The sequence below is a fragment of the Citrobacter sp. RHBSTW-01013 genome (assembly GCF_013781985.1).
GTDB classification, from domain to species: Bacteria; Pseudomonadota; Gammaproteobacteria; order Enterobacterales; family Enterobacteriaceae; genus Citrobacter; species Citrobacter braakii.
Genome location: NZ_CP056185.1, coordinates 3,568,837 through 3,626,507, shown reverse-complemented (window position 1 = coordinate 3,626,507; position 57,671 = coordinate 3,568,837). Strand labels below are relative to the sequence as shown.

The 57,671-nt window shown below is 53.1% G+C and carries 54 protein-coding genes (2 of these 54 only partly in view); 23 read left to right on the top strand and 31 right to left on the bottom strand.

Annotation, left to right across the window (positions count from 1 at the left end; translation table 11 throughout):
- The 4 genes in view from HV350_RS17535 to HV350_RS17520 are tightly spaced (at most 34 nt apart) and all read right to left on the bottom strand, a layout consistent with a single transcriptional unit that may run on beyond the window.
- Positions 1-405, bottom strand: partial view of an FGGY-family carbohydrate kinase gene (locus HV350_RS17535; RefSeq protein WP_181629022.1) — the 5' end (the start) only. The gene continues 1,104 nt to the left of window position 1, outside the view; the window shows 405 of its 1,509 coding nt (coding positions 1-405); its start codon is at positions 403-405; the stop codon falls past the left edge of the window.
- Between the two features lie 32 nt (positions 406-437).
- On the bottom strand, positions 438-1,856 hold the full coding sequence (locus tag HV350_RS17530; protein WP_047358063.1) for an L-fucose/L-arabinose isomerase family protein: 1,419 nt from the start codon (positions 1,854-1,856) through the stop codon (positions 438-440).
- 34 nt (positions 1,857-1,890) lie between these two features.
- Positions 1,891-2,838 (bottom strand): transketolase C-terminal domain-containing protein, encoded by a 948-nt coding sequence (locus HV350_RS17525; RefSeq protein WP_047358064.1) that lies wholly within the window; start codon positions 2,836-2,838, stop codon positions 1,891-1,893.
- Positions 2,831-3,661: a transketolase gene (locus HV350_RS17520; protein WP_181629020.1), complete on the bottom strand. Its 831-nt coding sequence runs from the start codon at positions 3,659-3,661 to the stop codon at positions 2,831-2,833. Before HV350_RS17520 ends, HV350_RS17525 begins: the two co-directional genes overlap by 8 nt.
- Before the next feature lie 316 nt (positions 3,662-3,977).
- On the opposite strand from HV350_RS17520, the gene HV350_RS17515 reads away from it, so the two are divergent.
- The gene (locus tag HV350_RS17515) at positions 3,978-4,928 is read left to right on the top strand and encodes a sugar-binding transcriptional regulator (protein WP_181629019.1); all 951 of its coding nucleotides are present in this window, start codon (positions 3,978-3,980) and stop codon (positions 4,926-4,928) included.
- An 82-nt stretch (positions 4,929-5,010) separates the two neighbouring features.
- On the opposite strand, the gene HV350_RS17510 is transcribed toward HV350_RS17515, so the two are convergent.
- The 6 genes from HV350_RS17510 to HV350_RS17485 form a co-directional block, all read right to left on the bottom strand.
- On the bottom strand, positions 5,011-6,099 hold the full coding sequence (locus HV350_RS17510; protein WP_016152183.1) for an ABC transporter permease: 1,089 nt from the start codon (positions 6,097-6,099) through the stop codon (positions 5,011-5,013).
- Between the two features lies 1 nt (position 6,100).
- Positions 6,101-7,627 (bottom strand): sugar ABC transporter ATP-binding protein, encoded by a 1,527-nt coding sequence (locus HV350_RS17505; RefSeq protein ID WP_170973930.1) that lies wholly within the window; start codon positions 7,625-7,627, stop codon positions 6,101-6,103.
- Complete coding sequence (locus HV350_RS17500) at positions 7,627-8,235, bottom strand: DUF2291 family protein (RefSeq protein ID WP_016152185.1); 609 nt, start codon at positions 8,233-8,235, stop codon at positions 7,627-7,629. The genes HV350_RS17505 and HV350_RS17500 overlap by 1 nt, the downstream gene beginning before the upstream one ends.
- Positions 8,236-8,246: 11 nt before the next feature.
- On the bottom strand, positions 8,247-9,188 hold the full coding sequence (locus HV350_RS17495; protein WP_016152186.1) for a D-ribose ABC transporter substrate-binding protein: 942 nt from the start codon (positions 9,186-9,188) through the stop codon (positions 8,247-8,249).
- Between the two features lie 117 nt (positions 9,189-9,305).
- On the bottom strand, positions 9,306-9,968 hold the full coding sequence (gene entD, locus HV350_RS17490) for an enterobactin synthase subunit EntD (RefSeq protein ID WP_181629017.1): 663 nt from the start codon (positions 9,966-9,968) through the stop codon (positions 9,306-9,308).
- Positions 9,969-10,018: 50 nt separating this feature from the next.
- Positions 10,019-12,310 carry a TonB-dependent siderophore receptor gene (locus tag HV350_RS17485; RefSeq protein WP_181629016.1) on the bottom strand — a complete coding sequence of 764 codons (2,292 nt, stop codon included), beginning with the start codon at positions 12,308-12,310 and terminating at the stop codon, positions 10,019-10,021.
- Positions 12,311-12,563: 253 nt separating this feature from the next.
- Here HV350_RS17485 and fes point away from each other — a divergent pair, with 253 nt between their 5' ends.
- Genes fes through entF form a run of 3 tightly spaced genes read left to right on the top strand, consistent with a single transcriptional unit; the run spans position 12,564 to position 17,917 of the window.
- Positions 12,564-13,781 carry an enterochelin esterase gene (fes, locus tag HV350_RS17480; RefSeq protein WP_016152189.1) on the top strand — a complete coding sequence of 406 codons (1,218 nt, stop codon included), beginning with the start codon at positions 12,564-12,566 and terminating at the stop codon, positions 13,779-13,781.
- A gap of 30 nt (positions 13,782-13,811) precedes the next feature.
- Positions 13,812-14,030: an MbtH family protein gene (locus HV350_RS17475; protein ID WP_016152190.1), complete on the top strand. Its 219-nt coding sequence runs from the start codon at positions 13,812-13,814 to the stop codon at positions 14,028-14,030.
- The gene (gene entF, locus HV350_RS17470) at positions 14,027-17,917 is read left to right on the top strand and encodes an enterobactin non-ribosomal peptide synthetase EntF (RefSeq protein ID WP_181629014.1); all 3,891 of its coding nucleotides are present in this window, start codon (positions 14,027-14,029) and stop codon (positions 17,915-17,917) included. The genes HV350_RS17475 and entF overlap by 4 nt, the downstream gene beginning before the upstream one ends.
- 45 nt (positions 17,918-17,962) lie before the next feature.
- Here entF and fepC read toward each other — a convergent pair whose 3' ends face one another.
- From fepC to fepD, 3 genes are read right to left on the bottom strand one after another with little or no spacing between them, the layout of a single operon-like run.
- Positions 17,963-18,784, bottom strand: a complete 822-nt coding sequence (gene fepC, locus HV350_RS17465; protein ID WP_016152192.1) for an iron-enterobactin ABC transporter ATP-binding protein — start codon at positions 18,782-18,784, stop codon at positions 17,963-17,965.
- The gene (gene fepG / locus HV350_RS17460; RefSeq protein ID WP_016152193.1) at positions 18,781-19,773 is read right to left on the bottom strand and encodes an iron-enterobactin ABC transporter permease; all 993 of its coding nucleotides are present in this window, start codon (positions 19,771-19,773) and stop codon (positions 18,781-18,783) included. The genes fepC and fepG overlap by 4 nt, the downstream gene beginning before the upstream one ends.
- Positions 19,770-20,777: a Fe(3+)-siderophore ABC transporter permease gene (gene fepD / locus HV350_RS17455; protein WP_115190843.1), complete on the bottom strand. Its 1,008-nt coding sequence runs from the start codon at positions 20,775-20,777 to the stop codon at positions 19,770-19,772. The genes fepG and fepD overlap by 4 nt, the downstream gene beginning before the upstream one ends.
- A 109-nt stretch (positions 20,778-20,886) precedes the next feature.
- Here fepD and entS point away from each other — a divergent pair, with 109 nt between their 5' ends.
- Positions 20,887-22,125: an enterobactin transporter EntS gene (entS, locus tag HV350_RS17450; protein WP_181500120.1), complete on the top strand. Its 1,239-nt coding sequence runs from the start codon at positions 20,887-20,889 to the stop codon at positions 22,123-22,125.
- A gap of 58 nt (positions 22,126-22,183) precedes the next feature.
- Here the strand turns inward: entS and fepB are convergent, their stop codons facing one another.
- Complete coding sequence (gene fepB, locus HV350_RS17445; RefSeq protein ID WP_016155944.1) at positions 22,184-23,140, bottom strand: Fe2+-enterobactin ABC transporter substrate-binding protein; 957 nt, start codon at positions 23,138-23,140, stop codon at positions 22,184-22,186.
- A gap of 187 nt (positions 23,141-23,327) precedes the next feature.
- Here fepB and entC point away from each other — a divergent pair, with 187 nt between their 5' ends.
- The 7 genes from entC to HV350_RS17410 all read left to right on the top strand — a co-directional run bounded on the left by entC (position 23,328) and on the right by HV350_RS17410 (position 30,740).
- Positions 23,328-24,503 (top strand): isochorismate synthase EntC, encoded by a 1,176-nt coding sequence (gene entC / locus HV350_RS17440; protein ID WP_016152197.1) that lies wholly within the window; start codon positions 23,328-23,330, stop codon positions 24,501-24,503.
- 33 nt (positions 24,504-24,536) lie between these two features.
- Positions 24,537-26,147, top strand: coding sequence for a (2,3-dihydroxybenzoyl)adenylate synthase EntE (entE, locus tag HV350_RS17435; protein ID WP_181629013.1), 1,611 nt, complete (start codon positions 24,537-24,539; stop codon positions 26,145-26,147).
- 13 nt (positions 26,148-26,160) lie between these two features.
- Positions 26,161-27,018, top strand: a complete 858-nt coding sequence (locus tag HV350_RS17430) for an isochorismatase (RefSeq protein ID WP_016152199.1) — start codon at positions 26,161-26,163, stop codon at positions 27,016-27,018.
- Entirely contained in the window at positions 27,018-27,773 is a 756-nt protein-coding gene (entA, locus tag HV350_RS17425; protein WP_016155947.1) for a 2,3-dihydro-2,3-dihydroxybenzoate dehydrogenase EntA, read from the top strand. Before HV350_RS17430 ends, entA begins: the two co-directional genes overlap by 1 nt.
- Positions 27,774-27,775: 2 nt before the next feature.
- Positions 27,776-28,189, top strand: coding sequence for a proofreading thioesterase EntH (gene entH, locus HV350_RS17420; RefSeq protein WP_029139447.1), 414 nt, complete (start codon positions 27,776-27,778; stop codon positions 28,187-28,189).
- Between the two features lie 184 nt (positions 28,190-28,373).
- Positions 28,374-30,479 (top strand): pyruvate/proton symporter CstA, encoded by a 2,106-nt coding sequence (gene cstA / locus HV350_RS17415; protein ID WP_016152202.1) that lies wholly within the window; start codon positions 28,374-28,376, stop codon positions 30,477-30,479.
- A 63-nt stretch (positions 30,480-30,542) separates the two neighbouring features.
- Positions 30,543-30,740 carry a YbdD/YjiX family protein gene (locus HV350_RS17410; protein WP_019076244.1) on the top strand — a complete coding sequence of 66 codons (198 nt, stop codon included), beginning with the start codon at positions 30,543-30,545 and terminating at the stop codon, positions 30,738-30,740.
- A 104-nt stretch (positions 30,741-30,844) separates the two neighbouring features.
- Here HV350_RS17410 and HV350_RS17405 read toward each other — a convergent pair whose 3' ends face one another.
- Positions 30,845-31,933, bottom strand: a complete 1,089-nt coding sequence (locus HV350_RS17405; protein WP_016155948.1) for an oxidoreductase — start codon at positions 31,931-31,933, stop codon at positions 30,845-30,847.
- Positions 31,934-32,065: 132 nt separating this feature from the next.
- Here HV350_RS17405 and HV350_RS17400 point away from each other — a divergent pair, with 132 nt between their 5' ends.
- Positions 32,066-33,226, top strand: coding sequence for a pyridoxal phosphate-dependent aminotransferase (locus tag HV350_RS17400; protein WP_047415119.1), 1,161 nt, complete (start codon positions 32,066-32,068; stop codon positions 33,224-33,226).
- Here the strand turns inward: HV350_RS17400 and HV350_RS17395 are convergent, their stop codons facing one another.
- The 4 genes from HV350_RS17395 to dsbG form a co-directional block, all read right to left on the bottom strand.
- On the bottom strand, positions 33,227-33,844 hold the full coding sequence (locus tag HV350_RS17395) for a ParB/RepB/Spo0J family partition protein (protein ID WP_181629012.1): 618 nt from the start codon (positions 33,842-33,844) through the stop codon (positions 33,227-33,229).
- Positions 33,829-35,052, bottom strand: coding sequence for a phosphoadenosine phosphosulfate reductase (locus tag HV350_RS17390; RefSeq protein ID WP_181629010.1), 1,224 nt, complete (start codon positions 35,050-35,052; stop codon positions 33,829-33,831). Before HV350_RS17390 ends, HV350_RS17395 begins: the two co-directional genes overlap by 16 nt.
- Before the next feature lie 149 nt (positions 35,053-35,201).
- Positions 35,202-36,122 (bottom strand): LysR family transcriptional regulator, encoded by a 921-nt coding sequence (locus HV350_RS17385; RefSeq protein ID WP_181629009.1) that lies wholly within the window; start codon positions 36,120-36,122, stop codon positions 35,202-35,204.
- Between the two features lie 204 nt (positions 36,123-36,326).
- A complete protein-coding gene (dsbG, locus tag HV350_RS17380) occupies positions 36,327-37,073 on the bottom strand; it encodes a thiol:disulfide interchange protein DsbG (protein WP_016155953.1) in 747 nt (248 codons plus the stop codon).
- Between the two features lie 374 nt (positions 37,074-37,447).
- On the opposite strand from dsbG, the gene ahpC reads away from it, so the two are divergent.
- A complete protein-coding gene (gene ahpC, locus HV350_RS17375; RefSeq protein WP_004859485.1) occupies positions 37,448-38,011 on the top strand; it encodes an alkyl hydroperoxide reductase subunit C in 564 nt (187 codons plus the stop codon).
- A 154-nt stretch (positions 38,012-38,165) separates the two neighbouring features.
- Complete coding sequence (ahpF, locus tag HV350_RS17370) at positions 38,166-39,731, top strand: alkyl hydroperoxide reductase subunit F (RefSeq protein ID WP_181629007.1); 1,566 nt, start codon at positions 38,166-38,168, stop codon at positions 39,729-39,731.
- Positions 39,732-39,981: 250 nt separating this feature from the next.
- On the opposite strand, the gene uspG is transcribed toward ahpF, so the two are convergent.
- Entirely contained in the window at positions 39,982-40,410 is a 429-nt protein-coding gene (gene uspG, locus HV350_RS17365) for a universal stress protein UspG (RefSeq protein WP_016152215.1), read from the bottom strand.
- Between the two features lie 187 nt (positions 40,411-40,597).
- On the bottom strand, positions 40,598-41,008 hold the full coding sequence (rnk, locus tag HV350_RS17360) for a nucleoside diphosphate kinase regulator (RefSeq protein WP_005120853.1): 411 nt from the start codon (positions 41,006-41,008) through the stop codon (positions 40,598-40,600).
- A 275-nt stretch (positions 41,009-41,283) separates the two neighbouring features.
- Between rnk and HV350_RS17355 the strand changes: the two genes are divergently transcribed.
- The gene (locus HV350_RS17355) at positions 41,284-42,114 is read left to right on the top strand and encodes an alpha/beta hydrolase (protein ID WP_181629006.1); all 831 of its coding nucleotides are present in this window, start codon (positions 41,284-41,286) and stop codon (positions 42,112-42,114) included.
- Positions 42,115-42,210: 96 nt separating this feature from the next.
- On the top strand, positions 42,211-42,834 hold the full coding sequence (locus tag HV350_RS17350) for a flavin reductase family protein (protein WP_016155958.1): 624 nt from the start codon (positions 42,211-42,213) through the stop codon (positions 42,832-42,834).
- A 41-nt stretch (positions 42,835-42,875) separates the two neighbouring features.
- On the opposite strand, the gene rna is transcribed toward HV350_RS17350, so the two are convergent.
- The 8 genes from rna to citC all read right to left on the bottom strand — a co-directional run bounded on the left by rna (position 42,876) and on the right by citC (position 50,530).
- Positions 42,876-43,682, bottom strand: coding sequence for a ribonuclease I (gene rna / locus HV350_RS17345; protein ID WP_181629004.1), 807 nt, complete (start codon positions 43,680-43,682; stop codon positions 42,876-42,878).
- Positions 43,683-43,792: 110 nt separating this feature from the next.
- Entirely contained in the window at positions 43,793-45,256 is a 1,464-nt protein-coding gene (gene citT / locus HV350_RS17340) for a citrate/succinate antiporter CitT (RefSeq protein ID WP_016152219.1), read from the bottom strand.
- A 25-nt stretch (positions 45,257-45,281) separates the two neighbouring features.
- Complete coding sequence (gene citG / locus HV350_RS17335) at positions 45,282-46,187, bottom strand: triphosphoribosyl-dephospho-CoA synthase CitG (protein ID WP_181629003.1); 906 nt, start codon at positions 46,185-46,187, stop codon at positions 45,282-45,284.
- Positions 46,156-46,710 carry a citrate lyase holo-[acyl-carrier protein] synthase gene (gene citX / locus HV350_RS17330; protein ID WP_181629001.1) on the bottom strand — a complete coding sequence of 185 codons (555 nt, stop codon included), beginning with the start codon at positions 46,708-46,710 and terminating at the stop codon, positions 46,156-46,158. Before citX ends, citG begins: the two co-directional genes overlap by 32 nt.
- A gap of 3 nt (positions 46,711-46,713) precedes the next feature.
- Positions 46,714-48,246: a citrate lyase subunit alpha gene (citF, locus tag HV350_RS17325; protein WP_181628999.1), complete on the bottom strand. Its 1,533-nt coding sequence runs from the start codon at positions 48,244-48,246 to the stop codon at positions 46,714-46,716.
- A gap of 9 nt (positions 48,247-48,255) precedes the next feature.
- Entirely contained in the window at positions 48,256-49,164 is a 909-nt protein-coding gene (locus tag HV350_RS17320) for an aldolase/citrate lyase family protein (RefSeq protein ID WP_053388581.1), read from the bottom strand.
- The gene (citD, locus tag HV350_RS17315; protein WP_003831276.1) at positions 49,161-49,457 is read right to left on the bottom strand and encodes a citrate lyase acyl carrier protein; all 297 of its coding nucleotides are present in this window, start codon (positions 49,455-49,457) and stop codon (positions 49,161-49,163) included. The genes HV350_RS17320 and citD overlap by 4 nt, the downstream gene beginning before the upstream one ends.
- Positions 49,454-50,530 carry a [citrate (pro-3S)-lyase] ligase gene (citC, locus tag HV350_RS17310; protein WP_016152224.1) on the bottom strand — a complete coding sequence of 359 codons (1,077 nt, stop codon included), beginning with the start codon at positions 50,528-50,530 and terminating at the stop codon, positions 49,454-49,456. Before citC ends, citD begins: the two co-directional genes overlap by 4 nt.
- A gap of 389 nt (positions 50,531-50,919) precedes the next feature.
- Between citC and dpiB the strand changes: the two genes are divergently transcribed.
- The gene (gene dpiB, locus HV350_RS17305) at positions 50,920-52,581 is read left to right on the top strand and encodes a sensor histidine kinase DpiB (protein ID WP_046274583.1); all 1,662 of its coding nucleotides are present in this window, start codon (positions 50,920-50,922) and stop codon (positions 52,579-52,581) included.
- Complete coding sequence (gene dpiA / locus HV350_RS17300) at positions 52,550-53,230, top strand: two-component response regulator DpiA (RefSeq protein WP_016152226.1); 681 nt, start codon at positions 52,550-52,552, stop codon at positions 53,228-53,230. The genes dpiB and dpiA overlap by 32 nt, the downstream gene beginning before the upstream one ends.
- 148 nt (positions 53,231-53,378) lie before the next feature.
- Here dpiA and dcuC read toward each other — a convergent pair whose 3' ends face one another.
- Positions 53,379-54,761: an anaerobic C4-dicarboxylate transporter DcuC gene (gene dcuC, locus HV350_RS17295; RefSeq protein WP_016152227.1), complete on the bottom strand. Its 1,383-nt coding sequence runs from the start codon at positions 54,759-54,761 to the stop codon at positions 53,379-53,381.
- Between the two features lie 451 nt (positions 54,762-55,212).
- Between dcuC and pagP the strand changes: the two genes are divergently transcribed.
- Complete coding sequence (pagP, locus tag HV350_RS17290) at positions 55,213-55,776, top strand: lipid IV(A) palmitoyltransferase PagP (protein ID WP_101699806.1); 564 nt, start codon at positions 55,213-55,215, stop codon at positions 55,774-55,776.
- A gap of 189 nt (positions 55,777-55,965) precedes the next feature.
- Positions 55,966-56,175 (top strand): transcription antiterminator/RNA stability regulator CspE, encoded by a 210-nt coding sequence (gene cspE, locus HV350_RS17285; RefSeq protein WP_000034825.1) that lies wholly within the window; start codon positions 55,966-55,968, stop codon positions 56,173-56,175.
- A gap of 51 nt (positions 56,176-56,226) precedes the next feature.
- Here the strand turns inward: cspE and crcB are convergent, their stop codons facing one another.
- Positions 56,227-56,610, bottom strand: a complete 384-nt coding sequence (gene crcB / locus HV350_RS17280) for a fluoride efflux transporter CrcB (RefSeq protein ID WP_003831281.1) — start codon at positions 56,608-56,610, stop codon at positions 56,227-56,229.
- 90 nt (positions 56,611-56,700) lie between these two features.
- Here crcB and HV350_RS17275 point away from each other — a divergent pair, with 90 nt between their 5' ends.
- Positions 56,701-57,489, top strand: coding sequence for a deaminated glutathione amidase (locus HV350_RS17275; RefSeq protein WP_016155964.1), 789 nt, complete (start codon positions 56,701-56,703; stop codon positions 57,487-57,489).
- A 128-nt stretch (positions 57,490-57,617) separates the two neighbouring features.
- Positions 57,618-57,671, top strand: the 5' end (the start) of a protein-coding gene (gene tatE / locus HV350_RS17270) for a twin-arginine translocase subunit TatE (RefSeq protein WP_016152230.1). Its footprint extends 150 nt past the window's final position; only the first 54 of its 204 coding nucleotides appear in the window; the start codon lies at positions 57,618-57,620; its stop codon lies off the right edge, out of view.

Sequence of the window (57,671 nt, the reverse complement as noted above, 5' to 3'; positions counted from 1 at the left end):
GAGTGGGGCAACGGGTAATCCGGTGATGGATTTTATGTACGCCTCGTGCCCCTGTTCACGTAATGCACGGCAAAAATCGGCCGTACGCGAACATTGCCAGGTGATAGCAGGGCCGAGAGGGCGACCGCTGGCACGATACCAGCCTATCGCCGTTTCACGTTGATTGCTGATCGCCAGCGCTGCGACGCGTTGTGCGCCGACGCAGGCAATGGCTTGTGCCACAACATCCAGCGATGCGTCCAGAAGTGCATCACCTGACTGTTCAACCCAGCCTTCACGGGGCGTGTGGATCGCCAGCGCGCGGGAGAACTTCGCGACCACGTTTCCCTGACCATCCAGCGCTACGGCTTTGGCATTGGTGGTGCCTTCATCAAGCGCAATAATAATGTCTTTTTGTGCTGACATTGTTTTCTCCAGCCCTTCGGTTTCCCTGAGTATTAGCGATGGAAAAAGGTATCCACCCCGAGATAGCGGGTGAAAGCTTCATGCAGCACCTCTGCGCTGGCGGAATGGTTCATTGCCACGTGATGCTCAAAGCCATTACGACAAATCCAGGCCAGTAGATTCTCCAGATGAGGCACCTGGATTACCGCTCGGCAGCCGACAGTGTCCAGCGGATCGTCAACCGATAGTCCTTCGCCGACGTAGGCTTTGATTTCGCCGGTTAAATCGTCGGTACTCAGGCGGAAGTAGGTCAAGGCACCGCTTTTCATACGACCGTGAACTGCACCGCAGGTGTTCTCTTTACCGACGGTGGTACCGATGATATCCGCCGTCCCCATCTTCGGGCTGTCCAGACTGGCTGATGCGAAATTACCGCAGTGAAAAAGAACGCATTTATCACGATCGTCGCCGAAATTATTGTTCCAGTCGGCAATGGATGCTGGACTTAAGTTGCTGCTGGCGAGGGCGTACATTGACAACGCGCCCATCACATCCACTTCGCAGGCACTGGGCATTAACTGCCCGGACATCACGCTCATGATTGAGCACACGTTGATGCCTAAATTTTCCTGCAGCGAGGTCCAGCACTGGATGGCAGTCGTATCAATATCATTAGCGATAACCCATTCGCTGATAACGACAAACAGTTTTGCCATGGTGACCAGTTTGTCGGCTGGAATGGCGCTGGCGTCGGCGTTATCCATCAACAGGCGGCGTTTTTCATCCACCCGGATATCGTCGTCGCGCAGTCGTTTGATGCGGGTAAAGACTTCAGACAGATCCAGTGTTTCAACGGCAATACCCAGTCTTTCGAGCAATTTTTCGCTGTAGCGGACGGTGTTAAACCCAGCTGGACGTGCGCCGATAGCGCCGACGCGAACTCCGCGCATGCTGGCGACCACGCGACAGATTTGTTCGAAACGTTTCAGATCTTGTGCAAACACCTCGCCTGACAGGTCGCAGACATGCTGGGTGGTTAGCGTAAACGGAATACCGTACTGGCGCATGTTATTGCACAGGGAGATCTTGCCGCAGAAGCTGTCACGGCGAGTGGCAAGCCCCATTTTATCCAAGTTGTCTTCCTGCGCCTGGATCAGAACCGGGACATCTAAACCGGAAAGTCGCAGCGTTTCCGCTATCGCTTTTTCATCGCCAAAGTTCGGCAGTAGTACCACCACACCGTGAATCTTGTCGCGGTGAGCGCGGAAAAGTTCAGCACAAACTTTCGCATCCTGACGGGTTTCAACACCGCCGAGTTCTGTCTGCGTTTCGTTGAGCATTATGGTGTTAATGCCCAGCCGTTCAAAGAGCACGCTGGCTTGTTCGCGGGCTTCAGCAACCAGATAGCTCGGGAAAAATCCCCGATTGCCAATAATCACCGCCATGGTCAACTGATGAGGAATTCGTGACATCGCTTTCTCCAGTAAGTGTTCTGTTGTTATTGTTTTATCGTGTTGCCAGCAACAGTGCGGTGGCGTTTTTCACGACACCCGCCGCGTCAATTTCATGGCGTGCGCGCGTTGCTGCACGATCGGCTGCGATTGCATATTGGCCATCGGCAATCCCCAATCTACGCAGTGGAATAGCACAGCCAGCTTCTGCCAGCACTTCAGCCACCAGACTTCCCACGCCGCCATTAATGTTATGTTCTTCCACGCTAACCACTGCCTTGCAGTGGGTTAAAGCTGCCAGTAACTGTTGGGTATTGCAGGGACGAATTGACGGTACACTGATTACGCTGGCGTCAATACCCGCCTGTTCCAGCACTGTGGCAGCCTCGACAATTTCATGCACAGTTGAGCCCATTGCCACCAGTGCGACATCTTTTCCTTTGCGCAAAATATCGATATTACCCGGCGCGAACTGGTAGTTTTCGTCGTGTAATTCGGGTAAGGCTTTGCCATCCAGGCGAATATAAACCGGACCTATGTGGCTTAAGGCGTAATCGAGAATCTGTCGGCATTCCACCGGACAGGACGGGGCGTAAATCTCAATATTGCCAAAACCGCGTAGCACGGAAATATCATCAATGCTGTGGTGCGTACTGGCGAGCGGTCCGTAGCTGGCCCCTGCGTTCAGGCCAATCAACTTCACGTTGGTATTGTTGTAGCAAATGTCGACTTTAATTTGCTCATTGGCCCGTGAAATCAAGAAGGGCGCAGCGTTACAGGTGACGGCGATTTTACCGCCCAGCGCCAGTCCGGCAGCAGCACCGACCAACGTCTGTTCGGCAATACCCACGTTGACCAGACGACCGGGAAATTCCTTCATAAATGGGGCGATTTTTGCTGTTGATGTTGAGTCAGCCACCACCGGCACAACATCCATTCCACGTTTGACCGCAGCAATTAACGTGTTCACCATGACGGTGGCGAGGTGTTCGCTATTACGCATCTTTCAGTTCCTCCAGCGCCAGTTCAACTTCTTCTCCTTTTGGCACGCGGTGGTGCCATTCCGGGCGGCCCTGGATAAAAGAGATCCCGGCTCCTTTGGTGGTGTGTGCAATGACGACATATGGCTTGCCTTCAGGGGTTAATCCTTCCAGCGTGCGCACCACATCGCTCATATCGTTCCCGCGACACTCTGTGACTTGCATACCGAAGGCTCGCCATTTTTCATCCAGCGGATCGGTGTTCATGATCTCTTTGGTTGATCCGGCAAGCTGGAGGTTATTTTTGTCGTTGATGATAATCAGGTTATCCAGTTTATAGTGGGCAGCGACCAGTGCTGCTTCCCAGTTGCTGCCTTCGGCCAGTTCACCATCACCGATGACGACAAACACCCGGCGTTTGCTGTTGCTGCGTTTAGCCGCCAGCGCAATCCCTACTGCAACCGGCAGACCGTGACCAAGAGCTCCGGTATTCAATTCAATTCCTGGCGTTTTATGTTTTACCGGATGTCCCGGCAGATGCGAATCAGCGTGTTGATAGGTCGCCAGCCAGTCCACAGGAATAAAACCGGCTTCTGCCAAGACACAGTAGTAACCGCCCACTGCGTGACCTTTTGACTGGATGTAGATATCGCGCTCGTCGCTCTCTTTAATCTCCGGGGAGCAATTCAGGATGCGAAAATAGAGTGCTGTCAGCAGTTCAACCTGCGACAGGTCTGCGCCAGTGTGCCCGCCAGCCGGGCTTTCAGCATTCAACACGATAATGCGGCGACGCACGGCACGTGCTTTCTTTTCTAGCTCAGGTATTGAGAGCGAAAACGGATTCATAAGACACCTCTTGAATGTTTAATCTTGAATGAATAAATATTCCATGTGAGTGCAGTAGTGCAACTGTCTCTCTACCCACCACGTAATCTGCAGATAAAACAGTCAGTCGTTATTGGTTAGAATAAATATTCACTACTGATTTATTATTCATGATTAAAGATATGCCTTGTCTGGCGGTTTGTCTACGGCTTGTGCCACCAAATTTTGGAGAAAAGAGAAAAGGATCACACTAACGTGATAACTGGAAAGGTACTGATGACTTGTTATCTATTCAGGTATGAATAAAAATAACAGGCAGTTTATCAGGGGGAATGCCATGTCGAAGCAGGATGAACAGCGGTTGCTGGTTAAGATTGCCACGCTTTACTACGCCGAAAATAAAAAACAGTCTGAAATCGCCACGCTGCTGCATTTGTCGCAGTCCTTTGTCTCCCGTGCTTTAACGCGTTGTCAGAAAGAAGGGCTGGTGAAAATCACCGTCGTACAGCCGACCAATATCTTTGTGGCGCTGGAAAAAGCCATTGAAGAGCAGTTTTGTATTCGTCAGGCGATTGTCGTGGATGTCGGTGACAACCCCAGCAATACGCAAATTAAGCATGCTATTGGCAGTGCGGCGGCGCATTACGTTGAAACCCGCTTGCGAGCCGAGGACCTGGTTGGAATTTCCTCCTGGAGTAGCACCATTCGCTGTATGGTCGATGAGATGCACCCGCAAAATATCCGCGCGGCGGGGGTGATCCAACTGCTGGGCGGCGTAGGGCCGAATGGTAACGTGCAGGCCACGATTCTTACGCAACAGTTGGCAGCGCACCTTGGCTGTCCGGCCTGGCTGCTGCCTTCACAAAGTATTGAGCATTCGGTTGAAGAGCGTACACGGTTGGTTAACAGCCCTGACGTTGCCGCGGTGGTTGAAAAGTTTGCTGAAGTGGATGTGGCAATTGTCGGTATTGGCGAACTGGAGCCTTCTCAATTGCTGAAAAACTCAGGCAACTACTACAACGAAGAAATGTTGCGACTGCTCGCCGAGCGCGGCGCAGTAGGCGATATCTGTCTGCATTATTACGATGCAGCAGGCAACCCGGTACTCAGCCATGAGGAAGACCCGGTCATCGGAATGGAGCTTTCGCAGATCCGGGAGTGTAACCACGTGATTGCTTTGGCTGGTGGTGTGGAAAAACAGAATGCGATACGCGGGGCATTGCAGGGGAATTATATTGACGTATTGATCACCGACTACCCGACAGCCCGCAGTCTGGTGAAAGGGTGATGTCACGGTGAGTTAAACAATTGACAGCCCCAGGAGGCCCCTGGAGCTGTCTGGTTGTGCATATCAGACTTTTCAGAGGGGATTACTGACTTTCCATCGCCGCCTTTTGTGCTACCACCGCGGCTTTTTGCTGCATCCGGTTTTGCATCTGGTCGATGATGACCGCGACGATAATCACGATACCTTTAATCACCATTTGCCAGAACTCGCTGACGCCCATCATCACCAGACCATCGGCCAGAAAACCAATAACGAAAGCGCCAATCAGCGTGCCTAAAATCGTGCCCCGTCCACCGGCCAGTGACGTACCGCCGAGAACCACTGCGGCAATGGCGTTCATCTCAAATGCCGTACCGTTGGCCGGATGGCTGGCGGAAAGCTGTGCCGAGACCACAATTCCAGCAATCGCGGCACACAGTCCGGATAGGGTATACACCCAGATTTTCACCTGTTTTACTTTTACCCCTGACAGCTCAGCAGCGCGTTCGTTATCCCCGATGGCGTAAACGTGGCGACCAAAGGGTAGACGACGAGCGACGTAAGCAATGACCAGTGCCAGCACAATCATCATCCAGATGGCCCACGGAATCCCAAACAATGTACCGGCACCAATCTCATCAAAACCGGTATTGCCGAGCTGCGGATTGCCGGAAAGCCCGGGAAAGGTTTGCCCATCGGAGGTCAGCATCGCCGCCCCGCGCAAAACGTACATGGTTCCGAGCGTACAAATAAACGGTGCGACGTTATAGTGGGTGATGATCCAACCATTCGCCGCGCCAATCAGCCCACCAATCAACAAGACGACAGGCACAATCACCCAGACGCTGGGGAAAATTGCGATGCCGAACATTGGCAATACAATGCCTTTAGTGATTAGCCATCCCGCGACCATGCCGCACAGCCCAAGCGTAGCGCCAATTGAGAGATCAATCCCGGCGGTAATAATGACAAACGTGATCCCCAGCGCCAGAAAGGCGTTAATGGCGATATGCTTGATCATAATGACCATGCTGCCGCCAGAGAGAAATCCCGGTACGGTGAAGGCAAAGAACCCGACGATTAAAAACAGTGCAATAAAAGTGCGCAGTTTTAGGATTAGTAGCAGGATATTTTCCCGAGAGAAGGCGACTGTGGAGCGAGGCGCGATGGCGGCAGATTGTAGTGTTTTCATATCAGAACCCCTGAGCACTTGCGGTTACCAGCGCCGATTCTTCGGCACGATCGCGGGCGATATCGGCAGTTAGCTTGCCGCCGGACATCACCAGAATGCGGTCAGAAACCGCCATAATTTCTTTTAAATCTGAGGTGGAGAAGACCACAGCAATACCCTGCTGGGAAAGCTGGACCATCATGCGGAACACATCGGCTTTCGCCCCGACATCGATGCCGCGTGTGGGTTCGTCAAGAAATAGAATTTTGGGATTGGTGAGCAGAGAGCGACCAATCACCACTTTTTGCTGGTTCCCTCCGCTCAGCGCCTGAATTTCAACCTCTGGCGAGGAGACTTTTATCGACAGATTGCCAATTGTGCTGGCGACCACGGCCTCTTCATCTTTGCGGGCAATGGCAAAGCCACGTTGCAGACGCCGCCAAAGGCTGGCAATGGTCAGATTGGTGGCGACGGATGAAATGGGGAAAATCCCTGTGCGCTTGCGATCCTCCGGCACCAGACTCATTCCCATACGGATGCGATCGGCGGTGGTTAAGCGCTGCGGGACCGGTTTGCTGTCGAGCCACAGTTTTCCGAGGTAGTTGCGCTCAGTACCTAACAAGCACTCGAACAATTCGGTTCGCCCAGCCCCCATAAGTCCATAGATACCGACAATTTCACCGGCATGAACGTTAAAGGTGACGTCATTGACGACTGCGCTGCCAGCGGTATTCACGCAGGTGATATGTTCTGCTTCCAGAACCGGAGCTCCAAACGTGCGGCCGGGTTCGAGAAAGTTGCTGACCGGATCACTGCCCAACATCTCGCGCACAATCCACGGGACATCGATGTCGCTAACCTTGGCTTCGGCTTGAAATTTACCATCGCGTAAAATAGTGATCACATCGCCAATTGCCATCAATTCTTCGAGACGATGGGAGATATAGATTATCGACACGCCCTGGCGAGTAAGTTCACGGATCACGCGAAACAGAATCTCGACTTCAGTTTTACTGAGCGCTGAGGTGGGTTCATCAAGAATCAGGATATCTGCATCTTCAGCCAGTGCTTTGGCGATTTCGACCAGCTGTTGCTGCCCTACTTTGAGATTGCCAACCAGGTCGCGCGGTGATATCGGCTGATCGAGCCGGGTTAATAATTCCGCGGTGCGTTTTTCTTGCTCGGCCTCATTAATGGGGGCCATGCCTTTTTGAATCTCCCGACCGAGGAAAATGTTTTCCGCGACGGTGAGGTTCTCAAACAGGTTTAACTCCTGATGCACCATACCAATTCCATGTGCCGCAGCATCCCGGGTGCTGGCAAAGCGCACGGGATTTCCATTGAGCGACATCTCACCGCTACTGGGTTGCTGAACGCCAGCGAGGATCTTCATCAACGTCGATTTCCCCGCACCATTCTCACCAATAATCACATTCACCTTGCCACGCCAGACCTGATAATCGACGCTGTCCAGTGCAATTGTGCCGGGAAACAGCATTGAAATGGCATGCGTGCGCAGGATGATGTCATCAGCTGAGGTATTGCGCATTAGTGAGCCTCCTGTTCCAGCGTCAGTGCTGCTGCGTTTTCCGCTTTTCCAGCATTCAACGTCACGGCGAACAGCACCGTGGCAGTTTTCCCTTGCCAGCTAGTGTCTACGGCGGGTAACTGTTTCGCCGCTTCACGGTTATAAGCCCGTGACAGTTGGGCAAACTGAACCTGGTTAGTAAAATCTTCAAACTTGAAACCACTGGCATCGCGAATAGCATTGCCACGCATTACCGGGCCAATCTGAATCGTGACGGGCATATCATTGACCCTCACCACGATGGTGTGCTCTCGCCCATTGGTGGTGTCGACGCTATCAATCTGGCTGGTCAGGCGTACAAACACGCTTTCGGGAGCGGGTGAGGGGGCCTTCAGGCGAGTGGTCAGCGCTGAAGCATCCAGAACATGTTGCTGTGCCGCTTCCAGGACGCGGGATTGCCAGGTTTGTTGCGCGATCTGATCGGGAGTCTGGTTGTCGAAACTGGCTTTGGCCTGAGGATCGGCCGGGATAATTGGTTTGCCGTTTTCGTCGAGGTCAACTACCGTACAGGCCGTCAGCAACAGGGTGGCGCATCCAACCAGCGCGGCACCCCATTGTGTTAACGACATAGTGCCTCCGCTTAGTGGCTCAGGTTGAACTTGTTCAGCTTGCTGGCATTGGTTTCGTCAATCAGCACGCAATCCATGAGCTGTTTTTCTTCTTTCTGGGCTTTGCCGTTTTTCAGATAGTAATCCGCCTGCTCAACAGCCATTTGTGCCTGTTGCCAGCCGGGCTGCAGTACTGTCGCTTTAATATTGCTTTTATTAATGATTGAATCGCGGGTGTAGTCGCTGCCATCAAAACCGACCACGATGACATTATTTTTCCCCGCCGCTTTTAGTGCGGCTTCTGCACCCAGCGCCATAGTGTCGTTACCTGAGATCACGCCTACGATATCTGGGTTGGTTTGTAGAATGGCTTCCATTCGGGTAAAGGCTTCGGTTTGGCTCCAGTTTGCCGTCTGCTGGGCTACCATTTTCATGTCCGGATAGTCATCGAGTACATCGTGATACCCCTGCGAGCGTACATGGGCGTTGGTGTCGGATTGACGTCCCAGCAGTTCAACGTACTTCCCTTTTCCGTCCAGTAACCTGGCGAACTTCTCTGCGCCGAGCTGTGCGCCTTGATAGTTATTCGACACGATTTGCGCCACCGCGATACCGGTTTTATTGATTTCGCGATCGATCAGAAAAGCAGCTACACCCGCTGCTTTGGCTTTTTCCAGCGGCCCTACGGTGGCATCTGCACCCGCATTATCGAGAATGATCGCTTTCGCTTTACGAGCAATAGCAGTCTCAATCAGTTGGTTTTGTTTATTGACGTCATCATCATGAGAGGCAACCAGCGTGGCGTATCCCAGCTCTTTTGCTTTGGCGACTGCACCGTCGGCTTCGGCTTTAAAAAACGGGTTATCGTGAGAAGGGGTAATAATCGCAATCAGTCCGTTGTCGGCAGCATACAGCGAACCCGATGTGGTAAGGATCGAGGCCAGTAATACGGATTTAATCAAGGTCTTGTTCATCTCTTTCTCCACTTTGAATATTTATTCAAATATGATTTATTATTCAAGTTAACGATAAGTCGAGATAATCGAACTGTCTACGATTTGCGCAGCTAATTTCTTAAAAAGAGAAAAGGATCACGATCCTGATGGTGAGGATGGAAATAGCGTCACGATATTTTTATCACGCTGAAACCAATGAACGTGAACTTCTTGATTGCCGAGGTTTGCCGAAAATGACGGCATGATTTGTAATGTTAATTGCTGAGTCGTGAGTGCGGTGATTTTTGCGCTGGTGAAACCTGGTAGCCCCGATGCCTGATTGGAAAACGCCTTATACAGGCTCTCCTTTGCGCTGAATACCAGGGTTAAGGCGAGCGGAAAGGGCAGGCAGGTATGCTGCAAAATCTGATGTTCGTGGTTATCAATAATGCTATCAGCCAGCTCAACTGCGGTTTGAGGTGTAAAAATAGCTTCTATATCCAGCCCAATGGGATGCGTTGATACGACCGCCAGCGCCGTTGTTGCGCTGTGGCTGATGCTGCCAAACAGATCCTGCGGCCACAATGGTTGGCGTTGCACACCGATGCCGGGCACGGTTTTGTGGCCAAATTCACGCAGTGCGTGTACTGCGGCAATACGCCCCGCTAAGTGCTCAGCTTTACGCTTACGCCCACTGAAGTGGAGCTGAGTGTGGTGGGGAAGCCAGAGCAGGTCGTGCTCATGGAAAGTGTCGGGATCAAATTCGACAATGTGCAGCGTATGATCTGCGAAAGGGAGCGGGATGTGCGTTGTGTGCATGATTTCTTACGGTTTCCCTCTCCCCGCAGCGAGGAGAGGGAAAAACGTTATCAGAAGTGTGTGTTAACGCTCATGAACCACGTCCGGCCCGGTTCGTTATAGGTGTACGCGCCAGCGCCCGCCATGTAATAGCCAGTTTTGTTGTCGCTGGTGGTTTGGGCATTACCTTCACGCCACAGACGTTTGTCGAAGACGTTATCCACGCCGCCGGTCAGGCTGACGTTTTTCGTCACATCCCAGGTCGCACTCAGGCCGACAATGCTGTACGGACTCACTTCCTGGGCTGAACTGCCGGTCACCGGTTTCCCCTGGTAATCGTATTTTTTCGGCTGCTGTTTGCCGTACCAGGTGAAGGTGGATTGCAATGACAGATCTTCGCGTGCCTGCCAGCTCAGGGTCGAGTTCAGCGTGTATTCAGGAATAATCGACAGGCGTTCGCCGGTCTCTTTATTCTTACTTTGCAGCATGTAGGTAATGTTGTTGGTCCAGGTTACGGTCTCGCTAACCGGCACGTTCAACGTCCCTTCCAGACCTTCCACCACCGCTTTAGGCACGTTTTCCCACTGATAGATATCGGTGTAGGTTGTTGTTGTTTTACCTGTGGTCGGGTTTTTCTGGGTAATCGATGTTCTGCTTAACGGTACGGTTCCTGCTTCAATCTTGTTACGGTAATCGTTGCGGAACCAGGTTACCCCAGCCAGCCAGCCGTCGCGTTTGAACTCCAGACCAATCTCTTTGTTGATACTGGTTTCGGCCTTCAGATCATCGTTGCCCATCATATAGCAACCAATACCGGTCGCGGAGCCGGTGGCGTAGCAACCCTGACCTTTACTGTACAGAATGTAGTTCGGGTTGAGCTGATACAGGCTTGGCGCTTTATAGGCGCGCGCAATCCCCATCTTCAGGGTGAAGTCATCGCCCAGACCTTGGGAAAGGTTCAGGGACGGACTCCAGTTATCGCCCACAATGCTGTGATGATCGAAACGCAAACCTGGCGTCAGCATGGTGCTGTCGGTCAGTTCCATGTTGTTTTCAGCAAACAGAGAGAAAATCTCTGCGTCTGAGTACGGGCTGCGGTTGGTGCTGCTGGACCCTGGAATATCACCGCCCATAAAGGTCTGCGAATTGGACAACATGTCCTTCATGCGCTGCTGATTCCATTCGGTACCGAGCGTCAGATTTTGGTTAACCAACAGGTCGAATGGAATGCTAATTTCACTGTGCAGCATGACGTCACTCAGGTCGGCGTCGAGGTATTTTTGTGACGCATTCGGGTCGAAAATCCCTTCGGTACCCCCCGCCAGGCCCTCCGGCGTACGGGAGTTACGCGTATGTTCATACTGCACCCAGTTACTGGTAGTGACGCCGTTATCCCAGCCGCCGTTCCAGGTCAGAGAGTAGTTCTGGCGGTAAAGACGGTTGGTCTCTTTCCCGTAGTTATCTTTCACCAGTTGGTTGGTGTTGGTGTTTTGAGTGTCGCCCGCATACAGGTTGCCCTGACGGCTATAGCCAGCTTCCAGTTCCAGTGACTGGAGCGGGGCGAAATCCCAGCGAACCACGCCGTTAATGTCTTTGTTGATCACCCCTTCACGACCGGCCGGTAAGGTATTTGAATACGTGCCGGTACGTTCTGACTGATGACCCTGGTTGATATCCCACGCGTCGGCCTGGGTTTTATCGAGATTACCGTACAAACGGAAGCTGAAATCCCCGCCCAGCGGACCGTTCAGGCTAAAGTTGGTGCGTTTGGTTGAACCTTCGTCTTTATGTTCCGGGGCGTTGAAATAGGTATCCCAGGAGCCGTGCCATTCGTTGCTGCCTTTTTTGGTGATGATATTCACCACGCCGCCAGCCGCACCGTTGCCATAGCGTGCCGCGGCAGGACCGCGCAGCACTTCAATACGTTCGATCATTTCTGGTGGCACCCAGGCGGTATCGCCGCGGGTATCACGCTCGCCGCGCCAGCCCTGACGCACAGAGTTACGGCTGGTTACCGGTTTGCCGTCGATCAGAATCAGGGTGTTTTCCGGCCCCATGCCGCGAATATCGATTTGGCGGTTGTTACCGCGTTGACCGCTGGTTGAGTTACCGGTCAGGTTGACGCCTGGCATGGTACGGATGATTTCCGACACATCGCGAGCGGGAGGATTCTTACGAATTTCATCAGCGGTAATGGTTGAAACGCCCGGTGCCTGCAGGTTCTGCTGGGCGGCGGTAACCACGATGGTGTCTTCATGAGAGACAGCGGCGCTATCGGTTTGATCTTCTGCCATTGCTGGCAGGGCTACCCCGTAAATCCCTAAATTGACCAATAAGGCCAGTGAATGAATCTTGTTGTTCATTGTATGTCCTGCTGTTCTTTTAGCCACGAGTACCAATGTGCCGTGGTGCGGCATTTGGTCTGATGTCGCCCGCATCCGCGTAAACCCTCCATTCCAGAAAAAGTACGCAGCGCCAGGCCGGTTTATAAGTGGTGAAAAACTGTGCGCGCTTCCCACAGCGCGACAATACGCTATTGCAAATGCAAATAGTTATCAATAATATTATCAATATATTTCACGCTAGATCATAAAATTTGACAATAAACATGGGGTTATGGCGGTGACGACGTTAAAGATGGGAAGCGAGGCGTGGTGGCAGTCAAAAAAAGGCCCGGAGTGGGAGCGTGAAGACAACGGAAATTATCGGGTAACCTTCTGGTGGCGCGACCCGCAGGGAACGGAAAAAGAGTCAGCCATTCACCGCGTATGGGTCTATATCACCGGCGTCACCGACCACCATCAAAATGCCACCCCGCAGTCGATGCAACGCATTGACGGAACAAATGTTTGGTGCTGGAGTGTTTCCCTCAGCGCCAACTGGCGCGGCAGTTACTGTTTTATCCCAACAGAACGAAATGATATTTTTGCCGCGCAGACGCCGGGCGAAGCGCCTGACCGAACCGTGCTGCGTGAAGGCTGGCGGCAATTGTTGCCGCAGGCTATTGCCGATCCCCTCAATCCGCAGAGCTGGCAGGGCGGTCGTGGCCATGCGGTGTCTGCACTGGAAATGCCTGATGCACCCGTACAACCGGGATGGGATCGACCTGAAAACCCCGACTCGCCCGCAGTTTGCCTGCAATGGCGTAGCGCCAGACTCGGCAATACACGCCGCGTGTGGGTGTTTACCACTGGTGAAGCTCAGCCGGAAGCGCGTCCGCTGGCTATCCTGCTGGACGGACAGTTTTGGGCACAGAGTATGCCGGTCTGGCCTGCGCTGACTTCACTCACCCATCGCGGACACCTCCCGCCCGCCGTTTATCTCCTGATTGATACCATCGACACGGCTCACCGCAGCCGCGAATTGCCGTGTAATGCGGATTTTTGGTTGGCAGTACAGCAGGAACTATTGCCGCTGGTGAAGACCACGACCGCGTTCAGTGACGACCCGCAGCGTACCGTCGTCGCCGGGCAAAGTTTTGGCGGGCTGTCATCGCTGTATGCCGGGCTGAACTGGCCCGCGCGCTTTGGCTGCGTGCTCAGCCAGTCAGGCTCTTATTGGTGGCCGCATCGCGGTGGTCATCAGGATGGGGCGATCGTTGAGCAACTGAAAAGCGGAAAGATAAGCGCCCAAGGGCTGCGTATTGTCCTGGAAGCCGGGATCCGCGAACCCATTATTTATCGCGCAAATCAGGCGCTTTATGCCCAGTTACCCTCTGCACCACAGTCTATTTTCTGGCGTCAGGTTGATGGTGGACACGATGCGCTTTGCTGGCGCGGCGGACTGATGCAAGGGCTGATCACGCTCTGGCAACCGCTTACCGACACGATTTAACCGGACGATGTTCCACGACAGGAGTTGAGTATGGAATTCAGTAACCCCTTCGATAATCCGCAGGGCCAGTTTTACATTCTGCAAAATCCCCAACGTCAGTTTAGCCTTTGGCCGCAGCAATGCTCACTTCCTGCTGGCTGGACGGTCGCGTGCGAACCCCAATCACAGGAAGCCTGCCAGCAATGGCTGGATGCAAACTGGACCACGCTGACGCCAGCGAACTACGTCGATGTGCAGGAGGCTCCATGACTCAACGTTTACCGTTAGTTGCGGCTCAGCCGGGGATCTGGATGGCAGAAAAACTCTCCACATTGCCCTCAGCGTGGAGCGTGGCGCACTACGTAGAATTAACCGGCGAACTGGACGCACCGTTGCTGGCGAAAGCGGTAGTGGCGGGTCTTGAGCAGGCCGATACCCTACGGATGCGGTTTAGCGAAGATAACGGCGAGGTCTGGCAATGGGTAGACTCTGCGCTTGCCTTTGCGCCACCAGAAATTATCGATCTGCGCGAAAAATCCGATCCGCATGCGGCAGCGCGCGCCTTGATGCAGGCAGACATGCAGCAGGACATCCGTGCTGATGGCACTAAGCCGCTGGTTTTTCACCTGCTCATTCAGGTGGGAGAAAAGCGTTGGTATTGGTATCAGCGTTACCATCATCTGCTGGTTGATGGCTTCAGTTTCCCGGCCATTACCCGCCAGATAGCCGCGATTTACCGCGCATGGCTGCATGGCGAGTCCACGCCGGAATCACCTTTTACGCCATTTTCTGAGGTGGTGGAAGAGTATCAACAGTATCGGCAAAGCGATGCCTGGCAACGCGACGGCGCCTTCTGGACCGAGCAGCGAAAGCAACTCCCACCTCCGGCTTCGCTGTCTAACAAACCCCTGCCAGGTCGGTCGGCCAGCGCGGATATTATTCGTCTGAAGTTAACCGCGCCTGAAGGGGAGTTTCGCCGGCTTGCGGCACGTATGCCAGACGTTCAGCGTGCGGATCTGGCCCTTGCGCTGGTGGCGTTGTGGCTCGGACGTTTATGCAGCCGAATGGAATATGCCGCCGGGTTTATCTTTATGCGGCGTATGGGGTCGGCGGCGCTCACGTCCACCGGACCGGTTTTAAACGTCCTGCCATTTGGCGTGCAGTTGAATGCGGCAGAAAGCTTGCCTGCACTTGCCCAACGACTGGCCGCACAGTTGAAGAAAATGCGCCGACATCAGCGATATGATGCTGAGCAAATTGTTCGCGACAGCGGGCGCGCAGCCGGTGCCGAACCGCTGTTTGGCCCGGTACTGAACGTGAAAATATTCGACTATCAGCTGAATATTCCTGGCGTTCAGGCGCAAACCCATACGTTGGCGACAGGTCCGGTGAACGATCTGGAGCTGGCGCTGTTCCCGGATGAAAACGGCGGGCTGAGTATTGAAATCCTGGCCAATAAACAGCGCTACGATGCCGCGACGCTGGCGCAACATGCATCGCGGTTAACCGCGCTTATCGCGCAGTTTGCCGACAATCCGTCGCTATGCTGCGGTGACGCCGGGATGCTGTTGCCGACAGAATATGAGCGGCTGGCGAAGATGAACGACACGACCGTGGCGATCCCGTCCACCACGCTGAGTGCGCTGGTGGCACAGCAGGCCGATAAAACGCCGGATGCCCCGGCGCTGGCTGATGCCCGCTATCAGTTTAGCTATCGTGAAATGCGCCAACAGGTTGTGGCGCTGGCGCGCCGCCTGCGCGAGCGTGGCGTACAGCCTGGTGACAGCGTTGCCGTGGCATTACCGCGTTCCGTGTTCCTCACGCTGGCGCTGCACGGTATTGTTGAGGCGGGAGCCGCCTGGCTGCCATTGGATACCGGATACCCGGACGATCGCCTGCGGATGATGCTCGAAGACGCGAAGCCAAAATTGTTGATCGCGACCGAAGAGCAACTGGCGCGCTTTAGCGATATTCCGGAGCTGGAAAGTCTGTGCTACAACGCGCCGCTGCCAGAAGAGGATGCTGCACCGCTGGCGCTATCTCAACCTAATCATACGGCCTATATTATTTTTACTTCCGGTTCTACCGGCAGACCAAAAGGGGTGATGGTTGGGCAAACAGCCATCGTTAACCGTTTGCTGTGGATGCAAAATCACTATCCTCTGACCGCGGATGATGTGGTGGCGCAAAAAACGCCGTGCAGTTTTGACGTCTCGGTATGGGAGTTTTTCTGGCCGTTTATTGCCGGGGCAAAACTGGTCATGGCAGAACCTGAAGCGCACCGCGATCCGCTGGCGATGCAGCAGTTCTTTGCGCAGTCAGGGGTGACGACCACGCACTTTGTTCCCTCTATGCTGGCCGCTTTTGTTGCTTCACTGACGCCGGAAACCGCGCGGGAGAGCTGTGCCTCGCTGAAACGGGTATTCTGCAGCGGCGAAGCCTTACCTGCAGATTTATGCCGCGAATGGGAACAGTTGACTCATGCGCCACTGCACAATTTATACGGGCCAACGGAAGCGGCAGTCGATGTGAGCTGGTATCCGGCCTGGGGGGACGATCTCGCTGCCGTAACGGGCAATAGCGTGCCGATTGGCTATCCGGTATGGAATACCGGTTTACGGATCCTGGACGCCATGATGCGCCCGGTGCCCTTTGGCGTGGCAGGTGATCTCTATCTGACGGGGATCCAACTGGCGCAAGGATACCTGGGGCGAGCGGATCTAACCGCGAGCCGCTTTATCGCCGATCCATTTAACCCTGGTGAACGCATGTACCGTACCGGGGATGTGGCGCGCTGGCTGGAGAATGGCGCAGTGGAATACCTCGGGCGCAGCGATGACCAGCTTAAAATTCGCGGACAGCGCATTGAGCTCGGTGAGATTGATCGGGTGATGCAGCAACTGCCAGATGTCGAACATGCCGTTGCCCACGCCTGCGTATTCAACCAGGCGGCGGCGACAGGCGGCGATGCGCGACAGTTGGTGGGGTATCTGGTGTCGCAATCGGGGTTACCGTTGGATACGTCTGCATTGCGGGAAACTCTGCGTGAAAAACTGCCTGCCCATATGGTGCCGACGGTATTGTTGCAACTGGCGGAGCTGCCGCTGAGTGCAAACGGTAAACTGGATCGTAAAGCGCTGCCGATGCCGCAGTTGACGTCGCGTACGTCAGGACGTGCGCCGCGAGCAGGGACTGAAACCGCCATCGCGCAGTCTTTTGCGGCTTTGCTGGATTGCGAGGTTAATGACGTAGAGGCTGACTTCTTTGCGCTTGGCGGACATTCGCTGCTGGCGATGAAGCTGGCAGCGCAGTTGAGCCGGATTTTTGAGCGTCAGGTAACGCCTGGGCAGATAATGGTGGCTTCTACTGTTGAACAACTGAGTGCACTGCTGGAGAGCAATGATGATGAACAGTCGCAGCGTCTGGGATTCGAAACGCTGCTGCCGCTGCGTGAAAGTCATGGCCCAACGCTGTTTTGCTTCCATCCGGCGTCGGGTTTCGCCTGGCAGTTTAGCGTGCTGTCGCGTTACCTCAGTCCGCAGTGGTCGATTATTGGCATTCAGTCGCCGCGACCGGATGGCCCTATGCAGACGGCGGAAAACCTTGATGCGGTATGCGAACATCACCTGGCAACGCTGCTCAGCCAGCAGCCTCATGGTCCCTATTATTTATTAGGCTACTCGCTGGGGGGGACGTTGGCGCAGGGAATCGCCGCACGCTTACATGCCAGAGGAGAGACAGTTGCATTCCTGGGGCTGCTGGATACCTGGCCGCCGGAAACGCAAAACTGGCAGGAAAAGGAGGCCAATGGGTTGGATCCCGCGGTACTGGCCGAGATCGAGCGTGAACGTGAAGCGTTTCTGGCAGCGCAGCAGGGGAATGCGTCAGAGGCCTTATTTAATGCTATCGAAGGTAACTACGCCGATGCGGTTCGCCTGCTCACCACGGCACACAGCGTGCCGTTTGCTGGTCACGCCACGCTGTTCGTCGCTGAGCGCACCTTAGTGCCGGGGGTCAGTCCTGAACGCAGTTGGTCACCGTGGATATCCAGTCTGGATGTATATCGTCAGGACTGCGCGCATGTCGATATCATAACTCCTGAAGCGTTTGAGAAGATTGGGCCTGTCATGCGTGACCTGCTCCAAAATATCCAATAAACGTCATCGGGTCAGCGTGTTAAACGCTGACCCGTGTAGTCATCCCTATAGAGATGACTGGGTATGAATTTTCGGTGTACGCCCAAGCGGCACCACTAACGGCGTTCCGGCAACCGGATCGTCGATAATCATACAGCGCAGACCATAGATTTTTTCAATAAGCTGCGCGGTGACGATCTCTTTCGGCGCACCCTCGGCAACAATTTTTCCGTCACGCAGCGCAATCAGATGCGTCGCATAGCGACACGCCTGATTAAGATCGTGCAGAACGGCGGCCAGCGTATACCCTTTCTCCCGGTTTAGCTCACTCAGCAGCTCTAGCAGATCGATCTGATGGCTGATATCCAGCCAGGTGGTAGGTTCGTCGAGCAGCATAATCGACGTTTCCTGCGCCAGCACCATCGCAATCCATGCGCGCTGGCGTTGTCCACCGGAAAGGGTATCCACACTTTGTGACGCAAGATGAGTGATTCCCGTCGCCTGCATTGCGTTTGAGACCGCGATTTCATCCTCATTTCGCCAGCGGGTAAACAATGGCTGATGCGGGTAGCGCCCACGGGCAACCAGCTCCTGTACCGTAATATCACCCGGCGTGGTGGCGTTCTGCGCCAACAAACCTATTCTGCGAGCAACCTCTTTGCTGGCATAGTGCTGGATATGCTCGCCGTCGAGCCAGACCTTACCGTGCGCGGGCGTCATCAGACGACTAAGCGTGCGCAGTAGTGTTGATTTTCCGCAGCCGTTTGGCCCGATAATTGCGGTGAAGTGACCGTCTGGAATCGACACATTGAGGTTTTCCGCTACGGTAAATTTGCCATAACCCAGCGTTAACTGGTCGCCACGCAAACGGGCTACTGATTCGATCATTTTTTGCGGGACTCCTGAATTAACAAGACGATAAGATAAATACCGCCGAGGCTTACGGTGACAACGCCCACCGGAAGCTGATAAGGCATAAACAGCTGTTGGGCGCATAAATCCGCCATCAACAGCAGCAACGCGCCACACAGCGCCGACAGGGTTAATCCCCAGCGCGATGTGCCGCTAATCCGCCGCGCGATATGTGGGGCGACAAGGGCAATAAACGAGATAGGGCCAGCCAGCGCGGTGGCGGCAGCGGTCAGTACAACCGCAACCAGCATCATCATCAGACGTGAGCGCTCTACGCTGACGCCAAGCGCACAGGCGCTGTCATCACCCATTTCCAGTAAACGCATCCGGCGCACCAGCAGCGTGGCGCACACCAGCATAAGGATAATCAGTGGGGCAGAAGGCCAGGTTTTGGCCCAGGTCAGGCCATTGAGCGATCCGGCGTTCCACAGTCCGGCGGTCAGCGCGGTTTCTAATGATGCCTTCAGCAGTAGCCAGGTGTTGAACGCAACCAGCATGGCGCGTATGCCGATCCCAATAATAATCAGCCGGAAGGTGTCGATACCATTGCGCCAGGCGAGCGCCCAGACCACCAGAGACGTCAGGACCCCGCCAACCATGGCCGCAAGCGCGATAGCGGTGAGATGCTGTCCGAACAGCACCATTGCCACCAGCACACCGCTCCAGGCACCGGTATTGAAACCCATCACATCCGGGCTGCCCAGCGGGTTGCGCATCAGCGACTGGAATATTGCACCGCTCACGCCGAGCGCCGCGCCAATCAATAGCGCCATCAGCACGCGTGGCAAACGCCATTCGGTCACCACCAGCGTAATACTGCGCGGCGCATCGCCAAGCAGAGCGGCAATAATTTGCTGGGTTTCCAGCGTAACGACGCCGCTACGCAGGCTCCACAAGCCAACGGCGAGACAACCTACAACCAGCAGCAGGCTGCTGACTATCAGGCGGCGGGAGAGGTGCATCATGCGCCACCCCCGCGCGGTTTCCGGCGTACCAGAAAGATAAGCACCGGCGCGCCGATAAATGCGCTGACCACTGAAACGCGCAGTTCGCCGGGGACAATCAGGCGACCGATGATATCGGCAATTAACAACAGAGAGGGGGTTGCCAGCAGGGTAACGGGCAGCGACCAACGGTGATCTGCCCCCACCAGCCAGCGTGCCATATGTGGCATCATCAGGCCGATAAAGGCGATAGGGCCGACAATCGCGGTCGCACTGCCGCACAGTACGGTAATCACCAGCAGGCCAATAAACTGCGTGCGAGCGACTTTGCTGCCAAGCGCGGTGGCGGTGTCGCTCCCGAGGCTCAGGCTATTCAGGGCGCGGCTAAGGAACAACGCGACAGCCGCGGCAATCAGTACCGGCACCAGGACGACCTTCAGCGTATGCAGGCTGCGGATATCCAATGAACCGGCCTGCCAGAAACGCAACTGATCGTAGACATCCGGGTTGAGCAGGGCGATTCCGGTGGATAATCCTTCCAGCACCGCGCCCAGCGCAACGCCCGCCAGCGTCAGACGTACCGGGCTTAACTGCCCGCCGCCCTGGCTGCCGGTAAATGCCACTATAAGCGACGCGGCCAGCGCCCCTGAAAAGGCCATCAGCAGTTGCTCTTGCGCAGAGGAAAAACCGAACAGCGCGGCTCCCAGCACAATAGCGAAGCTGGCACCGGAGTTAACGCCCAGAATGCCGGGATCGGCGAGAGGGTTACGCGTGAGCGTTTGCATTAATGCACCAGCCAGACCCAGCGCCCCACCGGCGAGAAGCCCCGCCAGCGTGCGCGGCAGTCGCGCGTCCAGCACGATGGTGCAATCAGCGCTTTGACAACTGCCGGTAAGTGCATCCAGCACCACGGAGGCCGGTAGCGACTTGGCGCCAATAACCAGACTTAATACCGTGGTGAGAACAAGTAATAACAATAGTCCGGGCACGGCGAAGGCACGTGTCGCGGAAACAGAGCATGACATATCAACTTCCCTGATAATGATAGTAATTATCGTTATCGATCTTATTTGGATATGTTAGCATGTGCAGCCATCGAATGGATATTGAAAAAGTACCTGGTAAGGCTCTGTAATGAATCGACAATCCTGGCTGCTCAATCTCAGCCTGTTAAAGACCCACCCTGCATTTCGCGCCGTCTTCCTCGCCCGTTTTATTTCCATTGTCTCTCTGGGGCTACTCGGCGTGGCGGTTCCGGTACAGATCCAGATGATGACCCAGTCGACCTGGCAGGTAGGTTTGTCAGTGACGTTGACCGGCAGCGCAATGTTTATTGGTCTGATGGTGGGCGGGGTGCTGGCCGACCGCTATGAGCGTAAAAAAGTGATCCTGTTGGCTCGTGGAACCTGCGGAATCGGCTTTATTGGTCTGTGTCTGAATGCGCTGCTGCCCGAACCGTCTTTACTGGCGATTTATTTGCTTGGCTTATGGGACGGTTTCTTTGCCTCGCTGGGCGTGACCGCGTTGCTGGCGGCAACACCGGCGCTGGTTGGGCGGGAGAATTTGATGCAGGCCGGGGCGATTACCATGCTGACGGTACGTCTGGGTTCGGTTATTTCTCCGATGCTTGGCGGAGTATTGCTCGCGACCGGTGGCGTGGCCTGGAACTACGGTCTGGCGGCGGCGGGCACTTTCATTACCTTGCTGCCGTTGCTGAGCCTTCCCGCGCTGCCGCCTCCGCCGCAGCCGCGCGAGCATCCGCTAAAATCGCTGCTGGCAGCATTTCGCTTTCTGCTTGCCAGCCCGCTGATTGGCGGCATTGCGCTGCTTGGCGGTCTGTTGACTATGGCTAGCGCCGTGCGCGTGTTGTATCCCGCGTTGGCGATTAACTGGCAAATGTCGAGTGCGCAAATAGGTCTGCTGTATGCGGCCATTCCTCTTGGCGCGGCGGTGGGCGCGTTGACCAGCGGACAACTGGCGCACAGCGTGCGTCCGGGACTGATCATGCTGGTATCGACCGTGGCTTCGTTCCTGGCTATCGGTCTGTTTGGGTTGATGCCGATCTGGGAGCTTGGCGTTGTCTGCCTGGCGCTGTTCGGCTGGCTGAGTGCGGTCAGCTCTTTGTTGCAGTACACCCTGTTACAGACGCAGACGCCAGAAGCGATGCTCGGGCGAATTAACGGTTTGTGGACTGCGCAGAACGTTACAGGAGATGCGATCGGCGCGGCGCTGTTAGGGGGATTGGGGGCGATGATGACACCGGTTGCTTCGGCAAGCGTAAGTGGGTTTGGGCTGGTGATTGTCGGTCTGCTACTGCTGCTGTTGCTGGGAGAAGTGCGCCGATTCCGACAAATGCCTGTGAATGCCGGATAGCGTTGTCTTCTACGGTTTGTAGGCCGGATAAGGCGTTAGCCGTATCCGGCGCTGGCGATTAAAAGAGAGCTGACAGACGTTGCAGCAGCAAGGTCGCGCTGTAGTAGTCGAGACGGAAGGTTTCCGTACCCAGGGCGTAAACACGTTTATTCTGCACGGCAGGCAGATGTGCCAGCAGCGGATTAGCATAAATGGCGTCGGCATCTTTGTTGTCGCCAGCGAACAGGAACAGCGCTTCGCCGTTCAGGCCAGCCGCCAGGTTCTCACCGCCAAGCTGGATGATATCGTGGCGTTTGCCCTGACTCTGGCTGGTGTGCAATCCGGCAGGCAGCGGTGCCAGGGTGAAACCTAACTGCTCCATCAGCTTGCCCTGCGCCGACTCAGGCGTCCACAGGTTGGCGCTGTGTGCTGCAGCGGTGTATACCAGCGCGCTGACCGGTTGCGGCGGCAGGGTAATACGCTGCTTGACCGCCTGCAGTTGCTTATCAAACTCGGCAATACGCGCAGCCGCCTGTTGCTCCTGACCGGTAATTTCACCTAACTGCGTCAGCAGCGCCTGCCAGCTTTTGTCGTCGTAATTAATGATTAGCGTTGGCGCAATGGTGGACAACTGATCGTATAGCGCGAGGGCTGAATCTCCCCCGGTGGCGCTGATCAGAATCAGATCCGGCATTTGCGCTGCCACGGCCTCAGCGCTCGGTTCGCCGATATACAGGCGGCTCAGTTTGCGCGCTTTTGCCACTTCGCTCCACTGGCGTAAAAAGCCCTGTGCATCGCCGATGCGATTGTTCGGCGTAGTAGCGCCGCTGGCGATGACCGGGGCATCAATTGCCAGCAGCGAGCCGGTGAGGGTGACGCTGGTGGAGACAATTCGCTGCGGCTTATGTTCCAGCGTATGCGTACCACGACTGTCGGTAACCTGACGCGGCCAGTCGGCGGCATAACCTGAAGAAATTCCTGAAATAGACAAACCTGCCAGTAAGAGCACGGTGCGGCAAAAAGAGGGGAGACTCACGAATCATCATCCTGTTATCAGTATAGGTAATGCTTCTCATTTTCATTGTTAGTGGACAAGGATGCAAGCCAAAGTCGCACATTGTGCTGCCACAAGAGTTGACATACCGCCGCTTTGCTTTTAGGTTAGCGACCGAAAATATAAATGATAATCATTATTAGAGCTTTTATCATTTTTGGAGGATGATATGGAAACGTCACTGGCCGAGGAAAAAACGCAGACTATGCCGACGCTCGCTCCCGACAGTTTTTTCTTTATGTCGCCGTACCGTAGTTTTACGACGTCAGGATGCTTCGCCCGCTATGCGGAACCGGCAATTGATGGCGATTCGCCAGACAGCCCTTTCCAACAGAAAATGCATGCACTGTTTGCTGATGCCAAAGCGCAGGGTATCGCTAACCCCATCATGGTCGGGGCGATTCCTTTTGACACCCGCCAGCCGTCATCGCTGTTTATTCCCCAGTCGTGGCAGACGTTCTCCCGAACGGCGAAGCAGCAATCATCTCGTTACTTTAACGCGCATCAGTCGCTGAACGTTGTTGAACGTAAATCGATCCCGGAACAGAACTTCTTTGAAGATATGGTCGCTCGCGCGGCTGCGCTGACGGCAACCCCGGAAGTCGACAAAGTGGTGTTGTCACGCCTGATCGATATCACCGCTGATGCCAATATTGACAGCGGGGCGCTGCTGGAGCGCCTGGTGGCGCAAAATCCGGCGAGCTACAACTTTCACGTTCCCCTTGAAGACGGTGGCGTATTGATTGGCGCCAGTCCGGAACTGCTGTTACGCAAAGAAGGCGATCGTTTCAGCTCATTACCGCTGGCAGGCTCGGCACGACGTCAACCGGACGATGTGCTGGACCGTGAGGCGGGCATCCGCCTGCTGGCGTCCGAAAAGGATCGCCATGAGCACGAACTGGTGACGCAGGCCATGAAAAATGTCCTGCGCGATCGCAGCCGTGAACTGCAACTCCCTTCTTCTCCGCAACTGGTCACCACGCCTACGCTCTGGCACCTCGGCACGCCGTTTGAGGGTAAAGCCAACGCGCAAGAAAACGCCCTGACGCTCGCGTGCCTGCTGCATCCGACGCCTGCGCTGAGCGGTTTCCCGCATCAGGTTGCGCGCAAACTTATCGCCGAGCTGGAGCCGTTCGATCGCGAACTGTTCGGTGGCATTGTCGGCTGGTGTGATGCCCAAGGTAACGGCGAATGGGTGGTGACGATCCGTTGTGCGAAGCTGCTGCGTAATCAGGTACGTTTCTTTGCCGGTGCCGGGATTGTTCCGGCTTCGTCTCCGGTTGCGGAATGGCGTGAAACGGGAGCCAAACTCTCCACGATGTTGAATGTTTTTGGACTGCATTAAGAGCCTTATTGACCAGGCCTCTAAGGAGCGATAATGAGTATTCCTTTCACCCGTTGGCCGGAGGAGTTTGCCCGCCGCTATCGTGAAAAAGGTTACTGGCAGGATTTGCCGCTGACCGACATTCTGACCCGTCACGCCGACAGCGACCATACGGCGGTAATCGATGGCGAACGCCATCTGAACTATCGCCAACTGAATCAGGCCACTGACAATCTCGCCTGCAGTCTGCGCCGTCAGGGGATCAAACCCGGCGAAACCGCGCTGGTGCAACTGGGCAACGTGGCTGAGTTGTATATCACATTCTTTGCGCTGCTCAAGCTGGGTGTAGCCCCGGTGCTGGCATTATTCAGCCATCAGCGAAACGAACTTAACGCCTATGCCAAACAGATCGAACCTGCGCTGCTGATTGCCGATCGTCAGCATGCGTTGTTTAGCGGAGACGATTTTCTTAACGCTTTTGTGGCTGAACACAATTCAGTGCGCGTGGTGCAACTGCGCAATGACGAAGGCGAACACAATCTGCAAACGGCGATAAGCCAGCCTGCGACTGATTTTTCCGCCACGCCATCGCCTGCTGATGAGGTGGCCTATTTCCAGCTTTCAGGCGGGACTACCGGGACGCCAAAGCTGATTCCTCGTACCCATAACGATTACTACTACAGCGTGCGTCGCAGCAATGAGATTTGCCGCTTCACCGGGGAAACGCGTTATTTATGCGCGATCCCGGCGGCGCATAACTACGCGATGAGTTCGCCTGGCGCGTTGGGGGTATTCCTGGCTGGCGGCACCGTCGTGCTGGCGGCTGACCCGAGCGCCACCCTGTGCTTCCCTCTGATTGAACAGCATCAGGTTAACGTCACGGCGCTGGTGCCGCCAGCGGTGAGCCTGTGGCTGCAGGCAGTTGCGGAGTGGGGGAGCAATGCGCAATTGGCTTCGCTGACGCTGCTACAGGTCGGTGGGGCACGGCTTTCCGCCTCGCTTGCGGCGCGTATTCCGGCGGAGATTGGCTGCCAGCTGCAGCAGGTCTTCGGCATGGCGGAAGGGCTGGTGAACTACACCCGTCTGGACGACAGCCCTGAACGCATCATCAATACCCAGGGCCGCCCGATGTGTCCCGATGATGAAGTCTGGGTAGCAGACGCTGACGGCAACCCTTTAGCCCAGGGAGAAACCGGGCGCCTGATGACGCGTGGCCCATACACCTTCCGCGGCTACTTCAAAAGTCCTGAGCACAATGCCAGCGCCTTTGACGCCAACGGTTTTTACTGCTCTGGCGATCTGATCGCCATCGATCGAGATGGCTACATCACCGTCCAGGGACGTGAGAAGGATCAGATCAACCGCGGTGGAGAGAAGATCGCTGCAGAAGAGATTGAAAACCTGCTGCTGCGCCACCCGATGGTGATCCATGCCGCGCTGGTCAGTATGGATGACGAACTGATGGGCGAGAAAAGCTGTGCCTGGTTGGTGGTAAAAGAGCCGCTGCGAGCGGTGCAGGTGCGTCGTTTTCTACGCGAACAGGGCGTAGCGGAATTTAAATTACCTGACCGCGTTGAGTGCGTTGAGTCGTTACCGCTGACTCCGGTTGGGAAAGTAGATAAAAAACAATTACGTCAGTGGCTGGCATCACGTTCACTGGCCTGAAGGAGAATAAGAGATGGCAATTCCTAAACTGCAGGCTTATGCGCTACCCACGGCGCTTGATGTTCCGGTGAACAAAGTGGACTGGGCGTTTGACCCCGAACGCGCCGCGCTGCTGATCCACGACATGCAGGACTATTTTATCGGCTTTTGGGGCGATAACTGCCCGATGATGGAGCAGGTCGTCGCTAACATCGCCGCACTGCGTCAGTACTGCAAAGAGCATAACATTCCGGTGTATTACACCGCTCAGCCGAAAGAACAGAGTGATGAAGACCGCGCTCTGCTCAATGATATGTGGGGACCGGGACTGACGCGTTCACCGGAACAGCAGAAAATCGTAGAGGCGCTGGCGCCGGATGAAGCGGATACCATTCTGGTGAAATGGCGTTACAGCGCATTTCATCGCTCCCCGCTGGAACAGATGCTTAAGGAGACCGGACGTAATCAACTGATCATTACCGGCGTGTATGCGCATATTGGCTGTATGACCACCGCAACGGACGCCTTTATGCGCGACATCAAGCCGTTTATGGTTGCCGATGCGTTGGCAGACTTTAGCCGTGACGAACATCTGATGTCGCTGAAATACGTGGCGGGACGCTCCGGGCGTGTGGTGATGACTCAGGAATTATTACCGACGCCGGTACCGGCCAGCAAAGATGCGTTACGCAGCATTATTCTGCCGCTGCTGGATGAGTCCGAAGAGCCGATGGATGACGAAAACCTGATCGACTACGGACTGGATTCCGTGCGCATGATGGCGCTGGCGGCGCGCTGGCGTAAGGTTCATGGCGATATTGACTTCGTGATGCTGGCGAAAAACCCGACCATTGACGCCTGGTGGACGCTGCTCTCTCGCGAGGTGAAGTAATGTCTGGATTTGACTTCGCAGGGAAAACCGTCTGGGTAACCGGCGCGGGAAAAGGGATTGGCTACACCACGGCGCTGGCGTTTGTGAAAGCGGGTGCTGAGGTGACAGGATTCGATCGTGAATTTTCTCAGAATAACTACCCGTTTGCCACCGAAGTGCTGGATGTGGCGAATGCTGAACAGGTGGCTGAGGTGTGTCAGCGCGTCCTGCAAACGCGCGAGCGGTTGGATGTGTTGGTCAATGCGGCGGGTATTTTGCGTATGGGGGCCACCGATGCGCTGAGTATTGAGGAGTGGCAGCAGACGTTTGCGGTTAACGTTGGTGGGGCGTTCAATCTGTTTCAACAGACGATGGCGCAGTTTCGTCGCCAGCAGGGCGGGGCAATCGTGACCGTCGCGTCGGATGCGGCGCACACGCCGCGTATCGGTATGAGCGCATACGGTGCGTCAAAAGCCGCGCTGAAAAACCTGGCACTGACCGTCGGACTTGAACTGGCAGGCAGCGGTGTGCGTTGCAATGTGGTTTCGCCAGGCTCGACCGACACCGACATGCAGCGTACGTTGTGGGTCAGCGATGACGCGGAGCAACAGCGCATTCGTGGGTTTGGCGAGCAGTTTAAGCTCGGCATTCCACTGGGGAAAATCGCGCGTCCACAGGAAATCGCTAACACGATTTTATTCCTCGCTTCCGATCTGGCGAGCCACATTACGCTTCAGGATATCGTGGTGGACGGCGGCTCCACGCTGGGGGCATGACGATGATCTGGAAACGTCATTTAACGCTGGATGAACTGAATGCCACCAGTCAGAACACGATGGTGGCGCATTTAGGCATGGTCTATACCCGACTGGGGGATGATGTGCTGGAAGCAGAAATGCCGGTGGATAGCAGGACGCATCAGCCGTTTGGTCTGCTGCACGGCGGCGCGTCGGCGGCCCTGGCGGAAACATTGGGTTCGATGGCGGGTTATCTGATGACTCGCGACGGACAGTGTGTGGTGGGTACGGAACTGAACGCCACGCACCATCGGGCGGTTGCGCAGGGGAAAGTGCGCGGCGTTTGCCAGCCGCTGCACCTCGGGCGTCAGAGTCAAAGCTGGGAAATCGTCATATTTGATGAGCAGGGACGACGCTGTTGCACCTGTCGTTTAGGCACTGCGGTGATGGGGTGAGTCGCCCGACAAAGTAAAATGAAATTGCAGGGTTAACGGCTAAATGAAGTGATCCAGTTAACAATGCAATGTAAATACTCAGTGATACTTCGGGTTTACATGGTTGTCAGGTTGTTAAATTCAGAAAAGATGTTATAGAAACAAAATGTAACATCTCTCTGACCAGGACAACGGAAAACCAAGTATGAATAAATCAGGGAAGTACCTCGTCTGGACAGTGCTCTCCGTTATGGGAGCATTTGCCCTCGGCTATATCGCATTAAATCGTGGCGAACAGATCAACGCGTTGTGGATAGTCGTGGCGTCGGTCTGTGTCTACCTTATCGCTTACCGTTTCTACGGCCTGTACATCGCGAAAAATGTACTGGCGCTGGACCCGACGCGTATGACGCCTGCCGTGCGTCATAACGATGGTCTGGACTATGTTCCTACCGATAAAAAAGTGCTGTTTGGCCACCATTTCGCGGCGATTGCTGGAGCGGGTCCATTAGTTGGACCGGTGCTGGCGGCGCAAATGGGCTATCTGCCGGGTATGATCTGGCTGCTTGCCGGGGTAGTACTGGCGGGGGCGGTGCAGGACTTTATGGTGCTGTTTGTTTCTACCCGTCGCGATGGGCGTTCCCTTGGCGAACTGGTGAAAGAAGAGATGGGCCCAACGGCGGGCGTCATTGCGCTGGTGGCCTGTTTTATGATCATGGTGATTATCCTCGCGGTACTGGCGATGATCGTCGTGAAAGCGCTGACCCACAGCCCGTGGGGAACCTACACCGTCGCCTTTACTATCCCGCTGGCGATCTTCATGGGGATTTACCTGCGTTATCTGCGCCCGGGCCGCATTGGTGAAGTGTCGGTCATCGGTCTGGTATTCCTGGTGTTTGCTATTATTTCCGGCGGCTGGGTGGCTGAAAGCCCGACCTGGGCACCGTACTTTGACTTTACCGGCGTACAGTTGACCTGGATGCTGGTGGGATACGGCTTTGTCGCCGCCGTACTGCCGGTGTGGCTGCTGCTGGCACCGCGTGATTATCTCTCTACCTTCCTGAAAATTGGTACCATTGTTGGTCTGGCGGTAGGGATTCTGATCATGCGTCCGACGCTGACCATGCCTGCGCTGACCAAGTTTGTTGACGGTACAGGCCCGGTCTGGAGCGGTAACCTGTTCCCGTTCCTGTTTATTACCATCGCCTGCGGTGCGGTCTCTGGTTTCCACGCGCTGATTGCCTCCGGCACCACGCCGAAGATGCTGGCGAATGAAGGTCAGGCCTGTTTTATTGGCTACGGCGGGATGCTGATGGAATCCTTTGTCGCCATTATGGCGCTGGTGGCGGCCTGCGTTATCGACCCGGGCGTCTACTTTGCGATGAACAGCCCGATGGCTGTACTGGCACCTGCCGGAACCACCGATGTGGTTGCGTCAGCGGCACAGGTTGTGAGCAGTTGGGGCTTTGTTATCACGCCTGATACGCTGCATCAGATTGCGAACGATGTCGGCGAACAATCCATTATTTCCCGCGCAGGCGGTGCGCCGACGCTGGCGGTGGGCATGGCGTATATTCTGCATGGTGCGCTGGGCGGCATGATGGATGTGGCGTTCTGGTATCACTTCGCCATTCTGTTTGAAGCCCTGTTTATTCTGACGGCGGTAGACGCCGGTACGCGCGCCGCACGCTTTATGCTGCAGGATCTGCTGGGCGTGGTGTCACCGGGTCTGAAACGTACTGATTCCCTGCCTGCGAACCTGCTGGCAACGGCGCTGTGCGTGCTGGCCTGGGGTTACTTCTTGCACCAGGGCGTGGTGGATCCATTGGGTGGTATTAATACCCTGTGGCCACTGTTTGGTATCGCCAACCAAATGCTGGCCGGTATGGCGTTGATGCTTTGCGCGGTGGTGCTGTTCAAGATGAAACGTCAGCGCTACGCGTGGGTGGCGCTGGTGCCAACGGCCTGGCTGCTGATTTGTACCCTGACCGCCGGCTGGCAGAAAGCGTTTAGCCCGGATGCGAAAATTGGCTTCCTCGCCATCGCTAACAAGTTCCAGGCGATGATCGACAGCGGTAATATTCCGGCGCAGTACACTCAGTCGCAGCTGACGCAGTTGGTGTTTAACAACCGCCTGGATGCGGGTCTCACTATCTTCTTCATGGTAGTCGTTGTGGTGCTGGGTCTGTTCTCCATCAAAACTGCACTGGCAGCACTGAAAGAGGACAAACCTACGTCGAAAGAAACGCCATACGAACCGATGCCTGAGAATGTCGAAGAGATCGTGGCGCAGGCGAAAGGCGCACACTAATATTCTCTTAACCAACGAGCCCTCTCCTGAATGGGGAGGGCGTTTGTTCGACAGGGAACCACTATGTTTGAAACGCTCTCTAAAGCCGGGAAGTATTTGGGTCAAACCGCCCGATTAATGATAGGTGTGCCGGATTACGACAACTATGTTGAGCATATGCGCGTCACGCATCCGGACCTGACGCCAATGACCTACGAAGAATTTTTCCGCGAACGCCAGGATGCGCGCTACGGGGGGAAAGGCGGCGCACGCTGCTGTTAATGTTCTTCATCATTCAAGCTGCAGGCGTGTTCACCCTGGTCACTTATCTTTGTAAGCTCCAGGGGTTTCGCTGCGTTGCCGCCATCAGGCATCCCACACCATAATCACACCGTAAACGATTCTACTTTTTCGAACGCTGCGCGCAGCGTCTGTGGCGTTAACGTTACCGGCAGCGCATGAATGGACTCCACCGGGCGCAGGGTGTGCGCAATCACGTTGTCGATTTCGGCGCGGTTGTTGATGTCCACGTCCAGTTGAGCCAACCGGGTTGGCAGGTTGAAGCGCTGATAGGCGGTAATTAACTGCGCCAGCACATCATCTTGTCCCAGCAGCGCGCTCTGCACCAGTATGCCGTACGCCACTTTGGTGCCATGCAAAAACTTCTCGGTCTGCGGGAGCACGGTCAGGCCATTATGTACCGAATGCGCTGCCGCCACGCGGGTGTAGCGCTCACCCAGACCGCCGACCATGCCGCCTCCGGCAATAATTGCATCCACTACATCGCAAAATGTGCGGCTCAACGTGCCTTGTTGCTTATCGACCAGCGCCTGCTCGCTGCTTTCCAACAGGACGTCGCGGATCGTCTGCGCAGCATGGATACCCAGACGTACGGTCAGAGGTAGGTTTTCCGGCTCAGGCGCGAGCACGACGGCCTCGTACCATTTCGCCAGCGTGTCGCCGATCCCCGCCAGTAAGTATTCTTCAGGCGCATTGAGAACGATCTCTGGCTCGACCAGCACGAGGAAATTGGCGTCAGCGAAAATTTCGAAATGCAGCGCCTGGCCTGCATCGTTGTACCAGACGGAGAGCGGTGTCCATGCGGCGCAGGTCGCTGCGATAGTAGGGATACCGACAAAAGGCAGACCCAGACGACGAGCCAGCGCTTTGGCCGTGTCGAGCAATGTCCCGCCGCCCACACCAATCACCACGCTGCGATTCTCTCCTGACTCTTTTGCCAGTTGAGTAACATCGGTTTCGCTGCAATGTCCCGTAAACAGCAGGTGCCTGGCATCGGCAAGATGAAATGCCTCAGGCAGATAAGGGCGGGCCGCGTCGATGGCGCGTTCACCGTAAACCCAGACGGCGCGTGAGAGTTGCTCTGCGGTGAAAAAATCGTTGAGTCTTGACAGGCTGCCGGGATGGGAAAAATAGTTGGCCGGGCCGGTGACGACGCGAATCTCGGTATTACTCATGTTGTGTTGTCCTTTTGGCTGTCCTGTCAATGCAGGTTATTTTTATATAGACGTCTGAACGTCTTGATTGCCAAATACTAGCATCGTGCTATAGTGGCTTCAACCACAACTTCACATGCTGGGATAACAATAATGAGTAATAACCCGCTGATTCCGCAAAGCAAACTGCCTAATCTTGGCACCACTATCTTCACGCAAATGAGCGCGCTGGCGCAGCAGCATCAGGCCATTAATCTTTCGCAGGGATTTCCTGATTTTGACGGCCCACTTTTTTTGCAGGAACGTCTGGCGTATCACGTCGCGCATGGCGCAAACCAGTATGCGCCGATGACGGGCGTACAGCCGTTGCGCGAAGCCATTGCGGATAAAACCGCGCAGTTGTACGGCTACAAACCTGATGCGAATAGTGAAGTGACCGTGACGGCGGGGGCCACAGAAGCGCTGTTCGCCGCTATTACGGCGCTGGTGCGTCCTGGCGATGAGGTGATTTGTTTTGACCCGAGCTACGACAGCTATGCGCCCGCGGTCGAATTATCCGGCGGCGTAGTTAAACGTATCGCGCTGCAACCGCCGTCTTTTCGCGTCGACTGGCAGGAATTTAGCGCTGTACTCAGCGAACGTACCCGACTGGTGATCCTTAACACGCCGCACAACCCTTCCGCCACCGTATGGCATCACGCCGATTTTGATGCCCTGTGGCAGGCAATTAAAGAACGCGAGATCTTTGTCATCAGCGACGAAGTTTATGAGCACATTTGCTTCGCCGGACAAGGACATGCCAGCGTGCTGGCGCATTCACAACTGCGCGAACGCGCCGTTGCCGTTTCATCGTTTGGGAAGACCTACCATATGACCGGCTGGAAAGTCGGCTACTGCGTTGCGCCTGCCGCCATTAGCGCTGAATTACGCAAGGTACACCAGTATCTGACGTTCTCAGTTAATACGCCGGCTCAGTTGGCGCTGGCGGATATGCTGCGGGAGGATCCAACACACTATCGTGAGTTGCCAGCCTTTTATCAGAAAAAACGCGATGTGTTGGTGAACGCGCTGCGTGACAGCCGACTGGAAATTTTGCCGTGTGAAGGCACCTATTTTCTGCTGGTCGATTACAGTGCCGTCTCCACGCTTAACGACGTTGAGTTTTGCCAGTGGCTGACCAAAGAAGTGGGTGTTGCCGCGATCCCGTTGTCGGTTTTCTGCGCCGATCCTTTCCCGCATAAGCTGATTCGCCTATGTTTTGCCAAGCAAGAATCGACGCTGCTGGCGGCAGCCGAACGTCTGGTTGCGCTGTAGTTATTTTACTGTCCAGGCTTTGGAGAAGCGACGGTCGGCAAATAACTCTTGCAGACCGTTAATTTGTTTCAGACGTAAAACTTCATCGTCGTCCATACCTAACTCTTTACTGATTTTCTCTTCGCTCCATCCCAGTAGCGATAATTCACGAACGAATTCCGACATGGCATGAATTTTATGCCGCCCACGGGCACGGTTATGACGAATTGTCGCTGCCATGCGTTCATGGCGTTCACGCTGTAAACAGGTGACCGGCAGGTAGCCATGCAGGCGTGATTTCAGCGACGGTTTGCTTTTTCCTAGCTCATGACGGTGGAAACCATCGACAATTTCGTACTCTTCCGCCGTGGAGTGAACCACCACGATGGGCTGCGTGAATCCGTCTGCTTCGAGGGATTTCTGCAGCAGTTTTTTCTCCGGAGGCGCAACGTTATTGGGGTTATAGTCATTGGGTGAGATATGCTCATTTTTAATCCATAGTACACAATCTACTGGCTCTTCGCGAAAAGGGCTGACGCTGTGGATAGCCATTCTGAATTGGTTGATTGCTTCAATTCGCTCTTCTTCTGACAGCCCAGAAAGAAAACCAGTGAGTTCTTGAGTTAGTCGGTGTTGCATAAGATTCCCCATTGCTGGCGTTTTATTTTCATGCGTTCATTATAACGTTGGTAGTTTTTGGGTTTTGTGGGGCTGAATGACAGCGCCCGGCACCAGTAGTCGTTATTCAGCAGGACTTTACAGATACGCCGCCACGACGGAATATCCGCTGAGCCAATATCTTTTTCCTGAGTTTGCGGGATATTGTCCATGCCCTTTTTCTTATACCACTGCAAATAGATGGCGATTTTATTGCGATAATGCTCAGCGGTCGTTTCCGGCATGCTATTGAGTAGCAGCATGGCGTATTCCTGCCAGTTTAAATGTTCGGGTTTTAATATTTTGCGGTGCCCGTAAAAATGGTTGTCCTGACCGGCATAAATTCCGCCACTTTTTACACCGCTGACACGGGCACACATGGCTGCCCAGCGCTCGGGTTCAATGACGTGATATAGCCATAATCCCTGACGCTGTTCCGGGCCAAAAGGTTCACAAATACGCATGTAACGTGTTGGGACACCGGCCTGATACATGAGATTGTATAAGGGATTGCACGACATTCTGGTTTTTGCGAACCAGGTCCAGATATCGGCAGTTTTCCAGTCATAAATCGGATAAATATACCAGGTATGCCCGCCGGGGGCGCTGGTGGTCCAGGGTTTATCATCGGCAAAGCGCTGCTTTTGCGAATTGGCAATGGCGACAAAACGATTATATGACTCATCGGCGCGGATCCCGACCATCATGCCGGCTGGACGTTTCTCTGAATACCAGTCAGCGAACTCGCGAACAAATTGTTCAAAGGTCATGCCGGGTTGATAGAAGGAGAAATACTCTGGATCGGTTATGGCATCCGTGGGAGGCTGGCGAACCCACGGAGCACCTGTTTCCCAACACTGCCATTCTGGCTGAAATTGAGAGAGGGAATTCTGGGTGGTGAGCGGTAAAGCCACCCAATAAAAGCGCTTGATGACATCGGAATAACGTGCACGAAGCGCCTCAACATAATCAATAGTGCAGGAAAACTGGGCTTCCCAGTCGATAAATAGTACATCAATTTTTTTATGCAGTTGGCGTGCAAGCATAGCTGTCAGATGTAACATCAGTCCTGAATCTTTCCCGCCGGAGAAAGAGACACAAACCCGAGGCAGAGTTTCCAGCGCCCAGGTTATGCGCTCCAGAGCGGCGTCCAGCACGTTTTGATCAAGCGGGATTTTATAAATAGACATATTAAACTCATATCAAAATTATTATTTAAAACAATAACAAATGCTGACAATAAGATATGCTAATTTTTTCCAGGTGCAACGTTTTAATACATTCATGTTTATTTTGAATTACTCCCATTCATAAATATTTAAAATGAATAGGTAAAGTTCTACTTGGTAGTTCTTTGATCATGTTTATCATTTATTTTATTAATTAAATTAACGAAGCCAGTATTGTTGAGTGATGCTCTGTTATACATCAAAAATAAATTTATTTTGGGTAAGGGGATATCGATACAGATCTCTTTTAAATTAAATGAGCCGGTATATTGTTCGTAAACATCTCTTGGTAACAGACCTATGATATCTGTGTTTGAAATAATATTAATGATCGTTATTAATGAGTCGCTGCGGAAACCAATATCTCGATTAGCCAGCAAGGCGCTGGTTTTTTGCCAGTATTCTTTAACGCCAGGATCTTCAGAAATAAGTTGCGTGAACTGTTCTTTTAATATTGTTTCAAGCGTGCTTTCTCCATTAATTCTTGGATGGTTTTTGTTGCAAACTAATATTGTTTCAGCAGTTTTAAATGGTGAGCATATTATCGAGCGATTACTCACTGGGGCGGTAGCAATGACTAAATCTGCTTTTCTGTAAGCCAACAGATTTTCCGTACTTTCAGCAGTGATGAGTATGTTATGGTGCTCAATTTCGACATGCGAGTCTTCTCTGAGAAAATGAATAACTTCCTCAATGTTTATAATGGTTGGCAGTTGTGGACAGTAAATAATGAATTTTTTCTTCAGACTGGAGTTATTCATGATGTTTATTGTCTGCTCCAGACTGTTGAGGTTTTTCTCAAGATGATGATGGAGGTTAATCCCCATAATCGTTGGCGTTAGGCCTTTTCCGGAGCGGATAAACAGCGGGTCATTAAATTGTGTGCGTAGCCGTTGCAGTGACTGGCTAACGGCAGAGGGGGTAATATACAAAGTTTCAGCAGCTTTAGTGATACTCAAATGTTGATAAATACACTCAAAGATAACCAACAGATTGAGATCGAACTTTTTGAGGTCATAGAGGTTAGCCATGCATACCTTCCTGTGATGGTCATGTTTTGAAAGATTTAATTTTGAAATATTTTAAGTTGTGATTATTCTTGTGATTTATGTTTGTGTGCTTAATGAATTATTAATTTAAACTAAAATAGCACATATTGCATAATTTTGACCAAAAAAGTTAATTTAAATGAGTGATTGACATGAAAATGATAACAATCACTCATTTTGTTACTTTTATTTATTACCCATGATAATGTTTAATTTCTCCTTATCCGGCAAGCCGACTTCCTGTTGTAACGTATCGTCTTTACTCATGTAATAGATAGCCGGCGTGACGTTGGCGCCTAAATCATCCATCAACTTTTGATTGATATTCAATACCTTCATCTGCTCCGGTGAAATGGAGGTCGGGATTTCTAGCTTCATATTCCCACCAGATGCCTCATAGTCATGCCAGGTCTTGGCCGGATCTTTTGCGGCCAGAATCGCAGCGGCGGTAGCCGGGCTTTCGGGTTTAATTACGCCAACCAGTATTGTGCGCAACTGAACTTTACCTGAGTCTACCCACGGGCGAGCCTTTTGCCAGAACTGTTTGCAATAGGGACAGAAGGGATCGGCAAACACATAGACAATGACTGGAGCCTCTTTTTTCCCGTCCAGAATCCAGGATGTTTTTTCCATTCGCTGCCACATTTCGCGTCCGGCAGGGGCGTAGATCTCTTTTTCTATCAGCGTATTACTGAGGTTTTCACCTTTTTCGTTATACATATAACCGGAAATGGCGTGTTTGCCGTCAGGCGTAACATAGATAGTAACGCCCATATCCTGGTATTTTCCCAGGTAGCCCTTCATTCCACCCGGCGCGTCGAAGGGTTTGAGAATAGTAATGCCCTGTTTCTCAATAGCTTTAACGGGGGCAGGAAGTTCTTCGGCGTGCACCACGGCAGGAAGCAGGGTTAAGAGTAAGGTACGTTTAAACATTGATTTTCCTTATAAAATCAGAAGGAAAGGGGGCTAAGTTGCAAAACCTATCGCAGCCATAGGTAAGATCGACCGTCTGTCGATTGCCCTTTCTTGAGTGGGGTGATGTAATCCCAATCGCTGTTACGACCTTTGTTAAGGTAATGTAGAGCGCAACACATAGCCAGCCCTGCTGGCACTGACGTTACCTGCGGGTAGCTCGGGTAATGAGGCTCCCTGCAAAGGGGGCCTTTTTTACTTTTATCTTTAGGTTCACAACATGAGTTTGAGTGGGTTGTTAGTTAACGCTTATTGATTTGATAAAGGAAACGCATTAGCCCTGCGAAGAGATTTTCGTTAACTTATCTCTCAACGAAAACACGGAGGAAGTACAGATGTCTTTGATTAATACCAAAATTAAACCTTTCAAAAACCAGGCGTTCAAAAACGGTGAGTTCATCGAAGTAACCGAGAAAGATACCGAAGGTCGCTGGAGCGTCTTCTTCTTCTACCCGGCTGACTTTACTTTCGTTTGCCCGACCGAGCTGGGTGATGTGGCTGACCACTACGAAGAACTGCAGAAACTGGGCGTAGATGTCTATTCCGTATCTACTGACACCCACTTCACCCACAAAGCATGGCACAGCAGCTCTGACACCATCGCGAAAATCAAATACGCGATGATCGGCGACCCGACTGGCGCCCTGACCCGTAACTTCGACAACATGCGTGAAGATGAAGGTCTGGCTGACCGCGCAACCTTCGTTGTAGACCCGCAGGGTATCATCCAGGCAATCGAAGTTACCGCTGAAGGTATCGGCCGTGATGCGTCTGACCTGCTGCGTAAAATTAAAGCCGCACAGTACGTTGCCTCTCACCCAGGTGAAGTTTGCCCGGCGAAATGGAAAGAAGGCGAAGCGACCCTGGCTCCATCCTTAGATCTGGTCGGTAAGATTTAAGTCGCATAATTTGTAGGCCGGATAAACGCAGTGCATCCGGCCATTCCACAGGCGCAGTTTGCGCCTGTTTCATTCCAGCACCATGACGCAAGTTGCATTAATGCAGTCCCGCAAAGTCGGCTTGCATGATGATGTTTTCAGAGAGGGAAGAAGAATGCTCGACACAAATATGAAAACCCAGCTCAAGGCTTATCTTGAGAAACTGACCAAACCTGTTGAGCTGATTGCTACGCTGGATGACAGCGCTAAATCGGCAGAAATCAAGGAACTGCTGACTGAAATTGCTGAACTGTCAGAAAAAGTCACCTTTAAAGAAGACAATACTCTGGCGGTACGCAAGCCATCGTTCCTGATCACCAATCCAGGTTCTCACCAGGGGCCGCGCTTTGCCGGTTCTCCGCTGGGCCATGAGTTTACCTCCCTGGTGCTGGCGCTGCTGTGGACCGGTGGTCATCCGTCAAAAGAGGCGCAGGCGTTGCTGGAGCAGATCCGCGATCTCGACGGTGATTTTGAGTTTGAAACCTATTATTCGCTTTCCTGTCATAACTGTCCGGACGTGGTACAGGCGCTGAACCTGATGTCGGTACTGAATCCACGCATCAAGCATACGGCGATTGATGGCGGTACATTCCAGAACGAAATTACCGATCGCAACGTGATGGGCGTTCCGGCGGTGTATATGAACGGCAAAGAGTTCGGTCAGGGGCGTATGACGCTGACTGAGATCGTGGCGAAAGTAGATAGCGGCGCAGAAAAACGTGCGGCACAAGAGCTGAACAAACGTGATGCTTATGACGTGCTGATTGTCGGTTCCGGTCCTGCGGGGGCGGCAGCGGCAGTGTACTCTGCACGTAAAGGTATTCGCACCGGTCTGATGGGCGAACGTTTTGGCGGTCAGGTTCTTGATACCGTTGATATTGAAAACTACATCTCGGTACCGAAAACCGAAGGCCAGAAACTGGCGGGCGCGCTGAAAGCACACGTTGATGACTATGATGTTGATGTGATCGACAGCCAGAGCGCAAGTAAACTGGTTCCGGCGGCACAGGAAGGCGGTTTGCATCAGATTGAAACGGCATCCGGCGCGGTGCTCAAAGCACGCAGCATTATCATTGCCACCGGTGCGAAATGGCGCAACATGAACGTTCCGGGCGAAGATCAGTATCGCACCAAAGGCGTAACCTACTGCCCGCACTGCGATGGCCCGCTGTTTAAAGGCAAGCGCGTTGCAGTGATTGGTGGCGGCAACTCCGGTGTTGAAGCTGCTATTGACCTGGCAGGCATTGTTGAACATGTGACGCTGCTGGAGTTCGCACCTGAAATGAAGGCTGACCAGGTGCTGCAGAATAAGCTTCGCAGTCTGAAAAACGTCGATATTATTCTGAATGCACAAACGACAGAAGTGAAAGGCGATGGCAGCAAAGTCACCGGCCTGGAGTATCGCGACCGCGTGAGTGGCGACGTTCACAGTGTGGAACTGGCGGGTATCTTTGTACAGATAGGTCTGCTGCCAAACACCAACTGGCTGGAAGGTGCCGTCGAGCGTAATCGCATGGGTGAAATCATCATCGATGCCAAATGCGAAACCAGCGTGAAGGGGGTTTTCGCCGCTGGTGACTGCACCAACGTACCGTATAAGCAGATCATCATCGCGACCGGTGAAGGCGCGAAGGCCTCATTGAGTTCGTTTGATTATCTGATTCGCACGACAGTAGCATAAAAAAAGTAAGACTCACCTGCAATGCCAAAACCGTCAGCCATCCGCTGGCGGTTTTTTATTTCCACGCTTTCAGATTGTCAATTCTTGAAACAATAAACCGCGTAACACATTCATTTAATGAGTCTGATCATTAGTTTCATCAAAGAAAGATGAGGCGTTTTCTTTATTATATCAACCTGCATTACGTTTTCATGGTCACCCCTGTCAGGCGTTAACCTGGCAGGGGTTTTCTTTAGCAAATTAGAGGCTATTAACGTACAACCAGCACTGGCAGAGTAGCGTGGCGAACAACGCTGGAAGCGTTTGAGCCGAGCAGATGAGTGCTGATTGATGGGTTGCGCGATCCAATGACGACCACATCCGCATTCAACTCTTCACCTAACTCGTTGACGACGTCACGTACGCTGCCAAAGCGGACGTGTTGTTTAATACGGGAAGGATCAATGCTGAAGTGACCGACCATCGTTTGCAGACGAGTTTCCGCTTCGTGTTGTAGATGCTCTTCAAAACGACGGACATCGGCTGCAAAGCGGTGCAGGCTTAAGCTTGCTGAGCCTGGCAGCACATGCAGCAGATGAATAACCCCGTTTTCCTGTGCCAGAAATTCTGCATGGCGAATAGCCTTGTCGCTCAGTTCCATTTCGAATACATCAACAGGCATTATGATTGTGTTGTACATAAACATTCTCCTTGTCATTACATGAACACATATCAGCATAGTATTAAAAATGATTCTGTCAGTCACGACACAGATTTATGTTTTGCGAACAGGAGATAAGGTGAGAGTCAGGAGCAGAGGACTAACCGGAAAGAGGATGCGGATGCATCCCCTGTAAGATAAAGCGAGTGGCTTTGATAAGACAGAGTTAGCGCAGGTAGTCGCCCGCAGCTTCAGGTTGGTACTCAAGCTCAATGACTTCGAGGTGTGTTGAGGTCCCGCCTGGTAGTTCCCAGTGAATGGTGTCGCCAACGCGCAGGCCCAGAAGTGCAGCGCCAACAGGTGCCATTACCGAAAGCTGTGTGCTGCTGTCAGTCATATTGGCCGGATACACCAGGGTACGCACACGGACTTCGCCATCACTCAGATTGCGGAATTTCACGCGGCTGTTCATGGTCACGACATCGTGCGGCATGGTTTCTGGTGAACACATTTGGGCACGATCCAGCTCGGCGTTCAGGGCGTCGGCAATCGGTAAACCAGCAAACGCAGGTTGCTCCAACAGGCGGTCAATGCGTTCCGCATCGAGGTCGTTAATGATGATAGTTGGTCTGGACATTTGTTACTCCATGTCGTCGATACTGCGGGTGCGCAGGTAAATAATCCCAAAAGAAAACCCTCACCGTCAGGCGGCAAGGGTTTAGCTTTTATGATGATACTGAGACTTACCCCTGGTTTGAAGTGATTTAGTTCACATTCAGGCAAATCATCAATATTGTTGCGTATGGTGTGATTTTAGCCGAAAAACGCGATCGTTCTCCAATTTGCATTATGCTTTTTAAGCGCTCGCTGCGGGCGCGTCAAACAACTCAGTGTTCCGCGACAGGAGATCTCATGAGCCAGTACGACAAACTTACCTTGAAAGACGGCAGCTATTTGCATTTTAAAGATTGGGGAAGTGGACAGCCTATCGTCTTTAGCCATGGCTGGCCGCTGACGGCAGATGCGTTTGAGGATCAGATGCTGTTCCTCGGGTCGAAAGGATTTCGGGTGATCGCCCATGACAGGCGCGGGCATGGGCGTTCAGCCCAACCCTGGGATGGTCACAATATGGATCAGTATGCTGACGATCTGGCTGAACTTACCTCGCATCTCAATCTTAAAGATGCCGTACATGTCGGACACTCTACCGGGGGCGGGGAAGTGGCGAGGTACATTGGTCGCCATGGAACGCAGCGGGTAGCCAAAGCGGTGTTAATCGGCGCGGTGACGCCCATAATGATCAAGACCGACTTTAACCCAAATGGTGTGCCGAAAGAGGTGTTTGATGGCATCCGTGAGGGAGTGATAAACGATCGCGCTGCCTTCTTCTATGAACTGACCGCTGCATTCTATGGCTACAACCGCCCGGGCGTAAATGCGTCGAAAGCCGTTCGTGAAAGCTTTGTTGAACAGGGCTTACAAGGTTCCATCAAAGCGTTGTACGACTGTATTCACGCGTTTTCAGAAACTGACCTGCGTGAGGATCTCAAAAAGATGACTATCCCGACGCTGGTGATCCATGGTGATGACGATCAGATTGTCCCGTTTGAAACCTGCGGAAAGGTTGCGGCGGAAATACTGCCTGACGCGCAGTTGAAGGTGTATGTTGGCGGTTCGCATGGCATTTGCACTACCCATAAACAACAGATCAACGGCGATCTGCTCAACTTTATTCAATCGTAATCTTTAGCGGATTGTTCTACGCTGATCTTCTTTTTCCAGGGAGATGAGCGAAGCATAATTTGTGCTGCGCTGATGTTAACTTCAACAGAGAACGCTATGTATTTCTATCAACCATCACAAGGACACGGCTTACCGCATGACCCGCTGAATGCCATCATTGGACCGCGCCCTATTGGCTGGATTGCCTCCCGCGACAGCGACGGTCGGCATAACCTTGCACCGTACAGTTTCTTTAACTGCTTTAATTATCACCCGCCGATTATTGGTTTCGCCAGCAGCGGCTGGAAAGACAGCGTGCAGAATATTATCGACACCGGTGAGTTTGTCTGGAATCTGACGACTCTTGAGTTGGCCAGTGCAATGAACGAAACGTCAGCCAGCTTGCCTCACGGCGAGGATGAGTTTTTTGCCGCCGGGCTTAGTAAGGCAGATAGTCGGATAGTCAGCGTGCCGCGGGTGGCGCAAAGCCCGGTCAATTTTGAGTGTCGCTTATCGCAAAGTCTGCAACTGACCACCGCTGATGGTTCGCCTGTTGAAACCTGGCTGGTGCTGGGAGAAGTGGTGGGCATTCATATTGATGAAACGCTACTGGAAGGCGGCATCTACCAGACGGCGAAAGCAAAACCGGTACTGCGTGCGGGCGGGCCAACGGCGTATTATTCGATCAGTGAAACACACCGCTTTGATTTAGTTCGCCCGGATGCCCGTTCAAAACGCTAACCATATGGACCGACGCCAGCTTGCCGCGCCGGTCGTTATTTTCAGTATCCCACTTTGTCGATAATAAACTGTTTACCGCAGTTACCCGGATGCGGTTGCGGTAAGAATGACTGTGCGGATAACGTCTGGTTAATGGTGTCGGCTTTCAGGGTCAACTGGATTTCTGTGAGATAGGCCGGATTGCCGTGGCAGCTTAGCTTCACGGCTTTGACGTTCTCTCTGCCCCAGCTTTTAGCGACGGCGGCGTCAAATGCGCTGCGGCTGACGGTTTTGCCGTAGTTTTCCGCGAGGAATTTGCCAGCCTCGCTGTTCTTAACCTCATTATTCATCCGTACCATCGTGCCGAAGTATGCGTCGGGATCAAAACCGAAACAGGCGCCATGTTTGGCATATTCGTAACGTTCCAGGCAGGATCTCCCGCCGGCACCGGGCATTACGGCACTGAGTTTTGCCGCGCTTTCCAGCGACAGGCCCGTTTCGGGAGCCGCGCATTTACGGCTGGCGCGGGCTTCAGGCAGGTTGGGAATAGGGCGAGTCGCGCAGCCAAAGCGCATCCAGCGGCGGTTGTCTACTCCACGGGCGGCGATGGATTTTGGCAGGCTGGGCCATAAACCGTGAACGGTCAGGAAATCTGCTTTGTCCGCGCTCTCTTTTTGCAGACGACATTCGTCGGGCTCTTGACGATTTCTCTCGTGTTGGCTCTGACAAAATCCGGTTTGCCAGGAGAGGGCCAGCACGTAGCTGTCAAAATCAGCGTACTGTTTTGCCTGAAGTTCATCGGCCTGAGCCGCAGAAACTGGGAGCAGAAGTGCTGCCAGCAGCGAAGAATAACGCCATGTTGATGTCATGATGATTTCGGATACTTATATAAATTCTGAATATCATCTATTTAATCATAAAAAATGCCAGTCAGGTTTAGCTGACTGGCATCATTTTCATCAGGCGGGAACCCGAATGATTAGCTCCACATTGCCAGAATCGGCCAGCCGACCAGCAGAAGCATAGAGATGTAGATAACGCCGAAGATAGCACCCAGACGCCAGTAGTCTTTGGACTTCACATAACCGCAGCCGTAGATAATAACGCCAGGGCCAGTTGCATACGGAGTCAGACAGCCCATGATACCGATGGACAGTACCAGCAGGATACACAGGTGTTCCATCGGAACGCCCGGGATTCCTTTGCCGACGGCCAGAATAACCGGCAGCATGGTGGCGGTGTGTGCGGAAAGGCTGGCAAACAGGTAGTGAGCAAAATAGAACACCAGCACCAGAACGATCACGGTCGCGTTAGGCGAGAAGCCTTCCAGGTGCGAGCTCATCGTGTTGGCGAACCAGTCGATGAAGCCTGAACGGGTTAAACCATTCGCCATAACGACCAGCGTGGCGAGATTAACCAGGGTGTTCCATGCGCTGTTATAACGGGTGATGTCTTTCCACGGGACAACGTGCAGCGCCAGCATCAGCGAGACTGCCAGCAGACCCACAGCGGTCGCATCAATCAGTTTACCGCCAAAGACCCACAGACCCAGGCTGAGCAGAACCAGACCGATCAGGGTCAGCTCTTTACGCGTCAGTTTACCCATGGTTTTCAGTTCATCACCAGCCCACGCGGCAACTTCAGCACTGTGAGTAACTTCTGGCTTGTAAAGAACATAGGACAGCCACGGAGCAACGATCAGCAAAATAATACCAACCGGCAGGAAGCTGAGGAACCATTGCAACCAGCTGATTTGAATACCGGCAATTTTATTGACGAATTCCAGACCCAGCACGTTAGGTGCAGCACCGGTAACGAACATAGAGGAGCTCAGGCTGGTACTGATTACCATCATCCACATCAGATATCCGCCGATACGGCGCGCGGACGGATCGTTCGGGAATGATTTAAACAGCGGCGGCAGGTTTTTGATAACCGGGAATACGGTACCACCGGTTCGCGCGGTGTTGGACGGTGTAAACGGTGCCAGCAGAATGTCGATGATGACAATCGCGTAGCCCAGCGTCAGGGTGCGCTTACCCATGAATTTTACCAGGAACAGCGCGATACGACGACCCAGACCTGTGACTTCATAGCCCAGCGCGAAGATAAACGCGCCAAACACCAACCACACGGTAGTGCTGGAGAAGCCTGCCAGACCCCATTTCAGCGCTTGCTTACCCGCTTTAAACGCCGGGTCGGCCAGCTCTGAAGCATCAAACAGCAGATAGTTGCTGCCGATGACACAGATCGTTACGGCGATAAAGCTTATCGCTGTTGCCGGGATTGGCTCCAGGATCATCCCGACAATCATTGCCACGAAAACGGCAAAATAGTGCCAGGCCTGCGGGGGCATTCCATCAGGGACAGGGATAAGAAACATGACGCCCATTACGACCAATGGGGCCAGTAATTTCCATATTTTATCTTTTGCTAAAGACATGTGTGTGATTCTCCGGAAAGGATCTTTAATTGTGATAATGATGAACTTGTGAAATCTGAGCTAAGAACCAGGTGACGATCAGCAGATCGGCGCAGCCTCCTGGGCTGAGGTTGCGTTCAATACACTGTTGGTCGAACTGGCGCAGGTATTCGAGATCGGCAGGGGTGCGAATCCCCCCTTGCTGCAATAGAGCGGTGGCCTGCTGCTGTAGCCAGCGCAGACCTTCTGCGCCGCCACGTGAAGCCACGTTGGTGTCGCCATTGATAGACATCAGCAGCAATAACGTGTCGAGTAGCGCCAGTTCAGGATCGCGGCCCTGAGCCAGCAGTGCGCGGTAGTGCGGCAGGGCATGCTGGATGACTAGCGGGTATCCCGCTTCGGCTTCGCCCCGTGCGCCGGTTAATCCCAGTTGCTGATAAAGACGTTGGCCAGCCGTGAGTTGTTGATTGTTCTGGCGCAGTTCGCGCTCGGTCAGGCCACGGCAAAATGTTGCTGCCGTTGAGCAAAGGGTTTCAGCGGTAACAGTCAGTTGGAGCTGGTGCAGGCGGCCAATGGCGGCACACAGCAGCCCCAGTGAAAAGATGCTCCCTTTATGGGTGTTTACCCCCTCGGTGGCGCGAAACATATCGGCTTCGCAGGCCATGCCCAGTGGGCGCAGTCCTTTCAACACATCTTCGGGCGACAGCTGTGCGCTAAACGCCCCATATTCAATAAAACGCGGCAGCCAGGCCTGAATTGCCTCAGCGCTGCGATGAAAATCTTCCAGCGCCATATCTTTATGTGCGCCGTTGTTAATACGATCCACCAGACCCGGTTTGGGCGACAGGTTGACTTCAGTCAACATGGCCCGCCACGCAAGCGTTGCGTAAGCGTCAGGCAGATCCAGAGGAAGGACTGCGTTATTGGTTGATGTTGCGGGAATCGGCATCATGCAGCAGAGCCTCCATCTGAGAGAGTAAGTCGGAAAGCGCGTGGGTTTTACCCCGCGCGCATTCGGCAGCGCTTTGCTCGCACAGCAGACAGCGGCGGGCAGGGAGTGCGAAATGACGCCGGGACAGAATTTCCCCTTCAGGGGTCAGGACATCGATGTCCCATAACCGTCCCAGCGGATGTGAATTCTCAAGTTCAATCGTGGCGAGCTTGAGATCGTGGGCCGGGGCCTCAATAGACAAAAGACCTTCCGGACCGCTGGCAGAAACCAGCGCCGTTTGCTCCCTGACAATCCAGGTGGATTTTTCCGCCAGCGCGAGCAGGGCGGCTACGCCGTGATTAAAGATGCGACGGGTTAATGCGCTGTCTTTAATCGGACCCGGTGCGACCACGGTAAACGAGACCAGTGGCGCGTGATGACGCGTCAGCCAGGCATGTTGCCTTGCTTGTCTCTCATCCCGGCTGGCGAGCAGCTCGGGAATCGAAACCGCGTGTTGGGTGGCGTGTTCAGGGAGCAGGCGCATGGCTTATTCCTTCACCTGATGCACAACGTCAATCACCGAGCCATCGCGGTAACGCACAACGGCAATCACGCGGTCGGTGAATTCGATAGCGCGTGGCTGACCGGTGAGCTGCTGTGCACGTTCGCGCAGCCATTCAATGGACACCATTTTCATACCGGCTTCTTTCAGACGTTCAGCCAGTTCCGGACGCGCAGGGTTAACGGCGATACCGTGGTCAGTGACCAGGATGTCTACGCTGGAGCCCGGGGTTACGCAGGTCAGGACGTTATCAACCAGCGTCGGGATGCGTCCGCGAACCAGCGGAGCGACAATGATGGAAAGCGCAGCGGCAACCGCAGTATCGCAGTGACCGCCGGATGCGCCGCGCAGTACGCCGTCAGAACCGGTCAGTACGTTAACGTTGAAGCTGGTATCAACTTCCAGCGCACTCAGCACCACGACGTCCAGACGATCGACGGAGGCGCCTTTTGAGCCCCAGTTGGCATACTGGTTGGCACTGATCTCAATGTGGTTTGGATTGCGGGCCAGCGACTCAGCCGCGTTACGGTCAAAGCTCTGTACGTCCAGCAGTTTGCGAATCAGGCCTTTTTCGTGCAGGTCAACGATGGTAGCGGTGATGCCGCCCAGCGCGAAGTCAGCACGGATATCGCGGCTGCGCATCTTGTCTTCCAGGAAACGAGTAACGGCCAGAGAAGCGCCGCCGGTTCCTGTCTGCAGTGAGAAGCCTTCATTGAAGTAACCGGAGTTAGCAATGACGTCTGCCGCGCTACGGGCGATTAACAGTTCACGCGGGTTGGTGGTCATGCGTGTCGCATCAGCACCGATTTTGTCCGCATCGCCGACCTGATCGATCTGTACAATCAGATCCACTTGATCCTGCGTAATGCTGGCCGGGTTATGCGGATAGGTCAGCAGCTGTTCAGTCAGCAGGACAACCTGTTTTGCATTTTCGGCATCGACGCGGGCATAGCCCAGTGAACCACAGCACGCTTTACCGGTATAGCCGTTAGCGTTACCAAACTGGTCACAGGACGGTACGCCGAGGAACGCCACATCAATGCTGAGTTCGCCACTTTGCACCAAGTGTACACGGCCGCCATGGGAGTGGACCTGCACAGGCTCGGCCAGCAGGCCACGCGAGATCTCTTCCGCCAGCGGGCCACGCAGCCCGGAGGTGTAAATACGGCTGACCACGCCCTGACGGATGTGCTCAACCAGCGGAGCATGGCAGTCGCTCAGGGAGCTGGAGGCCAGCGTCAGATTTTTAAAGCCCATTCTGGCGATGGCGTCCATCACCAGGTTAATCGTCAGATCGCCACCGCGAAAAGCGTGGTGGAAAGAGATGGTCATGCCATCCTGTAAACCTGAACGACGAATGGCGTCTTCCAGGTTAGCGCACAGCTTTTTGTCGCGCGGTTTTTGCGCCTGTAATTCTACTTTTGCGGTGCTCTGATAAGCGGAAAGCTCACTTTCTGCATGACGGCTCCAGGTCGCCACGCGATCCTGGCGTTGAGACTGTTCGATTTTCTGCGTCATTTTTTTGCCTTATTCTTCGCGAATGCCGGAAAGTTCTGCACGGGAGATAACCAGAAGGGCGCGCTCGATAACCGGGCTGTCGACCATTTTGCCGTTCAGGGAAACTACGCCACGGCCTTCGCGAGCGGCGGCTTCAGCGGCTTCCACGACCAGGCGCGCGTGAGCCAGCTCTTTGCGTGTCGGGGCGTACAGGTTGTGCAGGAGCTCGATCTGGCGCGGGTTGATGAGCGACTTACCGTCAAAACCCAGTTGCTTGATGTGTGCGGCTTCATGCAGGAAACCCGCTTCGTTGTTGGCATCGGAATAAACGGTGTCGAACGCCTGAATGCCGGCAGAGCGTGCCGCCTGCAAAATAGAGCAGCGGGCAAACAGCAGTTCAGTCCCTTCCGGAGAGCGCTCAGTGCGCAGGTTACGCACATAATCTTCCGCACCCAGTGCAATACCGATCAGGCGCTCGGAAGCGTGGGCAATTTCTACCGCACGGGTAATGCCTAACGGCGATTCGATGGCAGCTAACAGACCGGTACTGCCGGGCTCACGGCCACAGGCTTTCTCGATACGCAGGATTTCGCTTTCGATGTCGATGACGTCCTGCGCGGTATCGGTCTTCGGTAAACGCACGATGTCAGCGCCGCCGCGTACCACGGCTTCGAGATCGTTAATGCCCCATTCGGAGTCGAGGGCGTTTACGCGCACGATAGTTTCAACGTCGTGATACAGCGGATGCTGCAGCGCGTGGTACACCATACGGCGAGCAGTATCTTTCTCGCGCAGCGCGACGGAGTCTTCCAGGTCGAACATCAGCGCATCTGCCGGATAGATGAACGAGTTGCTGACCATGGCGGCATTGGCGCCCGGTACGAACAGCATGCTGCGGCGGGTACGGGTTTTACGTTGCTGCAAAGATTCACTAATCACTGGCAATCCTCCCATGGCAGTGCAGGAATACCGCCAGCGCGGGCCAGTAGTGCTTCCAGTCGCGCACGTAAAATGCAGTCCAGTGCGCCTTTATCATCAACATTTAATTGCACGCCGCGTACGTTGTAGCGGGACAGAACGTCCAGAATGGTGGCCCGGATGGCATCACCGAACTGCTTTTCGACGCTACTGTTAACCTGCAGGTCAATATCCTGCGAATCGAGTGGGGCGATGCGAATCATCACATCACCGGACTCGAGTGTGCCTGCGACGGCTGCCTGGTTTATTTTCATTTTTCACCTGTTGCTAATGCGGGGGTATTTTGGCGGACTGCCGCACCCGATGAGGCCCGCTCAACCATGCTTTGCAGATAGTGCAGCGTGGCGTCAGGGACCAGGGATGCGATAGCCGTGAGATCTTTTTTAACCAGCAGCTTGCGCACCCAGGAGGCAGAAATCGGCATCTCCTGGAAGCACAGCCGCTCAATTTCCACCAGTTCAATCGGTGGGGCGGGAAGCGTTGGGGTCTCCAGCCAGTAGCGCATATCGTTGTTGTACTGGGAGGTGACGGTGCAATACGGCTCGGTACCGACGAAGCGGTGCGTGACGCCGAGAGCCGGGGCCAGATACTGGCGGAAGATTTTCAGGTCTATTTCGGTATAGCAGTGGTTAATAACGCTCTGCTCTTTGATGAAGTAGCACGGGAATGTGGCGCGGGAAATGATGTATTCCGAACCGCGATGAACGGTTAAACGTGGAATGTCTTTTGTCCCTTTAAGCACCAGATCCAGTCGGTCTTCATACGGAAAACGCGAGGTATCTTCTTTCACCAAAAACAGATGCAGCCAGTCACATTGCGCGGCTGCTTGTTGGATCAGAAAACGATGTCCGTTGGTGAAGGGGTTGGCATTCATGACGATACAACCAATTTTTTTCCCTTCATGGCGCTGTTTCGCCAGTGATTCAGCGTAGCGTTTCAGACGTGTGGTGCTGTTTTCCATCAGCACCATAATGCCGGGAACGCTGGTCAGCGTAGAAAAACCGCACTGCTTAAACAGCGACTCGTACTCGGTTTTGGTATAGATGAAGAGGTGCGTACAGTGGCGCTCATAGGCGAGGTTGATTAACTCGGTCGCCAGCGTCAGCGCTAAGCCTTCACCCCTTACGGATTCGCAGATGGCGACGCACTTTATGATATTGCCGGCAATGCCACCGCAGGCAATCAGGCGGTCATCGCGGGTGACGGTGATAAATACTTCGACAGTTGTATCAACGCTCAAATCATTCTCTTTCAGAAATTGCGCGATAGCCGCCATCTTTTTATTTTCTGAGCGTTTAACTTGCGTGAATATATTATTACCGAACATAGTGAATAGAGCCCCGATGCTATATTTGTTACTGGGTTTCTGTTTTTGTTGCTCTGTTTAGCAACCTGATAACTTCTTGTTTGCAATTGAAGGGAATGTTTTTTTATTACGGAGTATTTCTTTTTTTCCCTGCTGCATACATCGTAAGGAGTATTTTGGAGGTAATTTTTGATTTATTTCACAATAAGTTAGAAGGTTTTAATGTGTTTTATGGTTTTAAGTTTTTTAATTAATTTAACTCCGAAATAGCGTGTGGTTTTAATTTGTTTAATTGATTTAAGGTGGGGAATCTGCAACGATCCTGTTTTATACCGCAACTTGCAAATAAAACATTTTTATTACAACTACAATGAGAAATAAGTTTCGGGTATCGTCGCTGAGGAAGAAATATGGCAGAGCAGAAAAATAAAACACGGTTTCCTTTTTTTCGCAGTCTGGCGTTTCCATTGCGTATCTTTCTGCTTATTTTGGTCGTTTCTGTTTTTATTATCGCCGCGTTAGCACAATACTTTACCGCCAGTTTTGAAGATTATCTGGCAACGCATGTCCGCGATATGGCGATGAACCAGGCCAAAATCATCGCCTCTAACGACAGTATCATCGCGGCGGTGAAGCATCGTGATTACAAGCGTCTGGCGACCATTGCCGACAAACTGCAGAGCGGGACTGACTTCGACTATGTGGTGATCGGGGATACCAACTCTGTCCGCCTTTACCACCCAAATCCGGAAAAAATTGGCTACCCGATGCAGTTCACCAAACCCGGCGCGCTGGAAAGAGGGGAAAGTTACTTTATTACCGGCAAAGGGTCGATTGGGATGGCGATGCGCGCCAAAACGCCCATCTTTGATGACGATGGCAAAATCATTGGCGTGGTCTCAATTGGCTATCTGATCAGTAAAATCGATAGCTGGCGATCGGACTTTTTACTCCCAATGGCAGGGGTGTTTATCCTGCTGTTGCTGGTACTTATGCTGCTCTCCTGGTTATTTGCCGCCCATATTCGCCGACAGATGTTGGGGATGGAGCCTAAGCAAATCGCGCGGGTAGTGCGTCAGCAGGAAGCGCTATTCAGCTCGGTATATGAAGGTTTGATCGCCGTGGACCCTGATGGGTATATCACCGCAATAAACCGCAGCGCGAGGAAAATGCTGGGGCTGTCTTCGCCTGGACGAAAGTGGCTTGGAAAACCGGTTAGTGAGGTGGTTCAGCCGACTGACTTTTTCACCCAGCAGATTGCGGAAAAACGACAGGACGCGATGGTGAACTTTAATGGTCTGAGCGTTATCGCTAACCGTGAGGCGATTCGCTCCGGCGATGAACTGCTTGGGGCAATCATCAGTTTTCGTAGTAAAGATGAAATTGCTACTCTTAATGCGCAATTAACGCAGATCAAACAGTATGTAGAGAGCCTGAGAACGCTGCGTCATGAACACCTTAACTGGATGTCGACCATTAATGGCCTGCTGCAAATGAAAGAGTATGACCGGGTGCTGGCAATGGTGCAGGGGGAATCGCAGGCGCAACAGCAACTGATTGACAGCCTGCGCGGCGCGTTTGCCGATCGTCAGGTAGCCGGTCTGTTGTTTGGCAAGGTGCAGCGTGCGCGTGAACTGGGCCTCACTATGACTATCGTTCCTGGCAGTCAACTGCATCAACTCCCTGAGGGGCTGGATAGCACAGAGTTTGCAGCAATTGTTGGCAATCTGCTTGATAATGCATTTGAAGCGAGCTTGCGCACCCAGCAAGGCAACAAGATCGTCGAACTCTATTTGAGCGATGAAGGGGATGACGTGATCATCGAAGTTGCCGATCAGGGATGCGGTGTACCGGAAGCATTGCGTGAAAAAATATTTGAACAGGGTGTGAGCACCCGTACCGATGAACCAGGTGAACATGGCATCGGTTTGTATCTGATTGCAAGTTATGTGAGGCGCTGTAACGGGGTGATTACACTCGAAGATAACTCCCCCTGCGGCACCTTATTTTCTTTATTTCTTCCGAAAGTGAAAAAAAATAATGACGGAACCATTAACGCTATTGATCGTTGAGGATGAAACGCTACTGGCGGAAATGCATGCTGAATATATCCGCCATATACCCGGCTTCAGCCAGATTTGGCTGGCGGGTAATCTTGCGCAAGCGAGGATGATGATTGAGCGTTTTAAGCCCGGTTTGATTCTGCTCGATAACTACTTGCCGGACGGCAAGGGAATTACGTTGTTGCATGAGCTAACCCAGACGCGTTATCCGGGGGGCGTGGTGTTTACCACGGCGGCCAGCGACATGGAAACGGTCTCTGAGGCCGTGCGCAGCGGCGCGTTTGATTATCTGGTCAAACCCATTGCCTACGAGCGCCTGGGACAGACGCTGACGCGTTATCAACAGCGCAGACGCATGTTGGCCGGTAATGACAGCGCCAGTCAAAAGCAGATTGATGAAATGTTTAATGCTTATGCGCGCGGCGAACCGAAAGGCGATTTGCCGACCGGAATTGATGCGTTAACGCTGAATGCGGTGTTGAAATTATTTGCCGATCCGACGGTACATCATACTGCGGAAACGATCGCCCAGGCGCTCACTATCAGCCGTACCACCTCCAGGCGCTACCTGGAGTACTGTGCCAGCCGTCATTTGATTATTGCGGAGATTATTCACGGTAAGGTGGGGAGGCCGCAGCGTATTTATCACGGCGGCTAATTCACGTCATCCTTGAAGCTGCCTCTTTGTGGGCTGCGTGAAGAAACCCCAGTCACAAAATTATCTATGTACTGGGGATGTCTTCACTTGCCGCTTTGATGCAGCTTAAATGATTTTGCGTATCAAGGTCAGATACTGACAGTTATCGTTAACCGCCAATCAGGGCGGACGTCGCGGGCACCATCACTTCAGTTGCGATAATCACTACCAGCAGTCCAACCAGTACCGGAACCGAGGTACGTTTCACTACTTCGAACGGAGAGATCTTTGCCATCCCTGCGACAGCGACAACCACACCGGATACCGGAGAGATTGTGCGTCCAAGGTTTGATGCCTGCAGCATCGGAATAGCAAGGTAAGCCGGGTTAATGCCAGAAGAGTGCGCCAGTTTCGGGATCATCTCAACGAAGGCATAGAACGGTGCGTTACCGGACCCCGTGGTCATTGCTGCCAGCATAGTCAGGATCACCAGTACCAGCATCAGAATAATGCTCGCGGAGCCAAACGAGGTGGCGATAGAAATCAGACTCTGAATAAAGCCGATTGTGCTCAGACCCTGGGCAAAAACGCCCGCCGCGACTAACAGCATCACCACGTTAGCAAAGGCATCCGCCATACCACGGTAGGCGACTTCCAGACCCGAGAAAACCTTCTGGGTGTTGAATCCTCGTACGAACTCCAGTACAGCAGCGATGAGCATGCACAGCACCAGAATCGTAATGATATGCAGCTGTGGGCCCCATTTTCCATCGAAAATCAGGACGCCAACGATCGGGGTAAATGGCAAGATGGCGTAAAACGACGGGGCGGTAGTGGTAATTTCAGCCACATCTAACATTTCATGAGAAATGTTCTCTTTTTTATCCAGATAACGCTGCCAGAAAAAGTGGGCAATCGCCATAGCAATGATGGCGGCAATGGAAATTGGCAGCGTGGTTTTAAACGCGAAATCGATCAGCGGCATTTCCGCGGCTTTTGCAGCCAGTACTACATCACCGGATGTTGGCGAAAGAATAATAGCGGCTGGGGAGGCGCAAATGGCCGCTGCGGCGCCACGGCTAATCCCAACGTTAACCATGACCGGGAACAATGTCGCCATCAGCAATACGCCCAGACCGGTTGCTGAAGAGACCGCCAGGGACATCAGGCAGGCGACAAAATAGGCGGCAATCATAAGCAGATAAGGTGAATTGATATACTGCAGCGGCTTAGAGGCCAGCTTAACCACCATATCATTCGCGCCAATATGCGTCATGTAGGCGGCAAAACCACACAGCATCATAATCATCATGCCGAGATCGCCGCCACGGCTCATCAGCAAAATTTTAATATATTCAACAATGTCTGTTGCCGTATAGCCCGTTGTTGCCGCGCTAGATGGCAAAACTTTATGGCCCATCAACGCACTGATAATCAGCAAAACCAGACCGCCGACAAACAGTACGCCTGTCGCGGAATAACCTTTAATGATGTAGCGCGCTACACCCACAATAACCACAACCCCAATAAGGAGTTCAATAAATGTCAACATTGTTTCCCCTGTCGCATTGCTGCCCAGAAAGTTAAAAAACTAAAAAAAGTAAAAAGTGGTGACAGAATGTGCCTAATAAACCGATAACTCTTGCTGATTGAAATCAATAAAAATACGGATTCAAGCGATGGCTAAGCCGTTTTTTCAGCATCGCGATTAAAAAAAGAATATCACAATAAAAAACTGTGAAGCGCAGCGTTAGTGTGTGTGTTTTGTGGTGATATTGATGCTTTATTGTTAATTTATTGTGATGTTATTTAACTCTCGCCGCAGGAAAGCACAATTTATTGGCAATAAAGAGAAAATAGTTCCTATGAAATGGCTCAGTAAATAAAGGGATAGGTTATAGGCTGAGGAATATTCTGATTTTTTATTTGCGCATTTTTGTTAAGCTGACATTAAGGTTGGGTTTGCTAAAATTAATAATAAATCCCAGGATGGTAATTAAGTTGTGATTTTCGCTAAACGATATTTTCTCATTTTTTCATTTATTTTTATTCAGTTAGCTTTCACTTCCCTGGCGGCTGCTGAAGATAAAGGCTGGTTTGCTACTTTTAAAGATAATGTCAGTGAAACCTGGCAGCAGCCGGAACATTATGATCTGTATGTACCTGCTATTACCTGGCATGCGCGTTTTGCCTACGATAAAGAAAAAACGGATCGCTACAATGAACGGCCGTGGGGTGCAGGATTTGGTCAATCCCGTTGGGATGATAAAGGTAACTGGCACGGACTTTATATCATGGCGTTTAAGGATTCCTACAATAAATGGGAACCCATTGGCGGCTATGGCTGGGAAAAAACCTGGCGACCGCTGGCTGATGAAAACTTCCATACAGGTCTCGGCTTTACCGCCGGTTTCACCGCGCGTGATAACTGGAACTACATTCCGGTACCGGTGCTGTTACCGCTGGCATCAATTGGTTATGGTCCGGCAACGTTTCAGATGACCTACATTCCTGGAACGTATAACAACGGCAACGTCTACTTTGCGTGGATGCGGTTCCAGTTTTGATGGACTACCTGTATTGTCAGGTGGTTTATTGGAAAGCCTTTTAAAAACATAGTGATAGGAAGTTTAACTGAAAAATAACGCGACATTTATCACTTTTTGATAAAGTTCGACTGGACAAAGTGCACCACAATTGTTGTACTGATACCCGACACAGCATTTGTGTCTATTTTTCATGTAAAGGTAATTTTGATGTCTAAGATTAAAGGTAACGTTAAGTGGTTTAATGAGTCCAAAGGATTCGGTTTCATTACTCCGGAAGATGGCAGCAAAGATGTGTTCGTACACTTCTCTGCAATCCAGACCAATGGTTTTAAAACTCTGGCTGAAGGTCAGCGTGTAGAGTTCGAAATCACTAACGGTGCCAAAGGCCCTTCTGCTGCAAACGTAATCGCTCTGTAAGCATACGACAGCAAGCATTCAAAACCCGCTTAATTGCGGGTTTTTTTCGCTTCAATGTGCGGGAGAAGCAGATACCAACCAGAATGCCAGGGCGGTCATCGCGAATGATCCCAACAGATTAACCAGTACATTCACCATAGCCCAACCAAAGCGTCCTTCCTGCAGTAAAAACACTACCTCAGCAGAGAAAGTGGAAAACGTTGTCAGTCCCCCGCAAAAGCCAGTAGTAATCAGCACCTTCCACATTGGGTCAATATTTGTCATGCGATTAAACCATGCCAGACCCATACCAATGATAAATGCGCCAAGTAAGTTTGCAGCCAGCGTACCGAATGGAATGGCCTGATGCAGCGGGTTAAACCGCATACTCAACATCCATCTTGCTACGCTACCTGTGCCACCACCGATAAAAACTGCTAAAAGGAGTTGTAACACTGCGTAATCCTGCTATTTGATTGTATAGAGGGTGAGTGTAACGCTGAATAATTGTTGTTGGCGAGCCTAACAAAGTTTTCTGGAGGGAATATGTTCGTTGCAGCAGGGCAATTTGCCGTGGGACCTTCATGGGAAAAAAATGCAGAAACCTGCGCCTTACTGATGTCTCAGGCTGCTGGAGAGGGGGCGTCGCTACTGGTATTACCGGAAGCATTGTTGGCGCGTGACGATTTAGACCCTGACCTGTCAGTGAAATCAGCTCAGCTTTTGGAAGGCGGGTTTCTGACGCATTTGTTGCGAGAAAGCGCACAAAATGAGATGACGACAATCCTGACGATTCATGTTCCCTCTGTGCCAGGCCGGGCATTTAACATGCTGGTGGCGCTACGGGCTGGTCGGGTAGTGGCCCATTACGCTAAATTACATCTCTATGATGCCTTTTCGATTCAGGAGTCACGTAATGTCGATGCAGGGGACGCCATAGCACCGCTGCTGGACGTAGGCGGATTAAAAGTAGGGCTAATGACCTGCTATGACCTGCGCTTCCCTGAGCTGGCGCTGGCGCACGCGTTGCAGGGGGCTGAGATTCTCGTTTTACCTGCGGCTTGGGTGCGGGGATCGTTAAAAGAGCATCATTGGGCCACGCTTTTGGCGGCAAGAGCGCTGGATGCCACGTGTTATCTGGTTGCGGCTGGAGAATGCGGTAACAAGAATATCGGCCAAAGCCGGGTCATCGATCCCTTTGGCGTGACTATTGCGGCGGCGGCTGAAACGCCCGCGCTCATTATGGCCGAGGTTTCCGCCGAGCGGGTGAGGCAGGTCAGGGCACAACTTCCGGTGTTAAGTAACCGACGCTTTGCGCCACCGCAATTATTATGACGTTTTTTTAAACAAGGCTTGATTCACCTTGTTACAGATTGCTATTGTGTGCGCGCGTCGAAAGGCCGTTAATATTCTCAGGTTAATATGGCGCTTTATGTAGCCTGGTTTAAGTCAAGAAGGTATCTATGGGTGAGATTAGTATTACCAAACTGCTGGTGGTTGCCGCACTGGTTGTTCTG

What these genes read in the sequence shown, in the direction of transcription:
- HV350_RS17530 (WP_047358063.1), bottom strand. Translation starts at nt 1,856, where the DNA reads ATGTCACGAATTCCTCATCAGTTGACCATGGCGGTGATTATTGGCAAT.
- HV350_RS17525 (WP_047358064.1), bottom strand. Translation starts at nt 2,838, where the DNA reads ATGCGTAATAGCGAACACCTCGCCACCGTCATGGTGAACACGTTAATT.
- HV350_RS17520 (WP_181629020.1), bottom strand. Translation starts at nt 3,661, where the DNA reads ATGAATCCGTTTTCGCTCTCAATACCTGAGCTAGAAAAGAAAGCACGT.
- HV350_RS17515 (WP_181629019.1), top strand. Translation starts at nt 3,978, where the DNA reads ATGTCGAAGCAGGATGAACAGCGGTTGCTGGTTAAGATTGCCACGCTT.
- HV350_RS17510 (WP_016152183.1), bottom strand. Translation starts at nt 6,099, where the DNA reads ATGAAAACACTACAATCTGCCGCCATCGCGCCTCGCTCCACAGTCGCC.
- HV350_RS17505 (WP_170973930.1), bottom strand. Translation starts at nt 7,627, where the DNA reads ATGCGCAATACCTCAGCTGATGACATCATCCTGCGCACGCATGCCATT.
- HV350_RS17500 (WP_016152185.1), bottom strand. Translation starts at nt 8,235, where the DNA reads ATGTCGTTAACACAATGGGGTGCCGCGCTGGTTGGATGCGCCACCCTG.
- HV350_RS17495 (WP_016152186.1), bottom strand. Translation starts at nt 9,188, where the DNA reads ATGAACAAGACCTTGATTAAATCCGTATTACTGGCCTCGATCCTTACC.
- entD (WP_181629017.1), bottom strand. Translation starts at nt 9,968, where the DNA reads ATGCACACAACGCACATCCCGCTCCCTTTCGCAGATCATACGCTGCAC.
- HV350_RS17485 (WP_181629016.1), bottom strand. Translation starts at nt 12,310, where the DNA reads ATGAACAACAAGATTCATTCACTGGCCTTATTGGTCAATTTAGGGATT.
- fes (WP_016152189.1), top strand. Translation starts at nt 12,564, where the DNA reads ATGGCGGTGACGACGTTAAAGATGGGAAGCGAGGCGTGGTGGCAGTCA.
- HV350_RS17475 (WP_016152190.1), top strand. Translation starts at nt 13,812, where the DNA reads ATGGAATTCAGTAACCCCTTCGATAATCCGCAGGGCCAGTTTTACATT.
- entF (WP_181629014.1), top strand. Translation starts at nt 14,027, where the DNA reads ATGACTCAACGTTTACCGTTAGTTGCGGCTCAGCCGGGGATCTGGATG.
- fepC (WP_016152192.1), bottom strand. Translation starts at nt 18,784, where the DNA reads ATGATCGAATCAGTAGCCCGTTTGCGTGGCGACCAGTTAACGCTGGGT.
- fepG (WP_016152193.1), bottom strand. Translation starts at nt 19,773, where the DNA reads ATGATGCACCTCTCCCGCCGCCTGATAGTCAGCAGCCTGCTGCTGGTT.
- fepD (WP_115190843.1), bottom strand. Translation starts at nt 20,777, where the DNA reads ATGTCATGCTCTGTTTCCGCGACACGTGCCTTCGCCGTGCCCGGACTA.
- entS (WP_181500120.1), top strand. Translation starts at nt 20,887, where the DNA reads ATGAATCGACAATCCTGGCTGCTCAATCTCAGCCTGTTAAAGACCCAC.
- entC (WP_016152197.1), top strand. Translation starts at nt 23,328, where the DNA reads ATGGAAACGTCACTGGCCGAGGAAAAAACGCAGACTATGCCGACGCTC.
- entE (WP_181629013.1), top strand. Translation starts at nt 24,537, where the DNA reads ATGAGTATTCCTTTCACCCGTTGGCCGGAGGAGTTTGCCCGCCGCTAT.
- HV350_RS17430 (WP_016152199.1), top strand. Translation starts at nt 26,161, where the DNA reads ATGGCAATTCCTAAACTGCAGGCTTATGCGCTACCCACGGCGCTTGAT.
- entA (WP_016155947.1), top strand. Translation starts at nt 27,018, where the DNA reads ATGTCTGGATTTGACTTCGCAGGGAAAACCGTCTGGGTAACCGGCGCG.
- entH (WP_029139447.1), top strand. Translation starts at nt 27,776, where the DNA reads ATGATCTGGAAACGTCATTTAACGCTGGATGAACTGAATGCCACCAGT.
- cstA (WP_016152202.1), top strand. Translation starts at nt 28,374, where the DNA reads ATGAATAAATCAGGGAAGTACCTCGTCTGGACAGTGCTCTCCGTTATG.
- HV350_RS17410 (WP_019076244.1), top strand. Translation starts at nt 30,543, where the DNA reads ATGTTTGAAACGCTCTCTAAAGCCGGGAAGTATTTGGGTCAAACCGCC.
- HV350_RS17405 (WP_016155948.1), bottom strand. Translation starts at nt 31,933, where the DNA reads ATGAGTAATACCGAGATTCGCGTCGTCACCGGCCCGGCCAACTATTTT.
- HV350_RS17400 (WP_047415119.1), top strand. Translation starts at nt 32,066, where the DNA reads ATGAGTAATAACCCGCTGATTCCGCAAAGCAAACTGCCTAATCTTGGC.
- HV350_RS17395 (WP_181629012.1), bottom strand. Translation starts at nt 33,844, where the DNA reads ATGCAACACCGACTAACTCAAGAACTCACTGGTTTTCTTTCTGGGCTG.
- HV350_RS17390 (WP_181629010.1), bottom strand. Translation starts at nt 35,052, where the DNA reads ATGTCTATTTATAAAATCCCGCTTGATCAAAACGTGCTGGACGCCGCT.
- HV350_RS17385 (WP_181629009.1), bottom strand. Translation starts at nt 36,122, where the DNA reads ATGGCTAACCTCTATGACCTCAAAAAGTTCGATCTCAATCTGTTGGTT.
- dsbG (WP_016155953.1), bottom strand. Translation starts at nt 37,073, where the DNA reads ATGTTTAAACGTACCTTACTCTTAACCCTGCTTCCTGCCGTGGTGCAC.
- ahpC (WP_004859485.1), top strand. Translation starts at nt 37,448, where the DNA reads ATGTCTTTGATTAATACCAAAATTAAACCTTTCAAAAACCAGGCGTTC.
- ahpF (WP_181629007.1), top strand. Translation starts at nt 38,166, where the DNA reads ATGCTCGACACAAATATGAAAACCCAGCTCAAGGCTTATCTTGAGAAA.
- uspG (WP_016152215.1), bottom strand. Translation starts at nt 40,410, where the DNA reads ATGTACAACACAATCATAATGCCTGTTGATGTATTCGAAATGGAACTG.
- rnk (WP_005120853.1), bottom strand. Translation starts at nt 41,008, where the DNA reads ATGTCCAGACCAACTATCATCATTAACGACCTCGATGCGGAACGCATT.
- HV350_RS17355 (WP_181629006.1), top strand. Translation starts at nt 41,284, where the DNA reads ATGAGCCAGTACGACAAACTTACCTTGAAAGACGGCAGCTATTTGCAT.
- HV350_RS17350 (WP_016155958.1), top strand. Translation starts at nt 42,211, where the DNA reads ATGTATTTCTATCAACCATCACAAGGACACGGCTTACCGCATGACCCG.
- rna (WP_181629004.1), bottom strand. Translation starts at nt 43,682, where the DNA reads ATGACATCAACATGGCGTTATTCTTCGCTGCTGGCAGCACTTCTGCTC.
- citT (WP_016152219.1), bottom strand. Translation starts at nt 45,256, where the DNA reads ATGTCTTTAGCAAAAGATAAAATATGGAAATTACTGGCCCCATTGGTC.
- citG (WP_181629003.1), bottom strand. Translation starts at nt 46,187, where the DNA reads ATGATGCCGATTCCCGCAACATCAACCAATAACGCAGTCCTTCCTCTG.
- citX (WP_181629001.1), bottom strand. Translation starts at nt 46,710, where the DNA reads ATGCGCCTGCTCCCTGAACACGCCACCCAACACGCGGTTTCGATTCCC.
- citF (WP_181628999.1), bottom strand. Translation starts at nt 48,246, where the DNA reads ATGACGCAGAAAATCGAACAGTCTCAACGCCAGGATCGCGTGGCGACC.
- citD (WP_003831276.1), bottom strand. Translation starts at nt 49,457, where the DNA reads ATGAAAATAAACCAGGCAGCCGTCGCAGGCACACTCGAGTCCGGTGAT.
- citC (WP_016152224.1), bottom strand. Translation starts at nt 50,530, where the DNA reads ATGTTCGGTAATAATATATTCACGCAAGTTAAACGCTCAGAAAATAAA.
- dpiB (WP_046274583.1), top strand. Translation starts at nt 50,920, where the DNA reads ATGGCAGAGCAGAAAAATAAAACACGGTTTCCTTTTTTTCGCAGTCTG.
- dpiA (WP_016152226.1), top strand. Translation starts at nt 52,550, where the DNA reads ATGACGGAACCATTAACGCTATTGATCGTTGAGGATGAAACGCTACTG.
- dcuC (WP_016152227.1), bottom strand. Translation starts at nt 54,761, where the DNA reads ATGTTGACATTTATTGAACTCCTTATTGGGGTTGTGGTTATTGTGGGT.
- cspE (WP_000034825.1), top strand. Translation starts at nt 55,966, where the DNA reads ATGTCTAAGATTAAAGGTAACGTTAAGTGGTTTAATGAGTCCAAAGGA.
- HV350_RS17275 (WP_016155964.1), top strand. Translation starts at nt 56,701, where the DNA reads ATGTTCGTTGCAGCAGGGCAATTTGCCGTGGGACCTTCATGGGAAAAA.